The sequence below is a fragment of the Amycolatopsis arida genome (genome assembly GCF_900115565.1).
GTDB classification, from domain to species: Bacteria; Actinomycetota; Actinomycetes; order Mycobacteriales; family Pseudonocardiaceae; genus Yuhushiella; species Yuhushiella arida.
The window spans coordinates 763,652-821,322 of record NZ_FOWW01000001.1 but is presented as its reverse complement, the minus strand read 5'-3'; the positions used below and the strand labels follow the sequence as shown (position 1 = coordinate 821,322).

The 57,671-nt window shown below is 74.0% G+C and carries 48 protein-coding genes (2 of these 48 running past the window's edge); 25 read left to right on the top strand and 23 right to left on the bottom strand.

The annotated features are described in order from the left end of the window. Positions 1-248 carry the final stretch of a response regulator gene (locus tag BM051_RS03815; RefSeq protein WP_092528512.1) on the top strand. Its footprint begins 400 nt before the window's first position, so only the last 248 of its 648 coding nucleotides appear in the window; the start codon falls outside the window, past its left edge; the stop codon is at positions 246-248. 86 nt (positions 249-334) lie between these two features. Next, positions 335-2,032 (top strand): glycoside hydrolase family 3 protein, encoded by a 1,698-nt coding sequence (locus tag BM051_RS03810; RefSeq protein WP_166677712.1) that lies wholly within the window; start codon positions 335-337, stop codon positions 2,030-2,032. Here BM051_RS03810 and BM051_RS03805 read toward each other — a convergent pair. Both BM051_RS03805 and BM051_RS03800 read right to left on the bottom strand, forming a co-directional pair. Continuing rightward, positions 1,999-2,652: a response regulator gene (locus BM051_RS03805; RefSeq protein ID WP_092527885.1), complete on the bottom strand. Its 654-nt coding sequence runs from the start codon at positions 2,650-2,652 to the stop codon at positions 1,999-2,001. The genes BM051_RS03810 and BM051_RS03805 overlap by 34 nt on opposite strands. Beyond that, positions 2,649-3,821 (bottom strand): sensor histidine kinase, encoded by a 1,173-nt coding sequence (locus BM051_RS03800; RefSeq protein WP_243859534.1) that lies wholly within the window; start codon positions 3,819-3,821, stop codon positions 2,649-2,651. Before BM051_RS03800 ends, BM051_RS03805 begins: the two co-directional genes overlap by 4 nt. 133 nt (positions 3,822-3,954) lie before the next feature. Here BM051_RS03800 and BM051_RS03795 point away from each other — a divergent pair, with 133 nt between their 5' ends. Beyond that, the gene (locus BM051_RS03795) at positions 3,955-4,866 is read left to right on the top strand and encodes an ATP-binding cassette domain-containing protein (protein WP_092528508.1); all 912 of its coding nucleotides are present in this window, start codon (positions 3,955-3,957) and stop codon (positions 4,864-4,866) included. After that, positions 4,863-5,630: an ABC transporter permease gene (locus BM051_RS03790; protein ID WP_092527881.1), complete on the top strand. Its 768-nt coding sequence runs from the start codon at positions 4,863-4,865 to the stop codon at positions 5,628-5,630. The genes BM051_RS03795 and BM051_RS03790 overlap by 4 nt, the downstream gene beginning before the upstream one ends. Here BM051_RS03790 and BM051_RS03785 read toward each other — a convergent pair. Both BM051_RS03785 and BM051_RS03780 read right to left on the bottom strand, forming a co-directional pair. Beyond that, entirely contained in the window at positions 5,627-7,111 is a 1,485-nt protein-coding gene (locus BM051_RS03785) for an FAD-dependent monooxygenase (RefSeq protein WP_243859533.1), read from the bottom strand. The genes BM051_RS03790 and BM051_RS03785 overlap by 4 nt on opposite strands. Then, the gene (locus tag BM051_RS03780) at positions 7,108-7,737 is read right to left on the bottom strand and encodes a PadR family transcriptional regulator (RefSeq protein WP_092527878.1); all 630 of its coding nucleotides are present in this window, start codon (positions 7,735-7,737) and stop codon (positions 7,108-7,110) included. Before BM051_RS03780 ends, BM051_RS03785 begins: the two co-directional genes overlap by 4 nt. A 276-nt stretch (positions 7,738-8,013) precedes the next feature. On the opposite strand from BM051_RS03780, the gene BM051_RS03775 reads away from it, so the two are divergent. Both BM051_RS03775 and BM051_RS03770 read left to right on the top strand, forming a co-directional pair. Then, a complete protein-coding gene (locus BM051_RS03775) occupies positions 8,014-9,180 on the top strand; it encodes a GDSL-type esterase/lipase family protein (protein WP_092527875.1) in 1,167 nt (388 codons plus the stop codon). A gap of 40 nt (positions 9,181-9,220) precedes the next feature. Next, the gene (locus BM051_RS03770; protein ID WP_208325957.1) at positions 9,221-10,261 is read left to right on the top strand and encodes an MFS transporter; all 1,041 of its coding nucleotides are present in this window, start codon (positions 9,221-9,223) and stop codon (positions 10,259-10,261) included. Between the two features lie 4 nt (positions 10,262-10,265). On the opposite strand, the gene BM051_RS03765 is transcribed toward BM051_RS03770, so the two are convergent. Then, positions 10,266-13,442 carry an AfsR/SARP family transcriptional regulator gene (locus tag BM051_RS03765; protein ID WP_092527869.1) on the bottom strand — a complete coding sequence of 1,059 codons (3,177 nt, stop codon included), beginning with the start codon at positions 13,440-13,442 and terminating at the stop codon, positions 10,266-10,268. Positions 13,443-13,559: 117 nt separating this feature from the next. On the opposite strand from BM051_RS03765, the gene BM051_RS03760 reads away from it, so the two are divergent. From BM051_RS03760 to BM051_RS03740, 6 genes are all read left to right on the top strand, one after another. Then, on the top strand, positions 13,560-14,693 hold the full coding sequence (locus tag BM051_RS03760; RefSeq protein ID WP_243859532.1) for an MFS transporter: 1,134 nt from the start codon (positions 13,560-13,562) through the stop codon (positions 14,691-14,693). Positions 14,694-14,789: 96 nt separating this feature from the next. Continuing rightward, entirely contained in the window at positions 14,790-16,304 is a 1,515-nt protein-coding gene (locus BM051_RS03755; protein WP_177216880.1) for a GntP family permease, read from the top strand. Beyond that, positions 16,301-17,335 carry a four-carbon acid sugar kinase family protein gene (locus tag BM051_RS03750; protein ID WP_244894461.1) on the top strand — a complete coding sequence of 345 codons (1,035 nt, stop codon included), beginning with the start codon at positions 16,301-16,303 and terminating at the stop codon, positions 17,333-17,335. The genes BM051_RS03755 and BM051_RS03750 overlap by 4 nt, the downstream gene beginning before the upstream one ends. 1 nt (position 17,336) lies before the next feature. Beyond that, positions 17,337-17,651, top strand: a complete 315-nt coding sequence (locus BM051_RS29620) for a nucleotide-binding domain containing protein (RefSeq protein WP_244894460.1) — start codon at positions 17,337-17,339, stop codon at positions 17,649-17,651. Beyond that, positions 17,648-18,679, top strand: a complete 1,032-nt coding sequence (gene pdxA / locus BM051_RS03745; protein ID WP_092527864.1) for a 4-hydroxythreonine-4-phosphate dehydrogenase PdxA — start codon at positions 17,648-17,650, stop codon at positions 18,677-18,679. The genes BM051_RS29620 and pdxA overlap by 4 nt, the downstream gene beginning before the upstream one ends. Before the next feature lie 10 nt (positions 18,680-18,689). After that, entirely contained in the window at positions 18,690-19,463 is a 774-nt protein-coding gene (locus BM051_RS03740; RefSeq protein ID WP_092527861.1) for a DeoR/GlpR family DNA-binding transcription regulator, read from the top strand. A gap of 1 nt (position 19,464) precedes the next feature. On the opposite strand, the gene BM051_RS03735 is transcribed toward BM051_RS03740, so the two are convergent. Next, on the bottom strand, positions 19,465-20,121 hold the full coding sequence (locus BM051_RS03735) for a TetR/AcrR family transcriptional regulator (RefSeq protein ID WP_092527858.1): 657 nt from the start codon (positions 20,119-20,121) through the stop codon (positions 19,465-19,467). 151 nt (positions 20,122-20,272) lie between these two features. Between BM051_RS03735 and BM051_RS03730 the strand changes: the two genes are divergently transcribed. The 4 genes from BM051_RS03730 to BM051_RS03715 are packed head-to-tail and all read left to right on the top strand — an operon-like array spanning position 20,273 to position 24,470. Continuing rightward, the gene (locus BM051_RS03730; protein WP_243859531.1) at positions 20,273-21,256 is read left to right on the top strand and encodes an alpha/beta hydrolase; all 984 of its coding nucleotides are present in this window, start codon (positions 20,273-20,275) and stop codon (positions 21,254-21,256) included. Further along, positions 21,253-22,077, top strand: a complete 825-nt coding sequence (locus tag BM051_RS03725; RefSeq protein WP_092527852.1) for an SDR family NAD(P)-dependent oxidoreductase — start codon at positions 21,253-21,255, stop codon at positions 22,075-22,077. Before BM051_RS03730 ends, BM051_RS03725 begins: the two co-directional genes overlap by 4 nt. A 27-nt stretch (positions 22,078-22,104) precedes the next feature. Next, positions 22,105-23,028 (top strand): reductase, encoded by a 924-nt coding sequence (locus BM051_RS03720; protein ID WP_092527849.1) that lies wholly within the window; start codon positions 22,105-22,107, stop codon positions 23,026-23,028. After that, a complete protein-coding gene (locus tag BM051_RS03715) occupies positions 23,025-24,470 on the top strand; it encodes a flavin-containing monooxygenase (protein ID WP_208325938.1) in 1,446 nt (481 codons plus the stop codon). Before BM051_RS03720 ends, BM051_RS03715 begins: the two co-directional genes overlap by 4 nt. A gap of 22 nt (positions 24,471-24,492) precedes the next feature. Here the strand turns inward: BM051_RS03715 and BM051_RS03710 are convergent, their stop codons facing one another. From BM051_RS03710 to BM051_RS03680, 7 genes are all read right to left on the bottom strand, one after another. Next, positions 24,493-25,350 (bottom strand): SAM-dependent methyltransferase, encoded by an 858-nt coding sequence (locus BM051_RS03710; protein ID WP_092527846.1) that lies wholly within the window; start codon positions 25,348-25,350, stop codon positions 24,493-24,495. A gap of 117 nt (positions 25,351-25,467) precedes the next feature. After that, entirely contained in the window at positions 25,468-26,661 is a 1,194-nt protein-coding gene (dinB, locus tag BM051_RS03705; RefSeq protein ID WP_092527843.1) for a DNA polymerase IV, read from the bottom strand. 118 nt (positions 26,662-26,779) lie between these two features. Continuing rightward, positions 26,780-27,619, bottom strand: coding sequence for an SGNH/GDSL hydrolase family protein (locus BM051_RS03700; protein ID WP_092527840.1), 840 nt, complete (start codon positions 27,617-27,619; stop codon positions 26,780-26,782). Between the two features lie 432 nt (positions 27,620-28,051). After that, positions 28,052-28,252 carry a VOC family protein gene (locus tag BM051_RS03695; protein WP_092527837.1) on the bottom strand — a complete coding sequence of 67 codons (201 nt, stop codon included), beginning with the start codon at positions 28,250-28,252 and terminating at the stop codon, positions 28,052-28,054. A gap of 47 nt (positions 28,253-28,299) precedes the next feature. Next, complete coding sequence (locus BM051_RS03690; RefSeq protein WP_092527834.1) at positions 28,300-29,298, bottom strand: sensor histidine kinase; 999 nt, start codon at positions 29,296-29,298, stop codon at positions 28,300-28,302. A 205-nt stretch (positions 29,299-29,503) separates the two neighbouring features. Beyond that, positions 29,504-29,908, bottom strand: coding sequence for a hypothetical protein (locus tag BM051_RS03685; RefSeq protein ID WP_092527831.1), 405 nt, complete (start codon positions 29,906-29,908; stop codon positions 29,504-29,506). A gap of 244 nt (positions 29,909-30,152) precedes the next feature. Continuing rightward, positions 30,153-30,653 (bottom strand): hypothetical protein, encoded by a 501-nt coding sequence (locus BM051_RS03680; RefSeq protein ID WP_092527828.1) that lies wholly within the window; start codon positions 30,651-30,653, stop codon positions 30,153-30,155. Positions 30,654-31,194: 541 nt separating this feature from the next. Here BM051_RS03680 and BM051_RS03675 point away from each other — a divergent pair. The 3 genes from BM051_RS03675 (at position 31,195) to BM051_RS03665 (ending at position 38,558) form a co-directional block, all read left to right on the top strand. After that, positions 31,195-32,241, top strand: a complete 1,047-nt coding sequence (locus tag BM051_RS03675) for a multicopper oxidase domain-containing protein (RefSeq protein WP_092527825.1) — start codon at positions 31,195-31,197, stop codon at positions 32,239-32,241. A gap of 54 nt (positions 32,242-32,295) precedes the next feature. Then, positions 32,296-36,330 carry a ThuA domain-containing protein gene (locus tag BM051_RS03670; RefSeq protein WP_092527822.1) on the top strand — a complete coding sequence of 1,345 codons (4,035 nt, stop codon included), beginning with the start codon at positions 32,296-32,298 and terminating at the stop codon, positions 36,328-36,330. A 71-nt stretch (positions 36,331-36,401) separates the two neighbouring features. Then, positions 36,402-38,558, top strand: a complete 2,157-nt coding sequence (locus BM051_RS03665; RefSeq protein WP_092527819.1) for a chitobiase/beta-hexosaminidase C-terminal domain-containing protein — start codon at positions 36,402-36,404, stop codon at positions 38,556-38,558. Between the two features lie 439 nt (positions 38,559-38,997). On the opposite strand, the gene BM051_RS03660 is transcribed toward BM051_RS03665, so the two are convergent. Beyond that, a complete protein-coding gene (locus BM051_RS03660; protein ID WP_244894458.1) occupies positions 38,998-39,759 on the bottom strand; it encodes a class I SAM-dependent methyltransferase in 762 nt (253 codons plus the stop codon). Between the two features lie 9 nt (positions 39,760-39,768). Here BM051_RS03660 and BM051_RS03655 point away from each other — a divergent pair, with 9 nt between their 5' ends. From BM051_RS03655 to BM051_RS03645, 3 genes are all read left to right on the top strand, one after another. Next, on the top strand, positions 39,769-40,377 hold the full coding sequence (locus BM051_RS03655) for a helix-turn-helix domain-containing protein (RefSeq protein WP_092527813.1): 609 nt from the start codon (positions 39,769-39,771) through the stop codon (positions 40,375-40,377). Next, the gene (locus tag BM051_RS03650; RefSeq protein WP_092527810.1) at positions 40,374-40,919 is read left to right on the top strand and encodes a GrpB family protein; all 546 of its coding nucleotides are present in this window, start codon (positions 40,374-40,376) and stop codon (positions 40,917-40,919) included. The genes BM051_RS03655 and BM051_RS03650 overlap by 4 nt, the downstream gene beginning before the upstream one ends. 146 nt (positions 40,920-41,065) lie before the next feature. After that, positions 41,066-42,148 (top strand): cation diffusion facilitator family transporter, encoded by a 1,083-nt coding sequence (locus tag BM051_RS03645; RefSeq protein ID WP_092527807.1) that lies wholly within the window; start codon positions 41,066-41,068, stop codon positions 42,146-42,148. 10 nt (positions 42,149-42,158) lie between these two features. Here BM051_RS03645 and BM051_RS03640 read toward each other — a convergent pair whose 3' ends face one another. Further along, on the bottom strand, positions 42,159-43,343 hold the full coding sequence (locus BM051_RS03640; protein WP_092527804.1) for an MFS transporter: 1,185 nt from the start codon (positions 43,341-43,343) through the stop codon (positions 42,159-42,161). Between the two features lie 93 nt (positions 43,344-43,436). Between BM051_RS03640 and BM051_RS03635 the strand changes: the two genes are divergently transcribed. The 3 genes from BM051_RS03635 to ahcY all read left to right on the top strand — a co-directional run bounded on the left by BM051_RS03635 (position 43,437) and on the right by ahcY (position 46,430). Beyond that, positions 43,437-43,757, top strand: coding sequence for an ArsR/SmtB family transcription factor (locus BM051_RS03635; RefSeq protein WP_092527801.1), 321 nt, complete (start codon positions 43,437-43,439; stop codon positions 43,755-43,757). 65 nt (positions 43,758-43,822) lie between these two features. Beyond that, the gene (ligD, locus tag BM051_RS03630) at positions 43,823-44,773 is read left to right on the top strand and encodes a non-homologous end-joining DNA ligase (RefSeq protein ID WP_092527798.1); all 951 of its coding nucleotides are present in this window, start codon (positions 43,823-43,825) and stop codon (positions 44,771-44,773) included. A gap of 196 nt (positions 44,774-44,969) precedes the next feature. After that, on the top strand, positions 44,970-46,430 hold the full coding sequence (gene ahcY, locus BM051_RS03625; protein ID WP_092528500.1) for an adenosylhomocysteinase: 1,461 nt from the start codon (positions 44,970-44,972) through the stop codon (positions 46,428-46,430). A 7-nt stretch (positions 46,431-46,437) separates the two neighbouring features. Here the strand turns inward: ahcY and crcB are convergent, their stop codons facing one another. The 8 genes from crcB to BM051_RS03585 form a co-directional block, all read right to left on the bottom strand. Next, positions 46,438-46,800 carry a fluoride efflux transporter CrcB gene (gene crcB / locus BM051_RS03620; protein ID WP_092527795.1) on the bottom strand — a complete coding sequence of 121 codons (363 nt, stop codon included), beginning with the start codon at positions 46,798-46,800 and terminating at the stop codon, positions 46,438-46,440. Beyond that, positions 46,797-47,144 carry a DUF190 domain-containing protein gene (locus BM051_RS03615; protein ID WP_092527792.1) on the bottom strand — a complete coding sequence of 116 codons (348 nt, stop codon included), beginning with the start codon at positions 47,142-47,144 and terminating at the stop codon, positions 46,797-46,799. The genes crcB and BM051_RS03615 overlap by 4 nt, the downstream gene beginning before the upstream one ends. Next, complete coding sequence (locus tag BM051_RS03610; RefSeq protein WP_243859530.1) at positions 47,141-47,617, bottom strand: fluoride efflux transporter FluC; 477 nt, start codon at positions 47,615-47,617, stop codon at positions 47,141-47,143. Before BM051_RS03610 ends, BM051_RS03615 begins: the two co-directional genes overlap by 4 nt. 59 nt (positions 47,618-47,676) lie before the next feature. Next, entirely contained in the window at positions 47,677-51,207 is a 3,531-nt protein-coding gene (car, locus tag BM051_RS03605) for a carboxylic acid reductase (RefSeq protein WP_092528496.1), read from the bottom strand. A 318-nt stretch (positions 51,208-51,525) separates the two neighbouring features. Beyond that, complete coding sequence (locus BM051_RS03600; protein ID WP_208325937.1) at positions 51,526-52,893, bottom strand: family 43 glycosylhydrolase; 1,368 nt, start codon at positions 52,891-52,893, stop codon at positions 51,526-51,528. Positions 52,894-53,175: 282 nt separating this feature from the next. Beyond that, positions 53,176-54,375 (bottom strand): MFS transporter, encoded by a 1,200-nt coding sequence (locus BM051_RS03595; protein WP_092527789.1) that lies wholly within the window; start codon positions 54,373-54,375, stop codon positions 53,176-53,178. 87 nt (positions 54,376-54,462) lie between these two features. Beyond that, positions 54,463-56,793, bottom strand: a complete 2,331-nt coding sequence (locus BM051_RS03590; protein WP_092528492.1) for a M64 family metallopeptidase — start codon at positions 56,791-56,793, stop codon at positions 54,463-54,465. Between the two features lie 367 nt (positions 56,794-57,160). Further along, on the bottom strand, positions 57,161-57,671 hold the 3' end of the coding sequence (locus BM051_RS03585) for an ABC transporter ATP-binding protein (protein WP_208325936.1). It continues 1,262 nt past the right edge of the window; only the last 511 of its 1,773 coding nucleotides appear in the window; its start codon lies off the right edge, out of view — the gene reads right to left on this strand; its stop codon occupies positions 57,161-57,163.

The following is a 57,671-nucleotide window of genomic DNA, read 5'->3' as shown; positions in this document are numbered from 1 at the left end:
GGCTGGTCGCCGAGTTCGCCCGCCGCCCGCGGCGGGCGCGGCCGAACACCGCGTTCGACGCGCTGACCGACCGGGAGCGCGAGGTGGCCGACCTCGTCGTGGCGGGTCTGTCCAACGAGGAGATCGCCGAGCGGCTGGTGGTCAGCCCGGCCACGGTCAAGACGCACGTCAGCCGCACCCTGACCAAGCTCGGCGTGCGCGACCGCGTCCAGCTGATCGTGCTCGCCCACGAGACCCGTACGACCTGAGACGTAGCGGGATCGGCCGCGCGGCCGACGATCCGCGGCCCGGCACCGGCGACGCTCGAACCATGATCCGAAGACTGGTATCCCTCATGTTGACGAGCACCGCCGTGCTCGCCGTCCCCGTCCTCCCGGCCGCCGCCGTCCCGCGGACCGCGCCCGGCCGGGACTGCGCGGCCGTCGCCGAGCGCCACCTGGCGACCATGACCCCGGAACAGAAGGTCGGCCAGCTGGTCATGGTCGGTGGCCCGCGCGCCGACGTCCGCAGGGCGGTCGCCGAGCTGCACGCCGGCGTGGCCTCGCTGTCCGACGCCCCGGATCCCAGGGCCGCCGCCGAGTACGCCAACGGGATGCGCGCCGCCGCCACCGGCGTGCCGATCCTGGTGGGCGGCGACTTCGAGCACGGGGCCGCGCACAACATCCGCACCGGCACCACCGCGCTGCCCCGGCCGATGGGGCTCGGCGCCGCCAGGGACCCGGCGAAGGCGGCCACCGCGGCCGGGATCACCGCCGCCGAGCTGCGCCTGGCGGGGGTGCGGCTCACCCTGGCGCCGGTCGCGGACGTGGAGAGCCGTCCCGACCGGCCGTTCGGGGTGCGCTCGTTCGGGCAGGACCCGGAGCTGGTGTCCCGGCTGACCGCGGCCCAGGTCCGGGCCTACCGGGCCGCCGGGGTGGCCGCGGCCGTCAAGCACTTCCCCGGGCACGGCGGCGCGGACGTCGACGCCCACCTGGAGCTGCCCACGGTGGACGCCGACCGGGAGACGCTGGAACGCACGGCCTTCCCACCGTTTCGGGCGGCCGTCGCGGCCGGGGCGCCGGTGCTGATGACCGCGCACATCCTGCTCACCGCGATCGACCCGGAGCTGCCGGCGACGCTGTCGCCCGCCGTGGTCTCCGGCGTGCTGCGCGGCGACCTGGGCTACACCGGCGTGGTCATCACCGACTCCGTCCAGATGGGTGCGATCCGGCAGCGGTGGGGCGTGGTCGACGGCAGCGTGCTGGCGATCCGCGCCGGGGCGGACGTGGTGCTGTCCACCGGCCCGTTCACCGACCACGCGGCGATCACGCACGCACTGCGGGACCGGCTGAGCCCGGAGCGGATCGAGGAGTCCGCGGCCAGGGTGTTGCGGCTGAAGTGCGTCTACGGTGCGTTCGACCGGCGGCCGGCCGACCCGGAGCTCGCGGCGGCGCTGAGCGGCACCCGCGGGGCACGGAAGGCGGCCCGCGCGATCGCCAGGGACTCGATCACGGTGCTGGACAACAGCTCCGGGGCGCTGCCGTTCCGCCGTGACGCGCGGACGCTGGTGGCCGGCGTGCTGGACACCGAGGCGCTGGCCCGGCACCTGGGCGCCGAGTGGTGGCAGGCGGGCGGTGCGGACCCGACGGACGCGGAGATCGCCGAGGCCGTGGCCAGGGCCCGCGACGTCGACCAGGTGTTGGTCGCCACCTACGCGAGGACGGCCGCCCTGCCGCCGGGGCAGGCCCGGCTGGTGCGGGCGCTGGCGGCGACCGGCACACGGGTGGCGGCGGTGTCGATCGGCGTCCCGCACGACGTGACCGCGTATCCGGACCTCGGGGCCGCGCTGGCGGCCTACGCGCAGACGTTCGTCTGGGACACCCAGCCACCGGCCAACGACACGGTGCTCGGGGCCGTCGCCGACGTCGTGTTCGGGGCGCGGGCCGGCGGGCGGCTGCCGGTGCACCTGAGCGAGGAGCTCCCCTACGGCCACTCCGCGGCGGCCCCCGCCCCGGTCGCTCAGTCCCCGGGGGTGACCAGGCCGCCCTCGTAGGCGGCGATCACCAGTTGGGCCCTGTCCCGGGCGCGCAGCTTCGCCAGCAGCCGCCCGACGTGGGTCTTCACCGTGGCCACGCTGACGAACAACGTCTCCGCGACCTCCGCATTGGACAGTCCATGCGCGACGAGGTCGAGCACCTCCCGCTCCCGGTCGGTCACCCCGGCCAGCGAGCGGGAGGTGGCCGGCCGCGGCTCCGGCCGGCGGGCGAACTCGGCGATCAGCCGGCGGGTCACCGTCGGCGCCAGCAACGCCTCCCCCGCGGCCACCACCCCGATCGCCGACAGCAGCTCGGCGGGCGGGGTGTCCTTCAGCAGGAACCCGCTCGCCCCCGCGCGCAGCGCGGAGTACACATAGGAGTCGAGGTCGAACGTGGTGAGGATGAGCACCCTGGCCGTGCCCTCGGCGCAGATCAGCCGGGTGGCCTCGATGCCGTCCATCTCCGGCATCCGCACGTCCATCAGCACCACGTCCGGCCGCTCCCGCCGGGCCAGCTCGACGGCCTCGACACCGTTGCCGGCCTCGCCCACCACCGTGCGGTCCGGCGCGCTGTCCACCAGCACCCGGAAGCTGCCGCGCAGCAGCGCCTGGTCGTCGGCCACCAGCACCCGGATCACGCCGGCACCCCCGCCGCACCGAACGGGATCGCCGCGCGCACCGCGAACCCGCCGCCCGGCCTCGGCCCCGCGGAGAAGACGCCCCCGTAGAGCGTCGCCCGCTCGCGCATGCCGATCAGCCCGTGCCCGGCGGGTCGGTCGGCCGGCACCGGGTCGCCGTCGTCGGTCACCTCGACGCGCACCTCGTTCCCGTCGGACTCCACCAGCACCCGGCAGCGGGCCGGCGCCGCGTGCTTGACGACGTTGGTCAGCGACTCCTGCACGATCCGGTACACCGACAGCTCGACGCCCTCCGGCAGCGCGCCGGCCCGGACGGTCAGGTCCACCTCGACGCCGGCCAGCCGCGCCCGCTGGGCCAGCTCACCGAGGCCGGTCAGCCGGGGCGACGGGGTGAGCTCGGCGGCCAGGTCACGTTCGGAGCGCAGCACGCCGAGGATGTGCCGCATCTCCACCAGCGCCTGCCGGGTCGTGGTCTCGATGACCCGCAACGCGTCCCGCGCCTCCGCCGGCTGCTCGGCGGCGACGTGGTGGCCTACCGCGGCCTTCACCGCGATCAGGCTGAGCCCGTGCGCCACCACGTCGTGCAGCTCGCGGGCGATCCGCAGCCGCTCGTCCACCAGCGCGCGCTGCGCCTGCTGCTCGGCTTCCCTCGCCGCGGCCGCGCGCCACGTCCGCACGACGAACCCGGTGAGCCAGCCGGTGAGGCCGAACAGCGCGACGAACACGACGTAGAACACCGGTCCGGTGACCGGCTCGACGGTGTTGCCGGCCATGCTGACCCAGATCGCGGTGCCCTCGGCGACCAGCGCGACGCCGAGGGCGGTGGCCGATCGCCGGGTCGGCTCCCGCAGCGCCACCAGGTACAGCGCGAACGCCATGGACGCCGCGGGCTCGCGGGTGAGGTGGGTGAGCGCGGCGGCCATCGACGCCGCCACGACCACCCCGAGCACCGGGATCGGCCACAGCCGGCGCACGGCCACCGGCAGCGCGACCCCGGCGGCGATGAGCCAGCCGAGCCACTCCGGCCCGGTGAAGGCCCGCTCCACGCCGACATTGGTGTGCATGAAGCCGAGATAGACGGTGAACCAGAGCCCGGCGGCCACCGTGTCGGCGAGGACGAGGTGGGTCCCACGGGGGATCCGTCGGAGCAGGGTAGGCAGCCGGTGCACGCTTCGACGGTAGCCCGGGCGGGCCACCGAGCGCGTCGTTCCGGGGGACGTCATCCCCAGGGTGGACCCGGCGACCGGGAACCGAGCCACGGTCCGATGTGCACGAAGGAGGCACCGGCGGATCGTGGGCGGCATGATCGAAGTCAACGAGCTGACCAAGCGGTACGGCCCGACGCTCGCCGTCGACCGGCTGTCCTTCACGGTGAAACCCGGCTACGTGGCCGGCTTCCTCGGCCCCAACGGCGCCGGCAAGTCCACCACCATGCGGACGGTCCTCGGCCTCGACCGGCCCACCTCCGGCGCGGCGCTGGTCAACGGTCGCCGGTACACCGAGCTGCGCCGCCCGCTGCACGAGGTGGGTGCCCTGCTCGACGCCGGCGCGGTGCACGGCGGGCGGACCGCCACCGACCACCTGCGCTGCCTGGCGCGCGGCAACGGCATCGGGGACCGGCGGGTGCGCGAGGTGCTGGAGCGGGTCGGCCTCGGTGGGGTGGCCGGCAAGCGGATCGGCGGGTTCTCGCTGGGGATGCGGCAGCGGCTGGGCATGGCGGCCGCGCTGCTCGGCGACCCGGGGGTGCTGCTGTTCGACGAGCCGGTGAACGGGCTGGACCCCGAGGGCATCCGCTGGATCCGGCAGCTGATGCGGTCGCTGGCCGCGGAGGGCCGCACGGTGCTGGTGTCCAGCCATCTGATGAGTGAGATGGCGCTGACCGCCGACCGGGTGCTGATCATCGGCAGGGGTCGACTGATCCTGGAGTCGTCGATCACCGAGCTGGCCGAGCGGTTCGCCCAGGGCGTGCTGGTGCGGGCCGGCGCGGCGACCGAGCTGGCGCGAGCGCTGCGGGCGGCGGGCGCGGACGTGGCGCCCGAGCCGGACGGCGGGCTGCTGGTGGGTGGGCTGGCCGCGCCGGCGATCAGCGAGCTGGCCCTGCGGCACCGGATCGTGCTGCACGAGCTGACCCCGCGCAGCGCGTCGCTGGAGGAGGCCTACCTGGAGTTGACCAACGAGAGCGTGGACTACCGCGCGGAGGGGCGGGCGCGATGAACGACGTGCTGGGTTCGGAGTGGCTGAAGGTCCGCACGGTGCGGTCCACGTACTACCTGGTCGGGGCGAGCGTGCTGGCGCTGGTCGTCGGCGGGGTGGTGTCGTTCCTGATGACCGCGGACTGGGACTCCACGGCACCGGCCGAGCGGGCCAGCTTCGGCGCGGCCGACGCCAGCGTGCTCAGCATCCCGGTCACCGAGTTCTGCCTCGGGGTGCTGGCGGCGCTGGCGATCGCCGGCGAGTACACGACCGGGATGATCCGCACCAGCCTGACCGCCGTACCGCAGCGGCTGCGGTTCTTCGCCGCCAAGTCGGCCGTGGTGGCGGCGCTCGCGCTGGTGGTGGGGCTGGTGATCGCGGCGCTGTCGGCGATGGTGACCGCGCTCGTCGTCGGGGACCGGCCGGCGCCGATCGCGCCGTGGCCGTCCCTGGGCGAGGCGGTGCCCCCGGTGCTGGCCGGCGGGCTGTCGATCATGGTGGTGGCCCTGGTCGCGGTCGGCGTCGGCGCGGCGGTGCGGTCCAGCGCGGGCGCGCTGGTGACGGTGACACTGGTGCTGTTCGTGCTGCCGGTGGTGGCGCTGCTGCTGCCGGGGCCGTGGAACGCGCGGGCCTACGCGGTCATGCTGCCGAACCTGGCCGAGCAGCTCGCCGGCGACGTCACGGACCCGGTGCTGTCCCCGCTGGGCGCGGCGATCGCGATGGTGGTGTGGGCGGCCACCGCGCTCGGCGCGGGCGCGTACACCCTCGCCCGGCGCGACGCCTAGCTTGGGCCGAACCAGTGTTCCAGCGCCTCCGGTAGGCCCGCGTCGTCGCCGGAGGCGCTGGTCCGTACCCATGCCAGGTGCCCGTCCGGGCGGACCAGGGCGGCGAGGAGGTCGGGGTGCTCGGGGCAGCGAGCCGGGACGATGTCGACCCGGTCCCGCCAGCCGGCGGCGGTCTCGGCGAGGCTCGGCCACGGCGCCAGGTCGAGCAGAACGCCGCGACCGGTGGCGAGTAGGGCGCTGAGCCGGGTGCGGGTGGTCGGGGTGACCAGGGCCAGGTCGGGCAGGAGGCGGCCGAGCCACGGGTGGGACGTCTCGGGCCGCATGGGATAGCGCGTGTCCAACCCGGTCACCGCCTCGGCGAGGGCGCGGAGGACGCCGGGATCGCCGGCGAGGCGGGTGAGGAAGTCGACCAGCGGAGCTGTCCGGTCGTCGGGTTCGGCGAGCAGCACCTGAGCCCTCGTACTGGCCAGGAGCTGGGTGCCGGCGGCGTGGCGTTCGTCGTGGTAGCTGTCCAGCAGGCCGGCGGGCGCGGTGCCGCGCACGGTGGCGGCGAGCTTCCAGCCGAGGTTGACCGCGTCGTCGAGGGCGACGTTCACCCCGATCGCCCCGGCCGGCGGGTGGATGTGTGCGGCGTCCCCGGCCAGCAGGACCCGGCCGGCGCGGTAGCGGCTGGCCTGCCGCGCGGCATCCCCGAACCGGGTGAGCCAGCGCGGCGCGCGGAGCTCGACCGGCCGGCCCAGCGCGGTGGCCACGGCGTGCCGGAGCTGGTCGAGGGTGACCGGGGCGTCCTTCCGCTCGGGCGGGGTGGGGTCCTCGGTGACGATCCGGACGTAGCCGGGGCGGGGGATGGTGAACACCGAGCCACCGGGGCCGGCGGTCATGCCGAACGGAAGCGCGTCGGGGTCGGCCAGCTCGACGTCGCCGAGCAGCGAGAAGCGGGTGGCGTCCGTTCCGGGGAAGTCGACGCCGGCGCGCCCGCGGACGGTGCTGCGGCCGCCGTCGCAGCCGACCAGGTAGCCGGCGCGGATCCGGTACGTGTCACCGGCGGTGCCGATGGTGGCGGTGACGCCGGTGCCGTCCTGGGTGAGGTCGTCCAGCCGGTGCCCCCGGCGCGGGTCGGTGCCGAGGTCGCGGGCGTGGTCCTCGAGAAGCTCCTCGACACGGGTCTGCGGGATGCCCAGCGAGAAGGGGTGGTCGGTGTGCGCGCCGGCCAGGTCGAGGGTCACCGGGAGGCCGGCGGTCGGGGCGTGCGGTGCCTGCCACCCCTCGGCGAGGAACCGGTCGGCGAGACCGCGGCGGGCGAGCAGGTCGAGGGCGCGAGCGTTGAGGTTGAAGCCGCGGCAGAAGTCCGGGCGGCGGTCCTGCCGCTCGACCAGCACGGTGTCCACTCCGGACAGTCGGAGCTCGGTGGCGAGCATCAGCCCGGCCGGTCCGGCGCCGACGACGAGCACCTCGGTCTCGGTGGTGCGGTCACTGCTCACTGGGACTCCTTCGTGGCGTCGTCCGCGCTGTCGGTCCGGTCGTCGGGTGGAGTGTCCGGCCAGGCGAGGCTGCCGTCGCGGATCTCGTCGATGGTGCGGCGGACCCACGCCAGCTCCGACTCCCACGCGTTCAGCAGGTACTCGACCTCGATGACGAACAGCCGGGGCGCGGCGCCGGAGTCGACGACCTCGGCGTGCGCGGCGCGGGTCTCCTCGATCCACCGGGTCAGGTGGTGGGTGCGCTCGGTCAACGCGTCCACCGCGCCGCCGGGGCCGAGCGCGCCGAGGTAGGAGACGGCGGCGAGGAACTTGGGGTACTCGTCGACCGGGACACGGACCAGCTCGTCGAGCCAGCGGAGGAACTCCCGGTGGCCGAGCTCCGTGTGGGTGTAGACGGTGCGCTCGGGACGGCGACCCGAGCGCACGGTGGCCTTCGGCTCGATCCACCCGTGTCGGACCAGGGCCTCCACCGTGTCGTAGAGCGATCCCGAGTTGATCTTGAAGCTGCTGCCCTTGTGCCGTTCCCGCAGGACGGCGGCCATCTCGTAGGGGTGCATCGGCCGTTCCAGGAGCAGGCCCAGCACCGCGAGGGCCAGGGTGTTGGAGATCTTCCGCTTCGGCGCCATACTTCCTCGGTTCCTATTAGTAGGAACCGACTATAAGGTGTCGGCCAACTTCATGGCAAGGCGGTATTGCGATGCCGCGCCGGGTGTGTACCACCGCGCCATCCCGGTCCGTAGCCATCTCACGACCCAGTGAACACGGTCAGGACCCGTGCACGGCTTCATCGCCCGCGGCGACGCGTGGGGGCTCGGCCAGTCCGGGCCGCGCCATGGCCCGCGGTGCGGCCGGACTGTTAACCAGTTGCCCGGTGGCTCGAGGGGCGCCTAGCTTCGGCGGTCGTGCCCGACTGGATCACCACGCCCATCACCGCCGACCTGCTGCGCGGCGTCCTCGACCTGGAACGCACCGCGCACGGCGTGCTGCCGCACCGGCTGCCCGCCCGGGCCCGGGCGCGGTTCCCCGACGACTACCTGGCCATGGTCGAGGCCCAACCCGCCGGTGTCCGGCTGGCCTTCCGCACCCGCGCCACCGCCGTCGAGCTGGACGTCCTCCCCACCAGGACCGCCTACCGGGGCATGCCGGCGCCGCCGGAGGGGGTGTTCGAGCTGCTCGTCGACGGCCGCCCGGCCGGCAGGGCCACCGTGCCCGGCGGCAACGTCCACACCATCGACATGGCCACCCGGTCCGCGACCACCAGCCCCGGCCGACCCGGCACGGCCCGCTTCGCGGGCCTGCCGCCGGGCGCGAAGGACGTCGAGATCTGGCTGCCGCACACCGAGATCACCGAGTTGGTCGCCCTGCACACCGACGCCCCGGTCGAGCCGGCGCGGGACCGCGGGCGGCGGGTGTGGCTGCACCACGGCAGCTCGATCAGCCATGGCTCCAATGCGGACAGTCCCACCGCGAGCTGGCCAGTGCTCGCGGCGAACCGGGGCGGCGTGGAGCTGGTCAACCTGAGCCTGCGCGGCAACGCCCTGCTCGACCCGTTCGTCGCGCGGGCTCTCCGGGACACCCCGGCGGACCTGATCAGCCTCAAGATCGGCATCAACCTGGTGAACACCGACCTGATGCGGTTGCGCGGCTTCACCCCGGCGGTGCACGGCTTCCTCGACACCATCCGGGACGGGCATCCCAGCACGCCACTGGTGGTCGTCTCCCCGATCCTGTGCCCCATCCACGAGGACACCCCGGGGCCCGGCGTCGCGGACCTCGACGGCTCGACCCTGGTCTTCCGGGCGATCGGCGACCCGGCGGACCGCGCCGGAGGGCGGCTGACCCTCACCGTCATCCGGGACGAGCTCGCCCGCCTCGTCGAGCACCGGGCCGCCGACGACCCGAACCTGCACTACCTCGACGGTCGCGCGCTCTACGGCGAACCGGATGTCGCCGAGCTGCCGCTGCCCGACCGGCTCCACCCGGACACCGCCACCCACCGGCGCATCGCCGAACGCTTCGCCGGGTGGGCCTTCGCGGCGGGCGGCCCGTTCGCTCCCGGCCACGGCTGAGCGGGAAACACCCCGGGCCACCGCGAAAGTGGGGTTCGCCGTGATCCGTTCGGCGCTGCCGCGCCACCTGTGGGCCCGCGGGAGCGCGCTGGTCTCCGCGATGTTCGGGGTGGGGACCTTCGTGGGCCCCGCCCTCGGCGGGCTCGTCGCGCAGTTCGGGTCGTGGCGGCCGGCGTTCGTGGTGCTGGCCGTCGCCGCGGCCGTGCCGGCGGTGCTCGTGCCCCGGGCCCTTCCGCGCGGCGGCCGGCACGAGCGGGCGCACCCGGTGCCGGTCCGCTCGCTGGTGCTGGTCGTCGGGGCCGCCGCCGCGGTGAGCGTCGCCGGGATCCTCTCGAACGAGGTCGCGATGGCGGCGTTCCTCGCGTTGGGGATCGCCGCCGTGCTGGCGTTCGCGGTGACCGAGCGGCGGGCGGCCGTGCGGGTGCTGCCGCGCTCGACGTACCAGGCCGGCTCGGCGCTGCGGTGGGTCTACCTGACCATCGCGTTCCTCGCGTCCGGTGTCGCCGTGGAGACGTTCCTGCCGCTGTTCGCGCGGCAGCTGGGTGGGCTGCCGCCCGCGGTGGCGGGACTCTTCGCCGCGGTGTTGTCGCTCGGGTGGTCGGTGAGCCAGGTGGTCAGCTCCTCGGCTCATCGGGAGCGGACGGTTCGGCGACTCCGGGTCGCCGGCCCGGCGCTGCTCGCCGCCGGGTTCGCCGTGCTCGCCCTGCTGCAGCACCGGGACGCGTCGTTGCCCGTGGTCCTCGCCTGGCTGACCGTACTGCTCGCCGGCGGCGCGGGGATCGGCATCGCCATGCCGCACCTGTCCGTGGCCGCCATGGCCAGCACCGACGACCCGGAGGAGGGGAAGCAGGCCGCCGCGGCGATCGCGACGGTGCTGAGGATGTCCACCGCGTTCGGCGCCGCGGTCGCCGGCCTGCTGGTCAACCTGGGGGCGCCGTCGACGGTCCTGTCCGCGCGCTACCTCCTGGCCGGGTTCGCCGTGCTGGCCGCCTTCGGCGTCGGCACCGCGTGGCGCGCCGACCGCCTCGCCCGGCAGCCGAGTGCGGCCGCCGGTGTCGCGACGGGGACCGGTGGACGGTGAGGCGTCAGCGGGCCGCGGGTTCCAGGGCGTCCAGCAGGTCGTCGATGTCCGCGCGGGTTCCCCGGTGGTGTTCGGCGGCGAACACGTCCGCCCCCAGCGCGGCGCGCACCCTGGCGGTGATCCGGTCCACGTCGCCGCGTTCGGCCGGCGGCAGCGGTGCCCCGACACCGTCGCGCAGGGCCGCCGCCGCGCCGAGTAGCCGGGCCGCCGGCACCGCGTCCCCGGCGAGGGACGCGGCGCCGGCCAGGCCCTCCGCCGCCAGCGCGACCGCCCGCGGGTCCGCCGCCCGCCGGGCCGCGGCCAGCCCGTCTCGGTGCAGCGTCGTCGCCGCCTCCGCGGCACCCCGCTGCTCGGCCACGAAACCCAGTTCCGCCAGGATCAGCGCCTTGCCCTGCTCGGCCGACAACCGCCGGTTCCAGGCCAACCACCGCCGCAGGTGCCGCTCCGCGTCGTCGAGCCGGCCCTCCCGCCGCGCCAGCATCCCGAGCCCGATCTCGGCGAACTCCTGGGCGGCCTCGTTGGACTGCTCGGTCGCCAGCCGCAACGCCCGGGTGTGCCACTCCGCCGCCATGGCGTGGTCGCCGGTCAGCAGCGCGACCCTGCCGAGCGCGGTGAGCTGGTCGGCCACGTCCACCCACAGCTCCAGCTCCTCCGCGCGGTGCGCCGCCTCCCGGTGCAGCCGCGCCGCCCGGTCGTAGTCCCCGGCGATCGCGGCCAACGACCCGAGCACGTCCCCGGCCCGCACCTGCCCCCACCGGTCGCCCAGCTCACCGAACATTCGCAGGCTCTCCTCGCCGTCCCGCCGCGCGGCGGCCAGCTCGCCGCCGAACAGCGCCTGTAGCGCCCCGCTGTACAGCGCGGCGGCCAGCAACCACGGGTCGTCGTCCGCGCGGGCAGCCGCCAGTGCCCGCCCGGTCAGCTCGCGGCTCGTGGGCAGGTCGCTGAACAGCAGGTGCGCGTAGCCGAGGAACCACAGCGCGCGCGGGTTCTCCACGGCGTTCACGTCCACAGTGGCCGGTGGAGCCTGGGTGAGCAGCGCGAACCCCGCCTGCCACGCGGCTGCTTCCGCCCGCGCCGCCGCCGGGCCGGTGGCCAGCATGGCACCCAGCGACCGGTGCGCCTCGCGGTACCGGCCGTGCAGGAACCACGCCCACGCCATCGCGTTGGCCAGCCGCGGCGCGCGTTCCCCACCGGTGTCCAGCGCCTGCCGCACGTTCGCCGCCTCGGCCTCCAGCCGGCGCAGCCACCGCCGCTGCTCGGGCCCGTGCAGGTGCGGCCGCGCCCGCTCGGCCAGCGCCGTGTAGAACGCCCCGTGCCGCTCCCGCACCGTGTCCAGCTCGCCGGCCGCCCGCAGCCGCTCGACGCCGTAGGCGCCCACCGACTCCAGCAGCCGGTACCGCGGCCCCTCCGGCTCGTCGGTGGCCACCACCAGTGACCGGTCGACCAGCCGGGCGAGCACGTCGAGCACCTCGGCCTCGTCAGCACCGTCAGCACCGTCAGCACCGTCAGCGCCGCACACCGCGGCCGCCGCGTCGAGTGCGCAGCCGTCCGGGTGCACCGCCAGCCGGCGCAGCACCTCTCGCTCGGCGCCGGTGAGCGGCTCCCAGCTCCAGTCGAGCATCGCGCGCAGGGTGCGTTGCCGCGCCGGCGCGTCCCGCGGCCCGCCGCCGAGCACCCGGAACCGGTCGTCCATCCGCCGCGCCAGTCCGTGCACGCCGAGTGCCCGCACCCGCGCCGCGGCCAGCTCCAGCGCCAGCGGCAGGCCGTCGAGCCGTCGGCAGATCGTCGCGACCGCCGCGGCGTTGCCCGCGTCGAGGGTGAGCCCGGCCGCCCGGCCGAGGAAGAGCCGCACGGCGGGGGACCGACGCAGCGCGGCCGGGTCGGCGGCGTCCGGGTCGGGCACCGGCAGCGGCCGGACCGGGTGCACGACCTCGCCGGAGATCGCCAGCGGCTCCTGGCTGGTCACGAGGACGCGCAGCTCCGGCGCCTCCGCCAGCAACCGCCGGGTCAGCTCGGCCACGGCGTCGACGAGGTGCTCGCAGTTGTCCAGCACGAGCAGCGCCCGGCGGGCCCGCACCGCGGTGGCGAGGTGGTCGAGCGGGTCACCCGCGGCGCGAGCGGCCACCTCGTCCCGGACGCCCAGCACCGACGCGACGAACTCGGCGACGTCCTGGACGCCGGCCACCGGGTACCGGCCGCCGAGCTCTACCAGCCACCCACCGTCCGGAAAGGACTCGGCCAGCCCGTGCGCCACGGCGAGGGCGAGCCGGGTCTTGCCGACCCCGCCGGGCCCGGTGAGGGTGACCAGCCGGCCGCGGTCGAGCCGGTCCCGGACCCGCTCGACGTCCCGCTCGCGGCCGACCAGCTCGGTGACCGGCGCCGGCAGGTTCGACCTCGGGCACCCGGCCGGCGTCCCGTGCGGCACGCCGGTGTCGAGCGCCGGGTCCCTGGTGAGGATCGCCTGGTGCACCGCGGCCAGCTCGGGGCCGGGGTCGAGTCCGAGGTCCTCGACGAGCCGGGCGCGGAACTCGGCGTAGGCATCCAGCGCCTCGCGCTGCCGGCCGGCGCGGTACAGCGCGCGCAGCTGCACCGACCGCAGCCGCTCCCGCCAGGGGTGCTCGGCCACCAGGTCGGTCAGCTCGCCGGCGAGCAGGTGGTGCTCGCCGAGCGCGAGCCGGGCCTCGGCCTGCTCCTCGAGCGCCACCAACCGCTGCTCGGCGAGCCGGGTCGCGGCCGCGCGGGCGAACTCCTCGTCCCGGAAGTCGGCGAACGCCGGGCCGCGCCACAGCGCGAGCGCGTCGGTCAGCAGCGCCGCGCTGGTCCTCGGGTCGGTGCTCGCGCCCGCCCTGCCGACCAACTCGGCGAAGCGCCGCGCGTCCACCGCGCCGGGGTCGACCACCAGCCGGTAGCCACCGGACTCGAACCGCACCAGCTCGCGGGCGCCGGGCTCGGCCCGGTCGAGCGCCCGCCGCAGCTGGGACACCTTGGTCTGCAGGGTGTTGGCAGGGTTGCCCGGTGGGTGCTCCCCCCAGAGGTCGTCGGCCAGCCGGTCCACCGGCACCGGCTGGCCAGGGGTGACCAGCAGGTCGGCGAGCAACGCCCGCACCTTCAGCTCGGGGATCCGCACCGGCTTCCCGCCGTCCGTCCACACCGCCAGCGGGCCGAGCACCCCGAAACGCATGCCCCCACGCTAGCCGCTCGACCCCCAGCGCACCCGCAGCTTTCCATGCGTGGGACCGATTGTGCTGGGACGGTGCGCTCCACGACCGGGCGCCACGACACGCCGCGAAAGGAAACCGTGTCCACCATCACCGACGACACCGGCACCGGTGCCGGCACCCCTCTGCGAGCCGGGCCCCGCGAGTGGCTCGGCCTGGCCGTGCTGGCCCTGCCCACCCTGCTGCTGTCCCTGGACGTCACCGTGCTGCACCTCGGCGTGCCGCACATCGGCGCGGCACTGCGGCCGAGCGCCGCCGAGCTACTGTGGATCGTCGACGTCTACGGCTTCATGATCGCCGGATTCCTGGTCACCATGGGCACCCTCGGCGACCGCGTCGGCCGTCGCCGGTTGCTGCTGATCGGCGCGGCCGCCTTCGGCGTCGCCTCCGCCATCGCCGCCTCCGCGCCCACCGCGGAGCTGCTGATCGCCAGCCGCGCGCTGATGGGAGTCGCCGGCGCCACGTTGATGCCCTCGACGCTGTCCCTGATCGGCAACATGTTCCGCGACCCGCGCCAGCGCGGCCTGGCCATCGGCGTGTGGGCGACCATGCTCTCCGCCGGGATCGCGGTCGGGCCGGTGCTCGGCGGGCTGCTGCTCGAGCGGTTCTGGTGGGGCTCGGTGTTCCTGCTCGGCGTGCCGGTCATGGCGCTGCTGCTGGTGACCGGTCCGCTGCTGCTGCCCGAGTTCCGCGACCCCGCCACCGGCCGCCCCGACCTGCCCAGCGTCGCGTTGTCGCTGGCGGCCATGCTCCCGGTCACCTACGGCGTCAAGGAGTTGGCCGCGCACGGCGTCGCGGTGCCGCTGGTCGCCGGGTTCGTGCTGGTCTACCTCGGCGTCGGGCCGGCCTTCGCGCTGGGCACCGACCTGGTGGTCGGCGCGGCGCCGCCGGAGCGCACCGGCGCGGCGTCGGCGATCAGCGAGACCAGCACCGAGCTGGGTATCGCGCTGGGCATCGCCGCGCTGGGCAGTGCCGGCACCGCGGTGTACCGGTCGGCCCTCGGCTCGGTCCCCGAGGCGCCCGACACCCTGGCCGGCGCCGTGGCCGCGGCGGGAGAGCTGCCCTCGGAGGTCGCCGCCGGCCTGCTCACCACCGCGCACGCGGCGTTCAGCAGCGGGATGGCCGTGGTCGCGTGGATCGCGGCGGCGGTGTCGGCCGGGCTGGTGGCGGTGGCCGCGGTCACCCTGCGGCGGGTCGCGTCCCCCGGGCAGTAGTTGCGCATTCTTATCAACTAGATCCGCGGAACTGCTTGTTTTGCGCAGTTGGCTGGCGCAGAATGGCCTCCTCCCACCTGGCCAAGGAGGATCGACGTGGATCTCCAACTGCTGGCGGCCCTCGTGGTCGGGGTCGCCGCCATCGTGCTGATCGTGCTGCGCACCCGGCTCGACGCGTTCGTCGCCCTGCTCGTGGCGGCCCTGCTCACCGGTTTCGTGGCCGGGTCGCCGCTCACCGACGTGCTCGACTCGATCACCGACGGGTTCGGCTCGACCATGGGCGCCATCGGCATCGTCATCGGCCTCGGGGTCGGCGTCGGCAAGGTCCTCGAGGTCTCCGGCGCCGCCGACGCGTTGGCCAGGGCCTTCGTCCGGCTGCTCGGCAAGGGGCGCGAGCCGTGGGCGATGGCCGGCACGGGTGCCGTGGTGTCCATCCCGGTGTTCTGCGACTCCGGCTACGTCATCATGAACCCGCTGGCCCGCTCGATCGCCCGCCGCAAACGTGCCGGGTACGTGACACTGGCGCTCGCGCTCGGCTGCGGGATGACGCTGACCCACCACCTGGTGCCGCCGACGCCCGGCCCGCTGGGCGTGGCCGGCATCCTCGGCGCCGACGTCGGCGGCCTGATCCTCGCCGGGCTGGCGATCGCGCTGGTGCTGCTGCCGGTGGTGGTGCTCTACGCCCGCTGGATCGGGCCACGGCTCGAGGCGCACGTGCTCCCCGAGATCCGCGAGGAGGTCTACGGAACCACCGCGCGGGCCGCGACCACCGCGGCGACCCCGGCTCACCCGGTGACGTCGAGCGGCACCGGCGGTGCGGCCGCGCCGGACGGTCCCGGCAGTACCACCGAGGACGCCATCGAGGGTGCCACCGAGGACGCCACCGAGGGGCCGGCGGCGAGCGAGCGGGAGCCGCGCCGGATGTCGGCCTGGCTGGCCGCGGTGCCGCTGCTGGTGCCGCTGGTGCTGATCGTCGCCAACACCGTCGCGACCGCCGTCGACCGCAACACGCAGGGCGTGCTCACCGGCGACGACTACACCCCGGCCGGCTACGCGGCCGTGCTCGGGTTCGTCGGCAGCCCGGTGGTGGCGCTGCTCATCGGGATCGTGCTCGCCGTCTACCTCCTGCTGCCCCGCGCCACCCCGCGCAACCAGGTGGGGAGCTGGCTGGCGCAGGCCGCCGCGTCCGCCGGTCTGATCATCCTGATCACCGGAGCGGGCGGCGCGTTCGGCAAGGTGTTGCGGGACACCGGGGTCGGCGACGAGCTGGCCGAGACGATCGCCGCGTGGAGCCTGCCCGGCGTGCTCGTCCCGTTCCTGATCGCCACCCTCGTGCGGCTGGCCCAGGGGTCCGGCACGGTCGCCATGATCACCGCGGCGTCGGTGACCGCACCGCTGGTCGCCGGGCTCGGCATCTCCCCGCTGGTCGCCGCGATCGCCTGCTGCGCCGGCTCGATGGTGTTCAGCTACTTCAACGACTCGTACTTCTGGGTCGTCACCCGGTTCACCGGCCTGGACGGGGTGGCGGCCCTCCGCGGCTGGTCGGGCATCACCACCGCGGCGTGGCTGGCCTCGCTGCCCCTGGTGCTGCTCGCCGGGGCGGTCCTGTGACACCACGAGTCCTGGTGCTCGGCGACGACCTCACCGGCAGCAACGCCACCGGCGCCCGGTTCGCCAGGGCCGGGCTGCGCACGGTGTCGGTGACCGGGCTCGACCGGGTGGGGCGGGCCGACGACGCCGACGTCGTCGTGCTGAACCTGGGCACCCGGCACCGCTCCGCCGACCGCGCCAGGAGCCTGGTGCGGGAGGCGCTGCGTGCCCACCCGCCGGTCGACCTGCTGGTCAAGCGGGTCGACACCACCCTGCGGGGCAACGTGGGCGCGGAGGTCGACGCCGTGCTCGACGAGCTCGGCCCCGGCACCAAGGCGCTCGTGGTGCCGGCGTTCCCCGACGCCGGCCGGACCACGGTCGGTGGGCTGCACCTGGTGGACGGCGTGCCGCTGGCCGAGACGCCGGCCGCGCGCGACCCGCTCACCCCGGTGCCGTTCTCCCGGGTGGCGACCGTCCTGCGGCAGGGCACCGACCGGCCGATCGCCGAGGTGTTCCTCGACGACGTGCGGTCCGGGGTGGACGCCGTCGCCGCGCGACTGGCCGAAACCGACGCGCCACTGGTGGTGTGCGACGCCACGAGCAACGCCCACCTCGGCACCATCGCCGAGGCCGCGGCGCTGGTGCGGGCCGAGCACGGCACCCGCTGGGTGTCGGTCGACAGTGGACCTTTCGCGGTGCGGTTGGGCGCGGCGCTGGGCATCGGGCCGCAGGCGGGCGAGCTGCCGCCGGTGTTGGCGCTGGTCGGCAGCATCACCGGCAGCACCCGCGACCAGGTGCTCGAGCTGGAGCAGGTGCTGCGCGCCCGGTTCGTCGACGTCGCCCTCGACGGGCTCGACGCGCGGGCGATCGCCGACCGGGCGGCGGCGCTGCTCGGCCCCGGCCGGTCGGTGGTCGGCATCCGCACCCACCCGCCCGCGCCCGGCGCTCCGGTCGACCCGGCCACCGCCGCGCGGATTCCGCGGGTGCTGGCCGAGGCCGCCGCGCAGGCCGGCTCACCGGCCACCGTCACACCGGCCTGCGTGGCTGGTTGAGGTGCTGGCCGAGGCCGCCGCGCTGTTGCTCGCCGAGCGGCGCTTCGGCGGCCTCTACGCCACCGGCGGCGACATCGCCGAGGCCGCCACCGCCGCGCTGGACAGCGACGGCTTCGTCATCGACACCGAGGTGCTGCCGCTGGCCGTGGCCGGCAGGCTGGTCGGCGGGCCGCACGACGGCCTTCCGTTCGCCACGAAGGGCGGGCTGATCGGCGGCCGGGACGCCGCGGTGGCCTGCGTGGAGCACCTGCTGGGCGTGATCGTCCGGGATCAGGCCCGGCCGGCGACGCACCGAGAGAGAGGAAGGCATCCGTGACCACCCAACGCCCGATCCTGGCCGTGACCCTCGGCGACCCCGTGGGCATCGGACCGGAGATCACCGCGCGCACGCTGGCCGAGCCGGCGGCGACCGAGCAGGCCCGGCCGCTGGCCGTCGGCGACGCCGCCGTGCTGCGGCGGGCGATCGAGGTCTGCGGGCTGGACGCGTCGGTCAACCCGGTGACGTCGCTGGCGCGGGCCCGGTTCACCCCCGGCGTGATCGACATCCTCGACCTGGGCATCGCGCCCGCCGACCTGCCGTGGGGCGTGGTCGACGCGACCGCGGGCAGGGCCGCGGTCGCGGCCATCGGGGCGGCCACGAAGGCCGCCATGGCCGGCGAGGTCGACGCGATCGTCACCGCGCCGATCAACAAGGAGGCCATCTGGGCGGCCGGCTCCGAGCACCTCGGGCACACCGAGATGCTCGGCGAGCTGACCGGCTCCACCCGGTTCAACACGATGTTCTGGGTGCGTGGGCTGAAGATCTTCTTCGCCACCCGGCACCTGTCGCTGCGCGCGGCGCTGGACCGGATGACCAGGGAGCACCTGGAGCACGGGATCCGCGAGGCCTACACCGCGCTGCAGGTGTTCGGTACCCGCGAGCCGACCCTGGCCGTCGCCGCGCTCAACCCGCACGGCGGGGAGAACGGCAAGTTCGGCGACGAGGAGATCGTGGCGATCGCGCCGGCCGTCGAGGCCGCCCGCGCCGACGGGCTCGACGTCGTGGGCCCGATCCCCGCCGACTCGGTGTTCCACCAGGGGTTGCAGGGTCGCTTCGACGGTGTGCTGTCGCTCTACCACGACCAGGGGCACATCGCGGCGAAGACGGTGGACTTCGCCGGCACCGTGTCGGTCACCGTCGGGCTGCCGATCCTGCGCACGTCGGTGGACCACGGCACGGCGTTCGACATCGCCGGCACCGGCACCGCCGACGCCGCCACCATGCGCGCGGCGTTCCGCGCCGCCGTCGAGCTCGCGCCGTTCGCGCGGCGGCTGCGCGAGGTCTACCCGCCGGACGCGTCGTAGGGTTCGACCCGTGCCGCGCCAGACGACGACCCAACGCCGCTCGCTGCTGCTCGCCGCGGTGCGCGGCGGGGACAGCTCGATCCCGCGGCTGGCCGACCGGTTCGGGGTCTCGCCGTCCACGATCCGCCGCGACCTCGCCGAGCTGGCTCGGGAGGGGCACGTCGTGCGCACCTACGGCGGCGCGCTGGACACCGGTCCCGGCGTCGAGCGCACGCTGCGGGAGAAGGACGAGATCAACGCCGACGAGAAGAACGCCGTCGCGCGGGCGGCGGCCGAGCTGGTCGGTGACGGCGAGGTGGTGCTGCTGGACGCCGGGACCACCACCGGCCGGCTGGCCCACCACCTCGCCGACCGCGCCGGGCTGACCGTGGTCACCAACGGGCTGTCGGTGCTGCTCGCCCTCGCCGACAGCCCGGACGTGGAGGTCGTGGTGCTCGGTGGCCGGCTGCGCCATCCCAACGAGGCGATCCTCGGCGGCACCGTGCAGCGGCAGCTCCGGCACATCCGGCCGGACCGGGTGTTCCTCGGCACGGACGGGCTCACCGCCGCGCGTGGGCTGTGCTGCCCCACGCTGGAGCAGGCTGAGCTGAAGCACGCCATGCTGCACGCCGGCGGCGAGCCGTACGTGCTGGTGGATCACTCCAAACTGGACTCGGCCCCGTTCGCCTACTTCAGCCCGCTGGACCGACCGCACACGGTCATCGTGGACGCCGGTGGGCCGGCGTCCGCCCGCGCCCCGTTCCGCGACCTGCCCGGCTGCACCCTACGCACGGTGCCGGTGTGACTCACCTGCTCGAAGGGCCGTCGAGCAGGTCGGCCCGCAGGTAGCGGGCGCCGAGCACGGTCCCGACGTCGGCCGCGTGGTCGATCAGCCGCTCGGCGTCCACCGCGACGACCCCCGCGTGCCAGGCGGTGACCAGCTCGACGAACCCCCCGATGCCCAGCAGCGTGGTCATCCGGAAGTCGGTGTCGTCGACGCCGGGGGCGAGGTGCGGGCGGGCGACCTCGACGAGCAGGTCGGTCATCCGGCGCAGCGCGTCCCGCCGGCGCTGCTGCAGCACGGCACTGCCGGCGTGGTCGCCGAACGCGATCCGGGCCCGGCGCGGGTCGGCGGTGACGTGGTGGACGAACGCGGCGATCGCGGCCCGCAGCTGGCTGAGCGGGTGCTCGTCGCGGCTGCCCTCGATCGCGCCGAGCAGCAGCAGGACCACCTCGTCGAGCTGCTGGTCCCAGACCGCGGCGAGCAGCGCGTCCCGATCGGTGAAGCTCTCGTAGAAGTAGCGGTCGATCAGCCCGGCCCGCGCGCACACCCCGCGCATGGTGACCGCGGCCCAGCCCTGCTCGCCCCAGATCTCGGTAGCCGCGTCGACCAGCTGCCGGCGCCGGTCGGCCCGGCGCTGCTCGGCACTGCGGCCGCCGTAGGTGCGAGGTCGTGCGCGCATGGGTTCCATCCTGGCAGCTCTTGACAGCGGGGTCCGCCGGGCTCAATCTGATGGCATGCGCCTTCAGAGATGGCGAATGCCATCAGAATACCGGCAGGCCCCGGTGCCGACCGCTCTGTCGAACGGTGTCTCGGCCGCTGGGTCTACCGCTGTGCCGGCCCCGCTGCCGGCCTCGCTCCGCGCTCGGCTGCTGGCCCGCGCCTCGGCGGCGACGCTCCGGCCGCTCACCGCCGTCATTCCCGCCTCGCCGCGCGGGGTGTGGCTGTCCCGCCGGATCGTCGCCGGATCGCTGGCGGTGCTCGGCCCGGTGCCGGCGGGCACCGAGGTGCGCAGGGTGGACGCGGGAGTGGCCGGCGGGTCGCGGGTGCGGGGCGAGTGGGTGCGCGGGCCCGGTGTCGCCAGCGCCGGCGGTGACCCCGACGGCACGGTGGTGCTGTACGCCCACGGCAGCGGGTACGCGGTGTGCTCCGCCCGCACGCACCGCGGTCTGACCGCGCGGCTGTCCGCGCTGACCGGGCTGCCGGTGTTCGCCTGCGACTACCGGCTGGCACCCCGGCACCGCTTCCCGGCCGCCGCCGACGACGTGCGCGCCGCCCACGACTGGCTGGTCGGACAGGGGGCCCGGCGGATCGTGCTCGCCGGCGACTCCGCGGGCGGGCATCTCGCCGTCGACCTGACGCTCGAGCTGGCCCGCGCCGGGCGGCCAGTGCCCGCGGCACTGGTGCTGTTCTCCCCGCTGCTGGACCCCACCCTGCGGCTGGCGGCCGCGCGCGAGCGGGTCCGGCGGGACCCGATGATCTCGGCAGCGCGGGCTCGCCGGCTGGTGGAGCTCTACACGCGGGGCGTCGACGCCGCCCATCCGCGGCTGGCGCTGGACGTGGCCGCGGCCAGGGCCTTCCCGCCGACGCTGGTGCAGGCCGGCGGCGCGGAGATGCTGGTCGCCGACGCCGAGCGGCTGGCCCGGTCGCTGGGCGTGGCCGGCGCCCGCTGCGTGCTCGAGGTGTGGCCCGGCCAGGTGCACGTCTTCCAGGCGTTGCCGGTGCTGGTGCCGGAGGCCGCGGCCGCGGTGCGCCGCGCGGCCGACTTCGTCCGCGCCGAGCTGGCCAGTTCCGCCCGCTCCCGGGAGGTCTCGTGACCAGGCGATCGTTCGGCGCCGCCGCGGTGGTGACCGGCGCGGGCAGCGGCATCGGGCGGGCCTTCGCCGCCGAGCTGGCCCGGCGCGGCGGCCGGGTGGTCTGCGCCGATCTCGACCCGACCACGGCGAAGGAGACCGCCGCGCTGGCCGAGGCCGCGGGTGGCCGTGGCCTCGCGGTCGAGTGCGACGTGTCGGTCGAGGCGCAGATGTGGGACCTGTGCGAGACCGCCGAGCGCTGGTTCGGCGAGCCGGCCACCCTCGTGATCAACAACGCCGGCATCGGCGCCGGCGGCCGGGTGGTCGGCGAGACACCGCTGCCGGACTGGCGACGCACCCTGGACGTGAACCTCTGGGGAGTGATCCACGGCTGCCACGTGTTCGTCCCGTGGCTGCGGGAACACGGCGGCGGGATCGTCAACGTCGCCTCGGCCGCCGGGTTCGTCCACCCTCCCCGGATGGCCGCCTACAACGTCGCCAAGGCCGGCGTGCTCGCGCTGTCCCGGACGCTGGCGGCCGAGCTGGCCGGCACCGGCGTCACGGTGACCGTGCTGTGCCCGACCTTCGTCCGCACCAACATCGTCTCGGGCGAGCGGATCGACGCGCGGGCCGCCCGTGCCGCCTCCGTCCTGATGCGACTGACCGGCGCGGCGCCGGAGCGGATCGTCACGGCCGCCCTCGACGCGCACGACCGGGGCCGGCTGCACGTGGTGCCACGGGCCGACGCCCGGCTGCTGTGGTGGCTCGGCCGGCTGTCGCCCACCGCCGTCCCGCGCGCGGCCGGCCTGCTCGGCCGGTTGCTTCCCCCACCCGACCCCGCGTGACACCACGACACCACCAAGGAGATCACCGTGGCCTACGACTTCACCGCCGTGCTGGCGACCATCAAGGACAAGCAGTGGGCACTGGCCGACATCGACTGGGACGCTCCCGGCGCCGACCTGGTCACCGACGAGCAGCGGCCGCAGCTGAAGCAGTTCATGTCCGACCTGGTGTGGATCGAGAACATCGGTGCCCGCGGGTTCGCCGCGCTGGCGACCAAGGCGCCCACCCCGACGATCAAGGAGATCTACACCTACTTCCACGCCGAGGAGCAGAAGCACGCCAACGCCGAGCTGGTGCTCATGCGCCGTTGGGGCATGCTCGCCGACGACGAGATCCCGGAGCCGAACATCAACGTCCGGCTGGCCATGCGGATGCTGGACCGCTACGCCGACGCCGCGCCGCTGTCCGGGCTGGCCACGCTGATCCCGATGCTGGAGTGCGCGCTGGACGGCGCGCTGGTGAAGTTCCTGCTCGACGAGGTCGCCGATCCGCTGTGCCACGAGGTGTTCCGGCACATCAACTCCGACGAGTCCCGGCACATCGCCGTCGACTTCCAGGTGCTCGACCTCGTCGGCGCCGGTCGGATGCGCCGGCTGCTGATCGAGACCGCGTCGATCCTGAAGCCACAGATGTTGCTCGGCCTGCTGCTGTTCGTGCCGCTGCTGAACAAGATGCGGGACAACATCGTGGCGATGGGGCTGCCCGAGCGCCGGCTCTACAACGCGGTCAAGAGGTTCGCGACCAACGGCGATCGCAGCGCCAACACCCGCAGGGTGCCGGCCTACCAGGTGTTCAAGCGGCAGGCCGCGATGGTGGTCGACCGCACCCACCCCTACCACCGCTACCTCGCCGACCCGCTGGTGCGGCTCACCGCGCGGCTGCCGAGGTGGGTGGCCGGCAGGACCCCGAGCTGGGCGAGGAAGCTCACCGCGGACCCGGTGGCGAAGTGACCGCGAGCGTGCTGATCGTCGGCGCCGGTTTCGCCGGGCTCGGCACCGCCATCCGGCTGCGGCGGGCCGGCGTCGACGACTTCGTGATCCTCGAGCGGGCCGGTGAGGTGGGCGGCACCTGGCGGGACAACACCTACCCCGGCGCGGCGTGCGACATCCCGTCGCCGCTGTACTCGTTCTCCTTCGCCCAGCACGGCGGGTGGACCCGGGCGTACGCCCGCGGTCCGGAGATCCTCGACTACCTGCGGAGCCTGGTCGAGCGGTTCGACCTGCGCCGGCACATCCGGTTCTCCGCCGACGTCGCGCGGCTGGCCTACGCCGACGACGCGGCGACCTGGACCGCGCACACCACCGACGGCCGGACGTTCACGGCGCGGGTGGCGGTGGTGGCGTCCGGGCCGCTGGCCAACGCCAGCCTCCCCGAGATCCGTGGCCTCGACACCTACCGCGGCCACGTCATGCACAGCGCTCGGTGGGACCACGACTACGACCTCACCGGCAAGCGCGTCGCGGTGATCGGCACCGGAGCCAGCGCCGTGCAGATCGTCCCCGAACTGGTCCGCGTCGCACGGAAGGTCACGGTGTTCCAGCGCACGCCGGGCTGGGTACTGCCCCGCCCTGACCACGCTCATCCCGGGTGGCTGCGGGCGCGGTCGCGGCGACCGGCGGCGTGGCACGCCTACCGGCGGGCGCTCTTCTGGGCGCACGAGGTGATGGCGCTGGCCCTGGTGTGGGACGGCGTGTTCACCACCGCACTGCAGGGGGTGGCCAGGGCGTACCTGCGCCGGTCGGTGCGCGACCGATGGCTGCGGCGGCAGCTCACCCCGGACCACCGGATCGGCTGCAAGCGGTTGCTGCTGAGCAGCGACTACCTGCCGGCCCTTCAGCGGGACAACTGCACGCTGATCACGTGGCCGATCGCCCGGCTGGCTCCGCACGGGATCCGCACCGCCGACGGTGTCGAGCACCGGGTGGACTGCGTCGTGTTCGCCACCGGCTTCGAGGTCGGCAGGACCGGAACCCCGTACCCGATCACCGGGCGTGGTGGGCGGATGCTCGCCGACGAGTGGCGGCGCGGCGCGCGGGCGTACAAGAGCGTCAGCGTGGCGGGCTTCCCCAACCTCTTCCTGACCTTCGGCCCCAACTCGGGCCCGGGGCACAACTCGGTGCTGGTGTACAACGAGGCGCAGATCGACTACATCGTCCGCGCGGTCACGCTGCTGCGCTCGCGCGGCCTGCGCCGCCTCGACGTGCGCGCGGACGCGCAGGAGGCGTACAACGCCGACCTCCAGCGCCGGCTGGCGCGGACGACGTGGAACTCCGGGTGCCGCAGCTGGTACCTCACCGAGGACGGCCACAACGTCACGATGTATCCCGGGTTCGCCACCCAGTACGTCCGGCAACTGGCCACCGTGGACCTCGCCGACTACGAGGCTGAGTGAGGAGCCCACGCGGGCTCCGCACTCAGTCCGGCTTCTCGGCGACGCCACACCAGGCGAACGGTCGGGCCTGCGCCTCGGCCGGTGGCAGCCTCGCCGGGTCGACGTCGGGCCGCCAGTCGGTGAGGTGCGTGATGCCCGGTTCGAGCAGGGTGAGCCCGGCGAAGAACCCGGCGATCTCGTCGCGGGGGCGCAGCCACACCGGGTTGGCGGTGTTCCTGTACTGGTCGGCGAAGCGGAGCACGCCGGCGGCCAGCTCGGGGTCGTCCGGCGTCGTCATGTGCGAAAGGCCCAGCCAACTGCCCGGTGCCAGCTTGTCGACGTAGGCCCGCACCAGCTCGTTCGGCCCGTCGTCCGGGCCGACGAAGTGCAGCACGGCGATCATCAGCACGCACACCGGCTCGTCGAGGTCGAGCAGCCGCCGGGTCTCCGGGTGCCGCAGGATTCCGGCGGGGTCGCGCATGTCGTGCTGGACGAGCGCGGCCCAGTCGGTCGCGCCCTCCCGCTCCAGGATCAGCCGGGCGTGCGCCGCGGCGACCTCCTCGTAGTCGACGTACACCACCCGGCCCCGCTCACCCTCGGGCAGCCGCTCGCGGACGACCTCGTGCACGTTGCCGACCGTGGGTACCCCGGAGCCGAGGTCGAGGAACTGCCGGATGCCGGCGTCCACCGCCGCGCGCACCACCCGGTTCATGAACTGCCGGTTGTGCCGGGACCCGTGCTTGGCGTGCGGCCACAGCTGCATGATCCGCCGGCCGAACTCGCGATCCACCGCCCAGTTGTGGGTGCCGCCCAGGTACCAGTCGTAGACCCTGGCCGCCGACGGCTTCTCCAGGTCGACCCCGGGCGGCGCTTCCGGCGCGGTCTCCTTGCCGTTGGTCATTCTCCGGCTCCCTCCCTGCCCGGGTGACTTCCGGACAGGGTAGCGGGCGTCGGTCACGAAGCGGAGTCAGCCGGTGGCGGAGCAGCGGGCATCGGCACGCGGTGTCGGTCGGGCAGGTCAGTCGGGGAGCAGGGGCACCGAGGGCCCGTCGTCCCGGCCGAGTAGCACGGCGCGGGTGACGGCGCGGGAGCCGAACCGGTCGCGCACGCCGTCCAGCGCGGCGTCGAGCGTCGCGGCCCGCTGCTCCTCGAACGGCAGGGTCAGCTGGACCGGTGCGCCCTCGTCGTCCAAGTTGGACAGTGCGACGCCGAGCAGGGTGATGCCCTCCGCGGTGATCCGGGGCAGCGCGGCGGCCAGCAGCTCGCGCGCGGTGGCGAGCACCGTCTCGGTGTCCGCGGTCGGCCGGGGCAGCGTGTGCGCGCGGCTGGCCCTGCTGAAGTCGGCGAACCGCAGGCGCAGGGTCACCGTGCGGCAGACCCGCCGGGCCGCGCGCAGCCGGCGGGCCAGCCGGTCGACCAGCGCGACGAGGACCGCGTCCAGCTCGGCCGGCGACCGCGGCCGGCGGCCCAGCGCCCGCTGCGCTCCCATCGACCGCCGCCGGCGGCCCACCCGCACCGGGCGGGGGTCGTGGTTGTGCGCCAACGCGTGCAGGTGCCGGCCGGTGGCCCTGCCGAGCAGCGCGACCAGCTCCGCCTCCTGGAGCGCCGCCACCTGGCCGACGGTGGTGATGCCGCGATCGCGCAACCGGCGGGCGGTGACCGCGCCGACGCCCCACAGCCGTTCCACCGGCAGCGGGTGGAGGAAGTCGAGCTCGCCGTCGGGTGGCACCACCAGCAGCCCGTCCGGCTTGGCCACCCCGCTGGCGACCTTGGCGAGGAACTTGGTCCTGGCCACCCCGACGGTGATCGGCAGCCCGACCCGCTCGGCGACCTCCGCCCGCAGCCGCGCCGCGATCCGGCTCGGCGGGCCGGCGATCCGGTGGAGGCCGCCCACGTCCAGGAACGCCTCGTCGATCGAGAGGCCCTCGACCAGCGGGGTGGTCTGCCGGAACACCGCGAACACCGCCTTGCTCGCCTCGGCGTAGGCCGCCATCCGGGGCGGCACCACGGCGGCGTGCGGGCACAGCCCCCGGGCGTGCGCACCGGTCATCGCGGTGCGCACGCCGTACGCCTTGGCCTCGTAGCTGGCCGCCAGCACCACCCCGGTGCCGACGATCACCGGCCGCCCGCGCAGCCGCGGATCGTCACGCTGCTCGACCGACGCGTAGAACGCGTCGAGGTCGGCGTGCAGGATCGGACCCTCGGTCGACACGAACGCATGTTCGCATCCGGGACCGACATCGGGCGGTTTCCGGGGTTTCCGGTGACCGGGGCCGGCGCCCGCGGTGGCCCCGTTGTGTCCGTGGGGAGGCCTGAGCCGTCAGGAGCCGTCAGGAGCTCGCCGCGACCGGGTCGGCGGTGGTGAGGGCGCCGAGCCGGTTGGCGACCAGCGGGGTGTAGCCGTTGGCCTGCCCGGCCCGGTTCGGGTGGTAGGACTCCAGGATCGGGTTCGACAGCCCGTTGACCCACTCCACGTCGTCGCAGACGGCGTGCCCGGTGAAGGCCGACCTCGGGTCGACGAAGGCGAACCCGTGTGCCGCGGCCCTGCCGGCGATCGTCGTCGCCAGCAGATCGGCCGTCTCGTTCAGCTCGGCCTGCTCACCCGGGCTGATCCTGGCCGCCAGGTTGCACTCCTCGCCGTTGAACAGCCGCGGGTAGCCGACCACCACGACCCGCGCGGACGGCGCCCGGTTCCGGATCGCCGTGTACAGCGAGTCCAGCCGCCCCGGCAGCGTGTCGCGGATGATGGTGTTGGCGTTGTCGATCTCGTTCCAGCACGTGTACGGCCACGGCCGGGCGCACGCCTCGATCACCTTGGCGAAGCCGGCGTCGTTGCCGCCCACCGACACGGTGACGTGCGTCGTCGTCGAGCCGAGGCTGCCCAGCTGGGTGTTCCGCACGTCCGCCACCCGGGCGCCCGAGCACGCGGCGAACGTCAACGTCGCGCCGCTGCGCTGTGCCACCAGAACCGGGTAGGCGTAGGGCGAGCGGTAGCACGACCCGCTGTCCGAGTAGTAGCTGCGGGTGCCCACACCGGACGAGTAGGAGTCGCCGAGCGCGGTGTAGCGGCTCGCGGCCGCACCGGCCTGCGCGGTACCGGTCAGGGTGAGCGCGGCGGCCATGGCGGAGACCACGCCGACGCGCAGGGTGCGGGACAGGTTCCGGCTCATACGGGGCCTCCAACGGCAGGGGAGAGGCAGCGGGGGACGCAGGGGAGGATTCGCTGGACAGGGACCGAACCGAGCGCTTCTCAGCGTGCGGTGCTCGATCGCGCCGGCGCAATCCGCCATCCGGAGTAGCCAATCGATCACGTCAAGTGCCGGGCCGGTGAGCCGGAGACACGCCGGGTAAGACCGCATCACAAGGGGATAACGCCGTCCACGGCGGACGGACGGACGGGGAGGGGCGGCCGAGCCCGGCCGCCCCTCCCCGTCCGGCGTCACCGGTCCAGGTCGGCCCAGAACGCGTAGTGGCGTCGCCGAACCAGGTGCACCGGCCGGATCCCTTCGGGCTCGTCCCCGTTCGGCCGCGATGCCCGGGTCAGCGTGGTTCCACTGTGGACGCGGGAGCGCCCTCGCGAACCATTCCCGGGGCCTTCACGGCTACTCCCCGGCCATCGGGGCCGGGTCCATGTACGCGACCTCCCACAGGTGACCGTCGAGATCGTGAAAGCTGCGCACGTACATGCCACCCTGGTCGGTCATGTCGTTCGCCTCGCCGCCACCCGCCAGCAGTGCCGCGTCGACGATCTCGTCGACCCGCCGCCGGCTCTCCAGGCCGAGCGCGATGATCGACTCCGCCACCTTCGCTGGACAGCCGGTCCGGGCAAGGCAATCGGGCTCAGGTCCGCTCAGTGCCCCCGGCCGTCGGTGAGCGGGAGTTCGTGGTGGGTGCGGGCGTGCGGGAAGTACATCCGTACCGTGGTCACCGTGCCGGGCACCGTGTGCGTGGTGACGACGTCGGCGAGCTGGCGGGCGATCCACATTCCGCGCCCGCCGGGCTGGGTGTCGTCCGGCGGCTGGTATCCCGCGGTCGGTGGCAGCGGAACCCCGCGGGCATCGTCGACCTGGACGACCAGGGTGTCGGACCGGCGCCAGCACCGCACCCGCGCCGGCGGTGCGCCGTGCAGCAGACCGTTGGTGGCCACCTCACCGGTGGCGATGACCACGTCCTCGGCGGCGGCACGGTCGAAGCCGTGACCCCGCGCCCACTCCCGGGCCCGCGCCCGCAGCCCGGCCAGCTCGGGCACGTCGTACAGGGCGAGGTCCAGGTCCACCGACGTGGGTGGCGGCTCCAGCGCCACCTGGTTGCGCCCCGCGAGGTAGGACTCCGGCGGCACGAAGTCGGGGTTCGGGAACGGCCCGGACGGGCCGAGCTCGTGCGGGTGCAGGGCGCGTGCCCCCTCGATCACCAGCGTGGGGTGGCTCCGGCTGTCCCACAGGCAGGTCACCGGGCAGCCGTAGCGGGCGAAGGCCTCGTTGCAGATCGCCTCGTACGACAGGTACGCGGCGGCCCGGTCCACCGGCGCGTCCGGAGCCAGGTCGGTGCGGACGTCCGGCTCGGCCACCACGTGCAGCACCCGCCCGCGGGCGTGCTCCTCGGCGAGCCGCCGGCGGAAGGTCGCGAACGCGAACCCGAGCCGCTGGTAGATCGCGCTCGGGTCGCCCCACTCCAGCCGCGCGGCGTCGGTGCCCAGCGCGTCCCGTACGATCCGCTCGGTGTGCGGGCCCACCACCATCAGCACCGACTCGCCAGCCGCCAGTGACCGGCGCAGGGCGGGCAGCAGGCGCTCCCGCAGGGCCTGGTCGGAATCGACGACCAGCACGTTGTGCACGAACCCGGTACTCATCACTCGCCCCCAGCGCGACGTGCGGACGGGTCGACGGGCTCGGCGCCGTCGGTGTCCCCGGGACACCCGGACGTTCCGGTGGCACTCATCCGCGTCTTCCTCGTCGCGTGACCGCTGACCCGCACCCCGGCGGAATGCCCGGCCCACCCTGTTCGCTAAACCAGTCGGGCGAGGGCGGGGCGGCGGGCGCGGCCGGGAGCGCGGGTCAGCGGGAGAGCGCGGCCAGCACCCGGCGCCGGCGTTTCGCGCTGAACGGGTGCGCCCACCGGACCGCGTGCTCGGCCCGCCGGATGTCGGCCTCCGCCAGCCGCTCGAACCGGGTGACCCACCGCTCGACCAGCGCGGCGGCCTCGTGCTGCCCGGAGACGAACAGCACCTCGGCGAGGTAGAGCTGCGAGCAGGCGAACTCGCGGGCGCACTCGGCGAGCTCGACGCGGTAGCGGGCGCGCAGCACCGACGCCACCCAGACCAGGACCGCCGTGCTGGCCACCACGGCCCCGGCGGCGATCGCCAGGGCCACCCACACGTAGGTCCCCATCACCCGCTCCTCTCGCCCGCCCGCGATCCGCGGCAGGCGGTGCGTCCGGCGCACCGCAACCCACTCGGACATCCGTTCATAGGATCAATCTCGGGTGACGTTACCGGGGGCCGGTACCCCCAGGCGCAGACGTTGCACGGTGATGATCACGGCGCGATCGCCCCGGGTGACCGGCCGACCCGTGTCCGCCGGGTTTGGTCGGCCGCCGCCCCGGGCATTCGGTGCTGGATCCGGCTCCCTCACGGATCACGAGGCCCCGCCGGCCCTGGCAGGGTGGCCGGCGGGGCCGTCTCACGCGTTCGGCCGATCGGCCGGGTCAGCTGGTCGTCGGGCTCGCCTCGCTGACCGTGGCGCTGTCCAGGAACTTCTCGTTGGCATACGCGTCGTAGATCCCGGCCTCGACCAGGCCGTACTTGTCGCTGTACCGCTCGTAGTCGAACCTCTCCACGGTTCCGGTGACGGTCACCGAGTCGCCCTCGGCGTAGTCCTGTGCCGGCGCCTGCTCGAACAGCACGAGCAGGTCGTTGTCGCCGTGGTCGCCGGCGTCGAGCACCAGCGCGCGGTCGTTGAGCTCCTGGTCGACGGTCGCGGTGATCGTCACCTGCTCACCCAGGTGACCCTCGCCGTCGGCGAAGTAGTCCTGCCCGTCCTGGTCGGGACTCGGCTCGGTGGCCTGGGTCGTGGTGGTGGTCTCGGGGGCGGGCTCGGGCCCCGCCGCGTCGTCGCCGTTGCCGCAGCTCGCGAGTGCCGCGGTGAGCACCAGCGCGGACGCGGCGGCGAGTTGGCGGAGGTGTCGCGATGAGTGGTCCAGACGCATGATCGGTTGTTCCCCACTGTCGGTTGCGTTGTCCGTGTTTCGCGCGTGACCGGTCGCGTGCTGCCATGCCGGTCCCCGGCCGGATACCCGTCGTGCCCGCGGTGACGCCGACCGTTACCGGTTCGACATCAGGACTCGGCGGCGGCGCGGCCTGCGCCGAACAGGTGTGTCCGCTCCTCCGCTCGCCGGACACACTTCTGTCTTGTTTCAGCGTAAGTCAGGACAGATCGACCAAAGATATTTACGCACGATCCAGAAGTAGTTACGGTCCTGACCGAAATCCTCGGCGTGGGAGGCGGGGCATCGTGAGCGGTACGGCACGGCGACGGGACGCGGCGAGAGGATCGACCCCGCCGTCGAGCCGGCCGCCGAGCTGGTCGCCGAGCCGGCTGCCGACCGAACGGCCCGCCGGTGGGGCCTCGGTCCGACCGGCTCGGCCCCGTGCCACCCCATCGGTCCTTTTCGGACGTTCGTCGCGGCGGCCCCGCCGCTCGTCCCCACCACCCCGCGCCGGTGCCGGGAGAACCCCGAACGGAGTGCCATGACGGACAAGCACGCGCAACCCGGGCCGTTCGGCCGCCCGGTGTCCCGACGCTCGATGCTGGCCGGTGCCGCCGTGGGCGTGGTCGCCCCCGCGGTCGGCCCGGCGGCGGCCGCCGCCGCGCCACCCCCCGGCGGTGACAACGGCGCTGGCAACGGCGCTGGCAAGGGCGCTGGCAAGGGCGAGACCAGGCGGATCACCATGTACGCCGAGCACCTGCCGAACAACGAGGTCGGCTACGGCCTGGAACCTGGCAAGGCCACCATCCCGGGCCCGCTGTTGGAGATGTGGGAGGGCGACACCCTCGAGATCGACCTCGTCAACAACACCGACAAGCGCCTGTCGATCCATCCGCACGGGGTGGACTACAGCGTCGACTCCGACGGCAGCCCGCTCAACGCGTCCTTCAACGAGCCGGGGCAACGGCGCACCTACGTCTGGCGCAGCCACGGCCCCGGCAAGGCCAAGGGCGGCACGTGGATGCCCGGCAGCGCAGGCTACTGGCACTACCACGACCACGCCATGGGCGGCGAGCACGGCACCGAGGGACTGCGCCGCGGCCTCTACGGCGCGCTGATCGTCCGGCGCAAGGGCGACATCCTGCCCGATCGCCAGTTCACCGTGGTGTTCAACGACATGACGATCAACAACCGGATGGCCCCGCACGTGCCCGTCCTGGAGGCGAACCTCGGCGAGCGGGTGGAGTTCGTCGCCATCGGCCACGGCAACAACTTCCACACGTTCCACCTGCACGCTCACCGGTGGGCGGACAACCGCACCGGGCTGCTCGAGGGCCCGCACGACCCGAGCCGGGTGATCGACACCCGCGACCTCAACCCCGGCGACTCCTTCGGCTTCCAGGTGATCGCCGGTGAGGGCGTCGGGCCGGGCGTGTGGATGTACCACTGCCACGTGCAGTTCCACTCCGACGGCGGGATGGCCGGTGTCCTCCTGGTCCGCAACGCCGACGGCAGCATGCCGCCCGGCGCGCGGGAGGCGCTGGACCGCTACCACCAGCACGGCCACGTCGGCCACACGCACGGCTAGCGGCGTGGCGGCACCCGGCACCGGTCACGCCGAACCACGAGTGAAGGAGTAGGGATGGGTCGAAGAGGTCTACCGAGTTCCCACCGCGACCGGCGTGCCGGGCCGGCACCGCTCCGGCGGGGCGGGTTCGCGCGGCGCGTCATGGTCCTGCTGACCGGCGCCGCACTGGCGCTCGGGCTGTCCGCCGCCCCCGCGGCCGGCGCGCCGCCCGCCGAGTCCACCGAGGCCAGCGAGTCCGCCCAGACCGCCGCGTCGGGGATCAACGTCCTCGTGTTCTCCGGCGCGCCGGACGCGCAGGACGACCCGGTGACGCGGGCCGCCGAGGCCATCGAGGAGCTGGGCGAGCGCAACGGGCTCACCGTCGACACCACCACCGACCCGGCGGTGTTCAGCCCGGCCAACCTGGCCCGCTACCGCGGCGTCGTGTTCCTCTCCGCGGAGGGCGCCGAGCTCACCATGGCACAGGAGGCCGCGTTCCAGGACTACATCGCCGCCGGCGGCGGGTTCCTCGGGATCCGGGACGCCGCGCGGGCGCAGGCCCGGTCGGAGTGGTTCACCGGGTTGGTCGGCACCCGCCCCGCCGGCAACCGGCCCACCCCGGAGGAGGCCGCCGCGGTCGGCGCCAGCGGCGAGAACCCGCCGAACGAGACCAAGGAGAAGCTGGTCGACGGCGACGTTGGCACCAAGTGGCTGACCTTCGCGCCGACCGGGTGGGTGACGGTCGAGCTGGCCGAGCCGACCGTGGTCAATCGGTACGCGCTCAGCTCGGCCAACGACGCGCCCGGCCGTGACCCGAAGGACTGGACGCTGCGGGGCTCGGCCGACGGGCAGAGCTGGACCGACCTGGACCGCCGGACCGGGGAGACCTTCCCCGACCGGTTCCAGACCAAGGAGTACGCGTTCGACAACACTCAGCCCTACAAGTTCTACCGGCTGGACGTCACCGCCAACGCCGGTGACCCGCTGACCCAGCTCGCCGAGTTGGAGCTCTACGGCGCCGACGCCACCCCGCCGCCGACCACCGAGCCCACCCCGCGGGAGGCCGTGGTCAGCGTGACCGACCGGCGGCACCCGGCGACCAGGGATCTTCCGCTCACCTGGCCCCGCACCGACATCTGGACCAACTGGGACCCGAACCCGGTCGGTGAGGTGCACACGGTCGCCCAGGTGCAGGAGCACACCTACGACCCGGGGCCGGCCGCGAACGGGCCGTTCCATCCGATCTCCTGGTGCCGCGACTACGCCGGCGGCCGGTCGTTCTACACCGGGATGGGCGGCACCCCGGAGAGCTACGACGAGGAGCTCTTCCGCGGCCACCTGCTCGGCGCGCTGCGGTGGACCACCGGTGCGGTCCGCGGCGACTGCCAGGCGACCATCGCCGCGAACTACAAGACCGAGCGGCTCACCGGGAAGAACCAGCAGGGCCAGCTCGACCAGCACGGCGAGATGCACGGTCTGACCGTCGCGCCCGACGGGACGGTCTTCTTCGTCGGCAAGGCCGCCTGCCCCTCGGGGCCGATCCCGAGCTGGACCCACCCGGACATCGGCCTCGGCTGTGGCACCATCCACCAGTGGAAGCCGGACACCAGGCAGGTCAAGCTCCTGACCACGCTGGAGGTGTTCGGCAACCGCGGCGCCGGTGACGAGCTGGTGAAGAGCGAGGAGGGCCTGCTCGGCATCACCGTCGACCCGGAGTTCGCCGAGAACGGCTGGCTGTACGTCTACTGGATGCCGCACGACTCGATCGACCGGGACAAGCGGATCGGCCAGCGGACGGTGTCGCGGTTCACCTACGACCACGCCACCGAGACGATCGACCTCGGTTCCCGCAAGGACCTGCTGAGCTGGGACGCCCAGATCCACAGCTGTTGCCACGCGGGCGGCGGACTGGACTTCGACGCCGAGGGCAACCTCTACATCGCCGTCGGGGACAGCAACTCGTCGCAGGGGTCGAGCGGCTACTCCGGCAACAACTGGACCAAGGACTACAAGGGACTGTCCTTCCAGGACGCCCGCAGGACGTCGGGCAACACCAACGACCTCAACGGCAAGATCCTGCGGATCCGGCCGCGGCCGGACGGCACGTACACCATCCCGGAGGGCAACCTCTTCCCGGAGGCCGACGACCCGGGGGACAGGACCCGCCCGGAGATCTACGTGATGGGTGTGCGCAACCCGACCCGGCTGCACGTCGACCCGGTGAAGGGCTGGCTCACCACCGGCTGGGTCGGTCCGGACGCCGGGGCGCCGAGCCCGGAGCTGGGCCCGGCGAAGTACGAGACGGCCACGGTGATCACGTCCGCGGGCAACCAGGGCTGGCCGTACTGCATGGGCAACCGGCAGCCCTACCGCGACCGCAGCAACACCGACGCGGAGGTGCTGACCGGCTGGTACGACTGTGACGACCTGAAGAACACCTCGCCGCGCAACACCGGGCTGGTGGACATCCCGCCGGCGCGGGACAACATGATCTGGTATGCGCCGCAGGGTGGTGGACCGGTATTCCCGGAGCGCCCGGACGGCAGCGGGGTGCCGACGTACGTCGAGGAGGACGCCACCTACACCCAGCCCTACTTCCGTGGCGGCTGCCAGGCGATCATGCCGGGACCAACGTACTACCGCTCCGAGGCGGCGGCGGACAGCGCCGTGGCCTGGCCGGAGTACTGGGACGGCAAGTGGTTCGTCGGCGACGAGTGCACCCCGAACAACCGGGTCGCGGTCACGGTGAACCCGGATACCGTCGCCGAGCAGGGGCCGCCGGCCTTCGGCGAGGACCTGCGCAAGATCATCCGGCCGGGCGGCGGCAGCGAGCAGCTGCAGAGCTGGATGGGTGCCCAGTTCGGCCCGGACGGGGCGCTGTACATGATCGACTACGGCAGCGGGTTCTTCAGCCTCAGCGACAACCAGAAGCTGATCCGGATCACCTACGAGGGTGGGCCGGCGACGCCGAGCCCGACCGTGGGCGCGACGGCGGTGCACAACAAGCCGCTGACGATGGCGTTCGACGCTCGACGCTCCGGCGGGGTGTCCTACCGGTGGGACTTCGGCGACGGTGCCACGTCGACCGAGGCCACCCCGCGGCACACCTACGCCGCCGTCGGCACCTACACCGTGACGCTGACGGTGACCTACGCCGACGGTGAGGTGTCCACCACGAGCACCGAGGTGACCGTGGAGTGCGCGGTGCCGGACGACCGGTCGACGGTGTGGCTGCGGGACAGCGACACCGGGGTCACCAACCACGGGGCCGGCGGCGGCTGCACGATCAACGACCTGATCGACGACGAGAGCACGTGGCCCAACCACGGCGCGTTCGTCAGTCACGTCAACGGCGTGCTCGAGCGGCTCGAGAAGGACGGCGTGATCACCGGCAAGGAGCACGGGGCGTTGTCCAGGGCGGCCGCGCGGTCGGACATCGGGAAGAAGGGTGACACCGGGTACGAGGCCATCTTCGACGGGACGGCGCAGTCGTTGCTGGGCTGGGAGCAGGCCCCGAGTGGTCGGTTCGAGATCCAGCCGGACGGCTCGCTGCGCAGCTCCGGCGGGCTGGGAATGCTGTGGTACGCGGGCAAGGAGTTCGGTGACTTCTCGCTGAAGCTGCGGTTCCGCGACGTGGCGCCGGGGGAGCACCGGGCGAACAGCGGGGTGTTCGTGCGGTTCCCCGACCCGCGGACCCCGCTGGAGCAGCGGCCACCGGGCAGCTGCGGCACCCAGGGCGCCGCTCGCACGTCGCAGGCGTGGGTCGCGATCTACTGTGGACAGGAGGTGCAGATCTACGACGGGGCTTCCGGTGAGCCGCAGAAGACCGGCTCGATCTACAACTTCGACCCGGTCGGGCTCGACCAGGCCGGCGCGACGCCGAAGGGGCAGTGGAACGACTACGAGATCCGGGTGGTCGGGCAGCACTACACGATCCTGCGCAACGGCGTGGTGATCAACGAGTTCGACAACCTCCCCGGCAAGCAGTCGTCGCGCGCCGGTGACCCGCCCACCGACCTGCGCCAGTTCGCCAGCGGGTTCATCGGGCTGCAGAACCACGGCAACAACGACCTGATCGAGTTCCGCAACATCCGGGTGCGGCAGCTGTAGCCCTCGGTGCGGCCGGCCGGCGCGTTCCGGCCGGCCGTACCGGCGGCGGGCGCCGAGAGCAGGAGAGAACCATGTTTTCACGACTACTGGCGCGCCGGTCGGGCGCGGCGCGCGGTACGGCGGTGGCCGTGCTGGTCGCCGCGCTGGCCGCGCTCTGGCTGCCGACCTCGGCCGCCTCGCAGTCCGGGGCGGCACGGTCGGGTGCGCCGACGGCTGCCGCGGAGCAGGTGCTGCGGTGGACCGCGAACGACAGCCTGACCGAGTACCCGATCGCGCCGACCACGGCCACGGCCGGGCCGGCGACGATCGTCTTCGAGAACAGCCTGGCCACCGGGAACACCACCGGGATGGCGCACACCCTGACGTTCGACACGTCGAGCCCGGGGTACAACCACGACGTCGACCTGAACATCGTCGCCAGCCCGTTCGACGCGAAGAACGGGCTGCACGAGGCGCAGGTGACGCTGACGCCGGGGACGTACCGGTACTACTGCGCGATGCCGGGGCACGGCGAGATGGCCGGTGTGTTGGAGGTGACCGACGACGGCGGGGGCGACGACACGACCCCGCCCTCGGTGGCGGCGGCGGTGTCCGGAGACCAGGACGCGGACGGCAACTACGTCGGATCCGCCACGGTGACCGTGTCGGCCGAGGACGCCGGCTCCGGCGTGGCGTCGGTGGAGTACGCCATGGACGGTGCCGCGTTCCAGCCCTACACCGGGCCGGTGACCGTCGACCAGGTCGGTGAGCACACCGTGCGGTTCCGGGCGACGGACAGGGCCGGGAACGTGTCGGAGGTCGGGTCGGTGTCGTTCGGTGTCGTCGAGCCGGCGCCGGCGGACACCACGCCGCCGGTGGTCACCGCGTCGGTGTCGGGTGACCAGGACGCCGAGGGCAACTACGTCGGGTCGGCCACGGTGACCGTGTCGGCCGAGGACGCCGGCTCGGGAGTGGCGTCGGTGGAGTACGAGGTGGACGACACCGGGTTCCAGCCGTACTCCGGGCCGGTGACGGTGGACCGGCCGGGCGATCACTCGGTGCAGTACCGGGCGACCGACAACGCCGGGAACCTCTCGGAGACCGGGTCGGTGCTGTTCAGCGTGGTGGAGCCGACGCCGGACGACACCACGCCGCCCGTGGTCACCGCGTCGGTGTCGGGTGACCAGGACGCCGAGGGCAACTATGTCGGCTCGGCCACGGTGGCGATCTCGGCGCGGGACGCCGGGTCCGGGGTGGCCTCGGTGGAGTACGCGGTGCACGCCGGGCACTTCGTGCCCTACACCGGGCCGGTGACCGTCGACCAGGTCGGTGAGCACACGGTGTGGTTCCGGGCGGCGGACAACGCGGGAAACGTGTCGGAGGTCGGGTCGGTGCTGTTCACCGTGGTGGAGCCCGCTCCCGGTGACACCACGCCACCCGAGGTCTCCGCGACGGTGGCCGGTGACCAGGACGCCGACGGCAACTACGTCGGCGCGGCCACGGTGACCATCTCCGCGCGGGACACCGTGTCCGGTGTGGACACCCTGACCCACGCGCTGGACGGCGGGTCCTTCCAGCCGTACACCGCGCCGGTCGTGGTGTCGGCGCCCGGCGAGCACACCGTTCGGTACCGGGCCACCGACCACGCCGGCAACGCCTCCGAGGTCGGGTCGGTGTCGTTCACCGTGGTGGAGCCGGCGCCGGACGACACCACGCCGCCCACGGTCTCGGCATCCGTGGCGGGCGACCAGGACGCCGAGGGGCACTACGTGGGTTCGGCGACGGTGACGGTGTCCGCGGTGGACGCCGGCTCCGGGGTGGCGTCGGTGGAGTACGAGCTCGACGGCGCCGGGTTCGGCGACTACGGCGGGCCGGTGGTGGTGACCTCGCCGGGCGAGCACACCGTGCGGTTCCGGGCGACCGACCGGGGAGGCAACGCCTCGGAGATCGGGTCGGTGACCTTCACGGTGGTCGCCGCCGACTCCGACGCCTGTCCCGGCTCGGACGTGCGGCCCACGGTGGTCATCGGCAACCACGACAGTACGGTGGCCAATGTGGACACCGGCAACGGGTGCACGATCAACGACCTGATCGACGAGCACGGCGAGTACGCCAACCACGGGCAGTTCGTCAAGCACGTTCGGCAGGTCACCGCCGACCTCGTCGCGCGCGGCGTCATCTCCGAGCAGGAGAGGGCGCGCATCGTGCGCGCCGCCGCCCGCTCCGACGTCGGCAAGAACGGCGAGTAAGGCAGGGCGGCCCGAGAGCCGCATGGCGCCACCAAGGCCCCCTTGATCGGGCTCAACGCCACCAAGGGGGCCTTGGTGCCTGTCCCCGGGATCCGGCCCAGCCCTCCACTCGGATCCCGGGGACTTCCCTGCCCGCTCCGAGTAGGGTCGGCCGGGGGTGGGGTGGGCTTGTGGCGGAGCTGATCGAACTCGCGGAGCGCGGTCTCGGCCGTGTGCCCACGGGTCCTCGACGTGACCGACGGGGCGCCCCGTTTCGTCGCGAGCTCCCCGTTGCCCCACCGGTAACGGTGTCGTCGGTCGCCGCGGTCTCACCGCCGAACGGCGACCGATGCGGGAGTCTCCTGGCGCGGCTCCCACGCCACGACGCCGACGGTGGTGTCGACGGGCAGCGGGCACTGGCGCCCGAGCAGGAGCTCGGCGCCAGTGGCGGATGGGGTGGCTAGTGGCGCCGGGTGGCGCGCACGACGACGTCGTGAAGGTAAACCTCCACGCCCCCATGGCCGGCGAGGGTTCGGTGGCACTCCTCGGCAATGACGACCTCCCAGGCCGTCTCGTCCAGCCGCGCCGTGATGGCCGCGTCGGTGGCCGACGCCTCGGCGGGCGGACGATGCCCGGACCCGTGGCCATGTCCCTGGCTCTGACCGTGGCCCTGGCCGCCGCCGGTAGCGGTGGGGGTGTGGAGGTGACCGACGATCAGCAAGGTGCCGCCGGGCGCCACCCATCCGGCGATGCGGTCGTAGAACTCCAGCTGCGGCATCGCCGGGTGGGCGTAGTGGGTCATGACCAGGTCGAATCGCGTGCCCGGGTTCCAGACGCTCGCGTCCGCCTCAACCCACCGCAGGCGCTCACTCGCGCCGCTCGCCGCCGCGCGCTCGGCGGCGCGGGCGAGTGCCGCGGAGGAGATGTCGGTCGCGGTCACCCGCCACCCGCGCGAGGCGAGCCAGATCGCCTCGGCGCCGGCACCGCACCCCGCGTCCAGCGCCGTGCCCGGCACCAGCTCGCTGGTCTCCCGGGCAAGGTACGGGTTCGGCGAATTCCCGCCCATGGGTCCACGGCCGCCGACGCCTCCCTGCCGCCAGTGCCGCTCCCAGTACTCCTTGTCGAACCCGTGCGCCATCTCCTCGTCCTCCCCGTTCGTTCCACGCCCAGCGATGGTGACAACCGGCAAGGCGGGCCGGCAAAGCCTGTTGCCGAATGGCAAGCTGGAGGCATGGACGAGGCAACGGACCGTACGCTCGATGCGGTCGGGCCGAGGCTGAAGCAGCTACGGCAGCGCCGCGACATCACCCTGGCCCGGCTCGCCGCGGAGACGGGCATCTCCACCAGCACGCTCTCCCGGCTCGAGGCCGGCCTGCGGCGGCCCACGCTCGAGCAGCTCCTGCCGCTCGCCCGCGCCCACGGGGTGACCCTCGACCAGCTCGTCGACGCACCACCGACCGGCGATCCTCGGATCACCCTGCGTCCGATCGCCTGCGGTGACGGATCGACCATCCTGCCGCTGACCCGCAGGCCCGGCGGCATCCAGGCCTACAAGTTCGTCCTTCCGAGAGGGGACGACGACGCCGAGCCCGACCCGCGCACCCACGAGGGTTACGACTGGGTCTACGTCCTCAACGGCACGCTGCGCCTGGTCCTAGGCGAGCACGACCTCGTCCTCGAACCGGGGGAAGCCGCGGAGTTCGACACCCGCACCCCGCACTGGTTCGGTGCCACCAGCGCCGGCCCCGTCGAGTACCTCAGCCTCATCGGGCGACAGGGCGAGCGCGCACATGTCCGCGCGGCACCTCGAAGGAGGCCGGAGGAGGACGCCACACGATGAGCGCGCTGCGGCCCGTCGAGTACGACCCGGCCTGGGCGGCCCGGTTCGCCGAGTTGGGGCGGGCTCTGCGTGGCGCGCTCGGGTCGGTGGCGCTGCGGATCGACCACATCGGCTCCACGGCCGTTCCGGGGCTGGCCGCGAAACCGGTCGTCGACGTCCAGGTGTCGGTGGCCGACTTCGAGCCGCTGGACGCCTACCGCGCCCCGCTCGAACGCCTCGGTTTCCATCACCGCGCCGACAATCCCGAGCGCACCAAGCGGTACTTCCGGGAGGCACCCGGCTCGGGACGCCCCCGCACCCACATCCACGTACGCCGGGCGGGCAGCTTCTCCGAGCAGTTCCCCCTGCTGTTTCGCGACTACCTGCGCGCGCACCCGGCCGCGGCCGAACGCTACGCCGAGGTCAAGCGACACCTCGCCGCCACGATCGACGACCGGCGCGCCTACACCGAGGCCAAGGTCCCACACATGTGGGAGATCATCCGACACGCCGACGACTGGGCGCAGCGGACCGGCTGGACACCGCCGCCCAGCGACGCCTGATTCCTCGGCACGAGCATCCGACCGGGAGCACCGTCCGATCTGGACGTCGCGGCACGGTGTCACCGCCGGGTGTGGTGATGTGCCGAGAAGCCCAGTGACGCGCGAAGGACCTGGCGTCGTCGCCGCCGGCGGGGGAAGATCGGACCATGGCACGCCGGCACGATCACCCCAGCGGACCCCACGGCAACGACCACGGCAACGGCATCGGCCACGGCCACGGGCACGGCCACGGCCACCGCCACACTCGCGACCACGGCGGTTGGTGGTCGCGGCTGCGCCACCTCCTGACCCCGCACGGCCACGACAGCGCCGACCGGTTCGACACCGCGCTCGAGGCCAGCAAGCAGGGCATGCGCACCCTGGTGCTGTCGTTCGCGGTGCTGCTCGTGACCGCGCTCGCCCAGCTCGCCGTGGTGCTGGTGTCCGGCTCGGTGGCCCTGCTCAGCGACACCGTCCACAACTTCGCCGACGCCCTCACCGCCCTTCCGGTGGGCCTCGCCTTCCTGCTCGGCCGGCGCCGCGCCACCCGCCGCTACACCTACGGCCTCGGCCGCGCCGAGGACCTCGCCGGCGTGGTCGTCGTGCTGATCATCACCGCGTCGGCGGCGCTGGCCGGGTACGAGGCCGTCCGCCGACTGCTCGACCCGCAGCCGGTGACCCACCTGTGGATCGTCGCGGCGGCCGGCGTCATCGGCTTCGCCGGCAACGAGCTGGTCGCCCGCTGGCGGATCAGGGTCGGCCGGCGGATCGGCTCGGCCGCGCTGGTCGCCGACGGCCTGCACGCCCGCACCGACGGCTTCACCTCGCTCGCCGTCGTGCTCGGCGCGGCCGGCGTCGCGCTCGGCTTCCCGCTGGCCGACCCGATCGTCGGCCTGCTGATCACCGTGGCCATCCTGGCCGTGCTGCGCGACGCCGCCCGCGAGGTGCTCGGCCGCCTGCTCGACGGAGTCGACCCGGCCACCGTCGACCTGGCCGAGCGCGGCGCCGCCGAGGTGCCCGGCGTGCACGGCGTCGGCGAGGTCCGGATGCGCTGGATCGGCCACACCCTGCGCGTCGAGCTGTCCATCGCGGTGGACGCCGGCCTCACCGTCGACCAGGGCCACCTCATCGCGCACCGGGTGGAGCACCACCTCGTCCGCACCGTGCCCCGGCTGACCGCCGCCGTCGTGCACACCGAGCCGGTCACCGGCGCGCAGGCCGCCCACGCACTGGTGCCCGGTCGGACCTGACGCACGGTGCTCAGGGCACCGCCGGCGTCGCCACCCTGGCCCGCCAGCCGAACAGCAGCACCACCACCCCGCTGGCCGCGGTGAGCAGCGCGGCGACCTCGGGCAGCAGCAGCGGGCCGCCGTGGCCGAGCACGAGCCCACCGACCACACCGGACAGCCCGACGCCGAGGTAGATGGCCGACGCGTTGAGCGAGAGCAGCAGCCCGCCGGCGCCGGGGGACAGCTCGATCAGCCGGTGCTGCATCGGCGGGTTGAACGACCACGTGCCCACACCCCAGACGAACAGCAGCACGCCCGCGCCCACCGGCGTCGTGGCGACCGCGGGCAACGCGGCCAGCACCACGGTCAGCGCGGCGATCACCACCAGCAGCGGCCGCCGGGCGCCCCACCGGTCGGTGGCCACGCCGCCGAGCACGTTGCCCAGCGCGCCGCCCACCCCGTAGCAGAACAGCAGCACGCTCAGCGCCGTCCCGCCGATCCCCGCGGTGGCGCCGAGCACCGGTGCGATGAAGGTGTACACGCTGAACGCCGCCAGCACGCCGAGCACCGTCGTGGCGAGCAGCGCCAGCGCCCGCGGGTCGCGGGCCACGGCGAACCGCTCGGCGAGCCGCACCGGTGGCGGCGCGGCCACCCGCGGCACGGCGACGTGCACCGCAGTGGCCGCGACCACCGAGAACACCGCGACCAGCGCGAACACCCAGCGGTACCCGAGGTACTGCGACAGCAGGCTGCCCAGCGGCACGCCGAGCACGGTGGCGACGGTCAGCCCGCCGAAGACGATCGCGACGGCGCGCCCGCGCCGCTCCGGCGGGTTGAGAACGCCGGCGACCGCGCTGGCCACGGGCGTGTACAGCGCCGCGCCCGCCGCGGTCACCATCCGCGCGCCGAACAGTGCCGCGTACCCGGGCAGGACCGCGGCGAGCGCGTTGCCGAGCGCCATCACCAGCAGTGCGGCGACCAGCAATTTCCGCCGCTCCCAGCGCCCGGTCGCCGCGGCGAGCAGTGGTGAGCCGACCGCGTAGGCGATGGCGAAGGCGGTGACCAGCTGCGCGGCCGCGGCCGGGGACACGGCCAGCTCCGTGCTCAGCGCCGGAAGCAGGCCCGCGACGACGTACCCGCTCGTGCCGGCCGCGAACGTGCCCAGCGCGAGCACCGCGGTGCGGCGGGCGGGTGTCTGGACGGCGGAATCGGACATGCCACTCCCCAGTGGTTCGATGATCTTCGTAGTTCGATTCGCATCGTACAAGTAGTTCCCGACAAAGTTCGAGAGGCTTCGTACAATGGGCCGATGAACGCCTCCGCCGCGGCACTGCCGTTCCCCGAGCGCGACGAGATCCGCATCGAGGCCGTGCTGCACGCACTGGCCGACCCGGTGCGCCTGGAGATGGTTCGCCAGCTCGCCGAGTGCGACGGCGAGATCACCTGCGCCGGGTTCGACGTCCCGGTGAGCAAGTCCACGCTCACCCACCACCTGCGCACCCTGCGCGAGGCGGGCGTGATCGTCGGGCGCTCGGTGGGCACCACCCGGCTGAGCCGGCTGCGCCGCGAGGACCTCGACGCGCTCTTCCCCGGCCTGCTCGACGGCGTGCTCGCCGCCCCACGCCGGTGACGCCCTGTTGACCGCCCGGCGCGGGTCGGCGAAGGTGAGCCGATGAGCCGGCTTGGGAGGGTGGGTTGACGAACAAGGAGGAGCGGGCCGGGGTGCCGCTGACCAACCTCGACCAGCCGCTGTTCGACGGTGCCGGCGCGACCAAGCGGGACCTGGTGGACTACCTGGACGCCGTGCGTGACCGGATCCTGCCGGAGCTGGCCGGCCGGCCGCTGTCGGTGATCAGGGTGCTCCGCGGGCAGGCGCCGTTCATGCAGAAGAACGTCCCGAAGTACACACCGCCCTGGGTGCGCACGGTGTCGCTGTGGGCGGAGTCGTCGCGGCGGACGGTGACCTACGCGCTGTGCGACGACCGGCGCACGCTGCTCTGGTTCGCCAACCAGCGGGCCGTGGAGTACCACCCGGCACTGGTTCGCGTCGAGGAGGGCAACCATCCCACCCACCTGGTGCTCGACCTCGACCCGCCGGAGGGTGCGGGGTTCGCCGTGGTGGTCCGCGCCGCCAAGTTGGTCCGGCAGGCGCTCGCCGCCGCGGAACTGTCCGGAATGGTCAAGACCAGCGGCGCGAAGGGGGTGCACGTGTTCGTGCCGCTGGAGCCCGGGCTCGCGCACGAGGACGTGGCCGCCGCGACCCGCGCGCTCGCCGTCAGGGCCGAGCGGATCGACCCGGCGCTGGCGACGACGGCGTTCATCCGGGAGGACCGCGGCGGCAAGGTGTTCCTCGACCCGACCCGCAGCGGCGGGGCGACCGTGGTGGCCACCTACAGCCCGCGCCTCCGGCCCGGCACGCCGGTCTCCTTCCCGGTCCCGTGGGACGAGCTCGACCGGGTCACCCCGGCCGACTTCACCGTGCGCACCGTGCCCGCGCTGGTGGCCGGCACTGACCCGTGGGTCGCGCACATGCCGCCGCCGCAACGACTTCTCGCCGACCTCGTCGAGGAGGGGCACACCATCCCGGTTCCCCGCGTGCAGGCCATGCACGAGGGCAAGCGGCGGGCACGGGCCCGGCGCGGCTGAGCGCACCGGGCCCGCTCGAGCCCGGGTCGAGGGTGTTTGACAGCGCGCGGCGGGCGCTGGCAACCTGAGCTCGTCGCGCCACCGACCGGCGCGGCTCCGGAGCCCGAGAGGCGCTGCGACGGATCAGCCGATCCGCCACGCTCGGTCTCCGACCGACGAGTTCCAAGGGCGCCTCCGTGAGTTTCCGGAGGTGTTCGTGTCCGACAAGCTCCGCACCGTCGACGGCCTCGACTTCGCCGTGGCCGATCTCTCCCTCGCCGAGTCCGGTCGGCACCAGCTGCGCCTCGCCGAGCACGAGATGCCCGGCCTGATGGCGCTGCGCCGCGAGTACGCCGCCACCCAGCCGCTGCGCGGCGCCCGCATCGCCGGCTCGCTGCACCTGACCGTGCAGACCGCGGTGCTGATCGAGACGCTGGTGGCGCTCGGCGCCGAGGTGCGCTGGGTGTCCTGCAACATCTTCTCCACCCAGGACGAGGCCGCGGCGGCCGTGGTGGTCGGCCCGGACGGCACCCCGGAGAAGCCGGGTGGTGTCTCGGTGTTCGCCTGGAAGGGCGAGACGCTGGCCGACTACTGGTGGTGCACCGAGCGGCTGCTCACCTTCCCCGGCGGGCGACCGCCGAACCTGCTACTGGACGACGGTGGTGACGCCACGATGCTGGTCCACAAGGGAGTGGAGTTCGAAACCGCCGGCGCCGTGCCCGCGCCGTTCGCCGACGACCCGGAGGACCACCGGATCATGCTGCGGGTCCTCGCCGGCAGCCTCGCCGCCGACCCCGGCAGGTTCACCAGGATCGCCGAGGAGATCCGCGGCGTGTCCGAGGAGACCACGAACGGCGTCAACCGGCTGTACCGGCTGGCCGAGCAGGGTCGGCTGCTGTTCCCCGCCGTCAACGTCAACGACGCGGTGACCAAGTCCAAGTTCGACAACCGCTACGGGATCCGGCACTCCCTCGCCGACGGGCTGAACCGGGCTACCGACGTGATGCTCGGCGGCAAGCTCGCCGTGGTGTGCGGTTACGGCGACGTGGGCAAGGGCGCGGCCGAGTCGCTGCGCGGCCAGGGCGCCAGGGTGGTGGTGACCGAGATCGACCCGATCTGCGCGCTGCAGGCCGCGATGGACGGGCTCGAGGTGGTCGAACTCGACGACGTGGTGCACCGGGCGGACGTGTTCGTCACCGCCACCGGCAACACCGACGTCATCATGGCCGAGCACATGGCGCGGATGAAGCACAACGTGATCGTCGGCAACGTCGGCCACTTCGACACCGAGATCGACATGGCCGGCCTGGCGAGGGTCCCCGGCATCCGGTGCGTCGAGATCAAGCCGCAGGTGCACGAGTGGACCTTCGAGGATGGTCACGCCGTGCTCGTGCTGTCCGAGGGCCGGTTGATGAACCTCGGCAACGCCACCGGCCACCCGAGCTTCGTGATGTCGAACTCGTTCAGCAACCAGACCATCGCGCAGATCGAGCTGTTCACCCACGCCGGCGAGTACACAGTGGACGTTCACCGGCTGCCGAAGCACCTGGACGAGAAGGTGGCCCGGCTGCACCTCGACGCGCTCGGGGTGCGGCTCACCCGGCTGACCCCGCGGCAGGCCGACTACCTCGGCGTCGACGTGGCGGGGCCGTACAAGCCCGACCACTACCGCTACTGAGCCGGGCTCATCGGGCGAGCGCCGTCCCGGCGAGCAGCCCGCAGTAGGCGGCGCCCAGCCCGGCCACGAGGCTGCCCACGGCGTTGAGCCCGGCCAGCAGCCACGCGCGGTCGCGGGCCAGCCGCAGTGTCTCGTAGCCGAAGGTCGAGTAGGTGGTGAGCGCGCCGCAGAAGCCGGTGCCGGCCAGCGCCGACACCGCCGGTGTCGTGGGCAGCCCGGTGAGCAGGCCGAGCACGAGGCAGCCGAGCACGTTGACGGCGAGCGTGCCCCAGGGGAAGGCCGAGCCGTGCCGAAACTGTATGGCTCGGTCGAGCAGGTACCGCAGCGGCGCGCCCACCGCCGCGCCGGCGGCCACCAGCAGGACGGTCACCCTTCGGCCGCCCCTCGCCCGACGTAGCGGATCACCTCGACCGGGTCGAGGACGACCATGCCCTCGGCGACCAGCTCGTCCAGCTGGGGCAGGAACGCGCGGATCCGGTCCTCGGCGTCGACGATCACGATCACCACCGGCAGGTCGTCGGACAGCGACAGGATCCGGGTGGTGTGGATGTGGTTGGCGGCCCCGTACCCCTCCAGCCCGCGCAGCACGGTCGCGCCGGCGAGTCCGGCGGCGTGCGCGCGGTGCACGATCTCGCTGTAGAGCGGCTTGTGGTGCCATCGGTCGGTCTCGCCGACGAAGATGCTCAGCCGCAGCGCGGTGCCCGACGACTTCATGTGTGGGGTCCTCTCGTTCGCCGCCACCCCAGCAGCGCGGTGGTGCCGGCGGCGCCGGCGGCCACGGCGGTCAGCGCCACCAGCAGGGTGCCGCCCAGGTAGAGCACCGCGGTGTGCGCCGCGCCGGCGCGGGCGAGTTGCTGCGCGTCGACCATCGCGGTGGAGAACGTGGTGTAGCCGCCGAGCAGGCCGATCCCGAGGAACGGGCGCGGCAGCCGCCGGCCCGGCCACACCTCCTCGACGAGCACCATCAGCACGCCGATCAGCAGGCACCCGCTGACGTTGACCAGCAGCGTCGCCCACGCCCACGTGCCGGGCCGGTGCGGCAGCAGGGCGTCGACGCCGAACCGGGCCAGCGCGCCCAGCACGCCGCCGGCCGCGATCGCCAGCAGCACCACCGGATCGACGCGCCGGGCCGGCACGGCGGCTGCCCGGTGCTCGACCGGCCGGCCAGGGGTCGATCGGAAGTCCACCCGCGCGCCTTTCCGCTGCGATGTCGCCTACCGCGGCGAGCTTAGGTCGTCCCGCCGGGTCACGCCGGGAGGAGACCGAGCCGGCGCAGGTCGGCGACGTACTTGCCGACCAGCTCGGCCGAGAGGTGCGGGACGTCCCCACCGGGGCCGATCTTGGCGGCCCGCACGGCGTCGGAGAACCGGCGGGCGGGAACGGCCGAGCCGCGCACCGGCTCCTCGGGGTGGCGGACGGCGTGCAGCAGCGGCAGCATCGAGTGCCGCCGCCGGTCCTCCGGCAGGGCACGGACGGCGGTCTCGAACCGGGCGAACCACTCGGCGTAGTCGTCGATCCGCTCGATCGGGCACCCCGCGCCGGCGAGCCAGTCGACGATCACGTCGAGCGAGACGCCGTCGTCGTGCGGGTTGACCACGTTGAAGGTGGCGAACCCTTCCGTGGCCTGCTCGCCGAGGGTGGTGATGGCCTCGGCGGTGAAGTCGACCGGAAGTCCGTCGTAGTGCGCGCGCGGCCGCCCCTCGCCGGCACCGCGGTAGAAGGAGGCCGGTGCGATCCCGGTGGTGGCGAGGCTCAGCAGCAGCCGGGTGAACATGTCGGTTCCGTTCAGCTGCCCGGCGTACCGGCCGTGCGCGAGGATCATGTCGGACCGGAAGACGGCGACCGGCAGCCCGAACCGGTCGTGCGCCTCCCTGAGCAGCACCTCGCCGGCCCACTTGCTGGTCGCGTACCCGTTGGCGTAGCTCTCGTCGAGGCGCCGCCGCGGGCTGGTGACGCGGATGTCGGCGTCCTCGTCGAGCGCCGCCGGACCCACCTGTGCCGCGACCCCCACCGTGGACAGGTAGGTGACCGGCTTGAGCCGCGTGGTGAGGGCCAGCCGGATCAGCTCGGCGGTGCCGGCCACGTTGGGGCCGAACAGCTGGTCGTACGGCAGGACGTGGTTGACCAGCGCGGCCTGGTGCACCACCAGGTCGACCGAGTCGGCCAACCGTCGCCACGTCCGCTCGTCCAGGCCGAGGCTCGGCTCACCGATGTCGCCGGGGAGCACCTCGAGGTGCCCGGCCAGCTCCCGGAAGCGCCGCAGCAGCTCGGGGTCACCGGTGTCGAAGGCCGCCTCCATGCGCTCGCGCGCCGCGGCCGCGTCGCCGCCCCGGACGATGCCGATCACCGTGCCGCCCCTCGGCGCCACCCGTTCCAGCCATTCCAGGCAGAGGAACCGGCCGAGGTACCCGTTCGCGCCGGTCAGCAGCACGGTGCGCACCGGGCCGCTCGGCCGGGGCAGCGCCGTCGCCGCCGCCAGCGTGTCGGCGTCGAGGAACTTCTCCAGGGTGAGGTCGCTCGCCAGGACCTCCGCCGATCCCGGCCCGTGCACGGTGGCGACCGTGGGTCGCCTCGTGCCGGACCCGCGCTCCCGCTCGACGTAGCCCGCGAGTGCCCGCAGGTCGGTGGCCGGGCTGACGATGACGCCGACCGGGACCTCGACGTCGAGGATCTCCCGCAGCAGGTTCGCCATCGACAGCGCCGAGAGCGAGTCGCCGCCGAGGTCGGTGAAGCGCGCCTCGGGGCTCGGCTCGGCGCCGGAGCCGCCCAGCAGGACCCGCGCGGCCCGGAGGACCGCGTCGAGCACCGGCAGCTCACGCGCCGTCCGGCGCAGCTCACCCAGCTCGCTCCGGTTGCCCTCGGCCAGTTCCGCGTAGCGCTGTTCGAGGCGCTCGCCGTAGCGCTCCCGCAGCCGTGGCCGCTGCAGCTTGCGGGAGTCGGTGAGCAGGCCGTTCTCCTCGCTGAACGGCTCGGTCTCGATGAGGAAGTCCCGCGGGATCTCGTAGGGGTGCAGCTCGGCGTCCTGCGCGACGCGCCGCAGCTCGGCCTGGAGCAGGGCGGCGAGGTCCGTGCCACTCGCCTCCGCCCGGCTGATCGCCTCCCGGCTCGGCACGATCACCGCGAGCAGGAACGACCGAGTGCTGTTGCCGTGGACGAAGATCTGGTGGATGAGCGGGCTGGCGGCGAAGATCGCCTCGAGCCGGGCGACCGCCACGAACTCGCCCTGCGCCAGCTTCAGCACGTTCTTGCGCCGGTCGACGTAGGCGAGGCGGTCGGGGCCGAGCTCGGCCATGATGTCGCCGGTGCGGTAGTAGCCGTCCTCGGTGAAGATCTCCGCGTCGAGGTCCGGCCGCCGGTAGTAGCCGGGGATGACCCGCTCGGTCCTGACCAGCAGCTCGCCGCGCGGGTGGGGCGAGTCGGACGTGCGGTACCCCAGTTCCGGCACGTCGACGAGCTTGTAGTCGAGCACCGGCGGGCGCAGCACCCGCGTGTCGACCAGGACGGGACCGGCCTCGGTGGAGCCGTAGCCGTCGTGCAGGGGCAACCCCAGCACCGACTCGACGAAGGCGGCGACCTCCGGCGACAGGGGCGCCGAGCCGCACGTGGCCCGGATCACCCGCCCGCCGAGCGCCTCCCGCCGGTACGCCGCGGCGAGTCGCGCCTCGGTCGCGGCGCGGTCGGTGGCCCCCGCCCAGCCGGGGTCGCTCAGGAACCGCTCGTACAGCAGGTCGCAGACCCGTGGGATGAGCATCAGGTCCGTGGGGCGGACCATGGCGATGTCCTCGAACAGGGTCGACTGGTCGCTGCGCGCGGTGAAGTAGGTGGTCCCGCCGCGGGCGAGCGCCGCGGTGACGGTCATCCGCCCGGCGATGTGGCTCAGCGGCAGGTAGCTGACGCCGATCGTGGGCGGCTCGGCCCACCCGTCGGGGGAGAACCCGCTCACCCACAGCTGGTGCACCAGCCGTTCCGGGTACATGGCGCCCTTGGGTGTGCCCGTGCTGCCGGACGTGTAGATCAGCAGGGCCAGCCGGTCGCCGTCCCCCTCGGTGGACAGGGGCGCCTCCGGCAGCCGCCGGCCGCGGTCGAGCACGTCGGCCAGCGACTCGACGACGACCGGGCCGCCGGCCAGCCGGCGGCGGGCGGCGTCGAACGCCTCGCGCTGGTCGTCGACCTCGGGCGCGTAGTCGAACACCACCACCCGACGCAGCGCTGGGCTCGCGGAGGCGATCTCGACGGCGGTGTCCAGCTGCTCGACGCTGGTCGCGAGGATGCGTGGTGCGGTCTCCGCGACGATCGGCGCGAGCTGCCCCGCCGGGGCGCTGGACTGCAGCGGCACCGCGACCGCGCCCAGATGGACGCACGCCAGGTCGAGGGTCACGTGGTCGGCGCTGGTGAAGCCCAGGGTGGCCACGGTGTCGCCGGCGGCGAGCGGAGCGTCCGGGTCGTGGTGCCAGGCACCGGCCACCGCGCGGACGTTCGCCCACAGCTCGGCGTAGCTGAGGGTCTCGAACCTCGGCAACAGCCTCGTCGTCGTCCGCCCGGTGCGCGGATCCCGGACCAGCTCCCTGGCCCGCCGACCCAGCGCCGGCCGGTCGGCGTAGCCCGTCATGACGGTCGCGACCGCCGAGGCGAGCCGGGTCCCGGGTTCCTGGATGGCGGCGGTGATCGACGGTAGGGGTGTGGCCGCGCGGACCTGCGGATCGTGGTCGCACAGCTCGGCGATGCGGCGAGCTTCCTCCTCGCCGGCGGCGTTGTCGGTGAATGGCGACTCGACCATCGTGACCAGCCTCCCGTTGCCGCCCCTCCGCGTGCCGGGCACCTGTTCCGGGCACTCGTTCCGGGCACTGGAGGACGCTCCGGATATTTTGATGCTTGTACTAACTAAGTATATGTCGCCGTGCCGGTCACGGACCGCGATGGCGACGCAACTCACCCGGGAGAGCGGGGCCGGAGCGCGGGTTCGGGGCGGGAAGGACGAACCGGACCGCGGGACCGACAGCCACCGACAGCCATCGAGAGCCATCGAGAGCCATCGAAAGCCACCGCCCGGTTCGCGACGGGTGAACGCTCGGCTCACGTCGCCTCGGCGCTCGACTCAGGCCACCTCGACGAAGTCCAGCTCGGCCCACCGGGTCCGGTGGGTGAACCGCACCGTGTTCCAGCCCGCGCGCAGCTCCACCGGTACGGCGACCTGCCGCCAGTTGTCCCAACCGTGGTCGGGGTAGTCGACGACGACACCGGGCCCGTCGTTGACCGTCAGCGTGTGCTGCGCGGCGCCGTACCCCGCGGCGTAGCCGACGTGCACGGTGTGCCCACCGGCGCGCGCGGCGAACACGGACAGCTCGACCCAGCTGTCCGCGTGGTCGATCCTGGCGACCACGGCGCCCTGCGACGCCCCGCGCGCGCCGGTGCGGACCTCGGCGTTGTTCAGCCGACCCCGCTCGGCCTCGTAGCGGACCCGGCTGCCGCGGACCACCGGGTAGTCGTTGGCCCAGCCCAGCTCGGCGACGTACATCCCGCGGGCGCCCCCGCCGCTCAACCAGCCGTGGAACGTCAGGTGGTCCCCGTGCGGACCGCTCACCACGTCCGCCCCGCCGGGGCCCACGACCCTGCCGTCGACCGAGTCGGTGGTGACCAGCGACCGGTACGCCTTGGTGAACGGGCCGGTCAGCGACCCGGACACGGCGTAGCTGGTCTGGTACCCGCGGCCGCTGTACACCCCGAGCGAGTAGAACAGCACGTAGTGGCTCGGGCGGCGGCCCAGCACCGGTGCCTCGATCACGCCGGCCTCCTCCGGCCGGTCGTTGCGCAGCAGCTCCCGCCGCACCCCGGTCACCGTGATGCCGTCGGCCGCCACCGGCTGCAGCCAGAGGATGGTCGGCCGGCCGATCGCGTTGCCGTCGTTCTTGTACAGCAGGTACCGCCGCCCGTCGGTGTCGACGAAGCTCGCCGGGTCGATGTCGCCGCCCTCGGCGGCGTCGCACACCAGCGGACCGGTGCCGACCGCGCGGAACGGGCCGGCCGGGGTGTCGGCCACCGCGGCGCCGAGACACATCCGCCCGGCCGCCTGGCTGGGGGCGGTGAAGTACATCAGGTAGGTGCCGTCGGCGCGGCGGGACACGTCCGGCGCCCAGAAGCCGCCGTTGCCGGCCCAACCCGGCTTGGTGGGCAGCGCGTCGCCGTGCACCGTCCATGGGCCGGTCGGGCTCGGCGCGGACGCGTGCGGGACCCGGCCCGCTGGGCCGCTGGTGGCGTAGCCGTGGTAGCGGTCACCGACCCGGAGGATGTCCGGGTCGGGGAAGTCCCGGTCGATGGCCAGCGTCGGGAACGTGGTGCCCGGCGCCGCGGCGGCCGGGCCGGCCGCGACGCCCAGCGACCCGGCGGCCACCAGCATGGCGACCAGGATCGACAGCAGGCCACGCACCCCGGTGCGCTGTCCCGGCGGGAGCGGTCTTCTCGTCATGTCACTACCTCACTGCGGGGGGACCGGGTTCGGTTCGGCGCGCGAGGCACCGCCGGCGGTTCCGATGCGCCGGGCGAGGAGCGAGTGGCCGGCCCGCACCCGCTGCGAAGGGGCGGGGCTGGACCACCGCCGGGATCCGCGCGGCCGGCCGCGCGATCTGGATGCTCACAGTGGACCGAGGAGATGAGACGGCGGCGTTCCCGCTTTGTCTACTGTGGAATGACCAGCCGCCGGCTCGGGGAGTTCGGTCACGCGGGCCCTCCCACCGTCGGAGAAATTGGTTCACGAGATTGTCGTGGAAGAGGGCGCTTCTTCACAGTCCCGTCGATGGTCGGGCCGCCGGGTGACCCACTCCGCGGCCAGCACGCCGGTGGTGGCCGCGGCGAGCAGTCCGCCCATGACGAGCCACACGACGCCGTACCCGCCGTGGTCGGCGACGACGCCCAGGAGCAGCGGCCCACCGGCCGCGCCGACGAACAGGCCGGTGTGGAAGGCGCCGGTCGCCGCACCGGCCCGGCCCGGCCAGCGGGCCGCGACGCCGTGCGCGAGCAGGCCCTGCCAGCTCCAGCCCAGACCGAAGGCCGCCAGGGTGGCGACCAGCAGCACCCCGGTCGGTGGGCGCGCGACGATCGCCAGCACACCGAGCAGGCCGGTGACCAGCAGCGCCGCCGCGGCGAGGAACGGCGGGATCCGCCAGCGGTCCAGCAGCGCTCCCGAGCCGACCCTGGTCATGATCCCGACGACGCTGGCCACCGTCATGAACAGTGCCGCCCTTCCCGCGGGCTGCCCGCCGGCCACCGTCGCGGACACGTAGAACGTGCCGAGGCCGGTGTTGGCCGCCGCCCCGAGCGCCGCCGCGGCCGCGATGAGGAACAGGGCGCGGCGCCGAGCCAACCGAGTGGGGTGCCCGCGGTCCCGGCTTGAGTGCCGGCGGGCCTGCCGGGGCACCAGCAGCACGGCGAGCGCCGGCGCGGCCGCCGCGAGGAAGCAGTACCGCCACCCCTGCTGGAGCGTCCCGAAGGCGCTGACCAGGATTCCGGCGCCCGCGGTCGCCAGCGGCACCGCGGACACCTTGAGTCCGAAGGCCAGCCCGTGCGCCCCGCTCGGCACATGGTCGCCCAGCACGACGTTGCCCGCCGGCTGGGCGATCCCGTTCGCGACGCCGGCGAGGACGAGCCAGCCCAGCAGCACCCAGTAGCTCCCGGTGAGCAGCGAGACGCCCAGCAGCGCCAACACCGTGCCGGCCGCGCTGCCGAGCACCAGCGGCCGGGCGCCGCGCCGGTCGGCGAGGCCGCCGCCCCACTGCGAGACGATCGCCGAGCTGACGAAGAACGCGCACGCGACCAACCCGAGCCGTGCGCCGTCCAGCCGCCACTCGGCCGGCAGCACGGTCGCCGCCGCCCCCAGGAGGTAGACCGGCACGGTGGCGAGCAACGTCGAGGCCGACGCGGCGACGACTGCTCGCGGTGATCGCCAGCGCACGGATCACGACGCTACTACTCGCTGGCACCGCACTCGCGCACCGGTTCCGCCGGCCCCGGGCCGCGCTCCCCGGCCGGTGCGCCACCGTCAGGGGCGGTCGAAGGTGGCGCACTGGCCGGTGGCCGGCCCGGTGACGGTGCTCGGCGCGTGCAGGCTCGTCGGCGCGGGCACGTTGCCGGAGCACGACAGCGGGCCGGTCACCGCGGTGCCGGCCACGGTCGCCGCCCGGTCGCCGGTCGCGTTGCCGGTCAGCTCCAGCGGCCCCCGCACCCGGCCGCCGACGATCGTGACGTCCTCGGTCGTCCCGGCGATCCGCACCGGGCCGCGCACGGTGCTGCGCAGCAACTGCACCACGCGCGCGCCGGAGCCGAGCACGGGGCCGGTGACGGTCGCGTCGGTGGCCACCAGCGCGGCGCCGGGGCCGACCGTGACCGGGCCGTTCACCGTCGCCCCGGTCAGGCAGGTGGTGCCCGCGGCGACGGTCAACGGCCCCTCGTGCCGGCCGGTGACCGTGGTCGTGCAGGTCGGCGGCTCGGGCAGCAGGGTCACCACGAACCGGCCGATGCCGCCGACGTTGCCCGCCGGGTCGATCGCGCGGTAGTCGATGGTGTGCCGGCCGTACCCGGGGGGCACGTCGTCCCACGGCGAGAGCCGGGGCCGGCCGAGCTTGCCGTAGACGAGCCCGTCGATCTCGGTGCCGTCGGCGGTGAACCGGAAGGGCGCGCCGGGATCGGTCGGCCAGCCGAAGTAGTGGTACCAGCCGTCGCCGTCGGTGCGGAACTCGCGGACGACGTAGCCGGGGGAGTCGTCGCGCGCGGTGAGACTCATCGTGAACGGGCCGTTCATGATGTACTCCGGCGGCGCGCCGGGCCGACGCACGGTCAGCAGCGGCGGAGACAGCTCGTGCCGGGTCGCCGGGCCCGTGGCGTCGACCGTCCACGCCACCGTCTCCGCCGAAGCCGCGGCCGCGGGGTCGCGCACGGTGGCGGTCAGCGTGTGCCGGCCCGGGGTGAGCGGCACGTCCTTCAGGTCGAGGTCCCGGTCGTTGCCGGGATTGGCCACCGGGCGACCGTCGAGCGCCCAGGTGACCCGCGGAACGCGATCGTTCGGGTGGGTGGTGTCGGCGTACACGACATCGGTGGCGCCGACCGGGGCGTTCCGCGGCGTGGTGTGCGTGAAGGCGACCGGGGTGGGCGCCGGCGGGGTGGTCAGCGCCGTGTCCACGGTCCACCGCCGGACCTGGGTCAACGCCGCGGAGGAGCGGATGGCCGGGTCGCGGACGAACTCGGTGGGGTCGACGACGGTGGCCGTGACCGTGTGCCGGCCGGGGGAGAGGTCGAGCGCACGCAGGTCGAGGCCGCGTGAGTGGGCCGTGGGGACCGGCGTGCCGTCCACCGCCCACGTCACGTCGAGCTCGTGGCTCAGTGGGTGCAGCGTTCGCACCCACAGCACCCGGTCGGCGCCCACCGGCCGATCGTTCGGTGTGCCGTCCTGCAGGATGCGGGTCTTCGCCGCGATGCGCTGGGTCAGCCGCTCCCGGCTCACCTGGTCGAAGTAGTAGCCGAGGGTCTTCATCAGCGAGTGCTCGCTCGGCCGCCACACCCCCGTGCCCGAGTAGCGGCCGCCCTCGTAGCGGCCGATGACCCCGCCGGACTCGCTCGGCTCGCCCAGCCAGCGCCACCACTTCCGCTGCTGCTCGGCCATCTCCCGCTCGGTGAGCAGGGTGTGGTGGATCGACTCCGGCTCACCGCCGCGGTAGGGCCCGCCACGCACGCCGCGCTGGTAGTAGTCGTACTCGTCGTCCAGGCCGCCCAGCGAGTGGCCCAGCTCGTGCGGGGTGATCAGCGCGGACAGGGCGTTGCCGCCGGACACCGTGGCGAGGCTGCCGCCGGCGCCGCCGTAGGTGGGGCTGTTGGCCACGGCCAGGATCTGCCGGTTGTCCGTGGTGGTGCCGGGCACCAGGTCGGCGTAGCGGGTGGCGGCCGCGCCGTCGACGGTGAGCAGGCGCTGGACGCTCGCCGGGTCGCAGCCGCCCCAAAACCCCATGCCCAGCGGGGTGTCGCGGCGGGGCGCGTCGAGGCCGGGGTCGCAGTCGACGCCGGACTCGGGTGAGGGCACCTCGACGGCGTAGACGTTGAGGTAGTTGCGGTAGGAGCGGAACGGCTCGAGCGTCCACAGCACGTTGAGGTGGTGGTCCACGTGCCGGCGGAACGTGGCCAGCTCACCGGCGCGGTAGCCGTCGCCGAGGATCACGAGGTTGAACCGGGTCGCGGGGTCGCCGGTGACCTGGATCGGCACCACGGTGGCCGCGCCGGTGGCGGGTGTGGTGGGTGTGGCGTGTGCGGTGGGGGCGGTGAGCAGGGCGGCGGTGACGACGGCGACGGCTGTGGTCAGCGCGGCGGCCCGGGGTCTGCGCATGACCACCGACGGTAGGCGCGACCGCCCCATCCCGGAACGGCCGAAGGTCGGTCCGGGCCCGGGCCGCGTCGTCGACGCGCCGGACTCGCCACGCCCCATACCCTCGAGTGGCGGCCACCCCTGAGCAACGCACGAAGGACCGTTCGGCACACCGAACGCGAATGAACGGGCCGTTCAGGACACCGAATGCGCATGAGCGGGCCACTCAGGACACCACGTTGTCCACACTTTCGTTCCGCGCCCTTCCCACACCGCCATTCCCGATACGATGGACTCGGGGATGGCCCCCAGGGTGCGGTGGGTTACGAAGGTGGGCCGGCGGCGGTGCATCGCCGGTAGGGGTTCCGGTGCCGAGCCCAGCCGGTCGTCACCGGTACTCCAGCTGGTCGGCGTCGGCGATGCGCAGGGCCTCGACCAACTCCCGGTACAGCGGGTCGGTGGCGAGGAGCTCGAGGTGGCTGCCGCGGGCGCGGATCCGGCCGGCCTCCATGACGACGATCGTGTCGGCGTCGATCACCGTCGACAGCCGGTGCGCGATGGTGACCGCGGCGTGCTCGGCGGCGTGCTCGCGGATGCAGTCGTGGATGGCCGCCTCGGTGAGCCCGTCGAGCTGGGCGGTCGCCTCGTCGAGCAGCAGGACGTCGGGCGTGCGCAGGATCGCCCTGGCGATGGCCACCCGCTGCCGCTGCCCACCGGACAGCGACGAGGACGACAGCGGCGTGTCCAGGCCCGCGTCGAGCTCGGCGACCTTGTCGGCCAGCCGCACCCGGCGCAGCACCTCCCACACCTCCTCCTCGCTGGCGTCCGGGTGGGTGAACAGCAGGTTCTCCCGGATCGTGCCCGGCACCACCGGCGCATCCTGTTCCACATAGGACAGC

Bases quoted from the DNA above. Each gene is read 5' to 3' on its own strand.
- BM051_RS03810 (WP_166677712.1), top strand. From the start codon at position 335: ATGTTGACGAGCACCGCCGTGCTCGCCGTCCCCGTCCTCCCGGCCGCC.
- BM051_RS03795 (WP_092528508.1), top strand. From the start codon at position 3,955: ATGATCGAAGTCAACGAGCTGACCAAGCGGTACGGCCCGACGCTCGCC.
- BM051_RS03790 (WP_092527881.1), top strand. From the start codon at position 4,863: ATGAACGACGTGCTGGGTTCGGAGTGGCTGAAGGTCCGCACGGTGCGG.
- BM051_RS03780 (WP_092527878.1), bottom strand. From the start codon at position 7,737: ATGGCGCCGAAGCGGAAGATCTCCAACACCCTGGCCCTCGCGGTGCTG.
- BM051_RS03765 (WP_092527869.1), bottom strand. From the start codon at position 13,442: ATGCGTTTCGGGGTGCTCGGCCCGCTGGCGGTGTGGACGGACGGCGGG.
- BM051_RS03735 (WP_092527858.1), bottom strand. From the start codon at position 20,121: ATGCGCGCACGACCTCGCACCTACGGCGGCCGCAGTGCCGAGCAGCGC.
- BM051_RS03710 (WP_092527846.1), bottom strand. From the start codon at position 25,350: ATGACCAACGGCAAGGAGACCGCGCCGGAAGCGCCGCCCGGGGTCGAC.
- BM051_RS03700 (WP_092527840.1), bottom strand. From the start codon at position 27,619: ATGAGCCGGAACCTGTCCCGCACCCTGCGCGTCGGCGTGGTCTCCGCC.
- BM051_RS03690 (WP_092527834.1), bottom strand. From the start codon at position 29,298: ATGAGTACCGGGTTCGTGCACAACGTGCTGGTCGTCGATTCCGACCAG.
- BM051_RS03685 (WP_092527831.1), bottom strand. From the start codon at position 29,908: ATGTCCGAGTGGGTTGCGGTGCGCCGGACGCACCGCCTGCCGCGGATC.
- BM051_RS03680 (WP_092527828.1), bottom strand. From the start codon at position 30,653: ATGCGTCTGGACCACTCATCGCGACACCTCCGCCAACTCGCCGCCGCG.
- BM051_RS03675 (WP_092527825.1), top strand. From the start codon at position 31,195: ATGACGGACAAGCACGCGCAACCCGGGCCGTTCGGCCGCCCGGTGTCC.
- BM051_RS03670 (WP_092527822.1), top strand. From the start codon at position 32,296: ATGGGTCGAAGAGGTCTACCGAGTTCCCACCGCGACCGGCGTGCCGGG.
- BM051_RS03665 (WP_092527819.1), top strand. From the start codon at position 36,402: ATGTTTTCACGACTACTGGCGCGCCGGTCGGGCGCGGCGCGCGGTACG.
- BM051_RS03655 (WP_092527813.1), top strand. From the start codon at position 39,769: ATGGACGAGGCAACGGACCGTACGCTCGATGCGGTCGGGCCGAGGCTG.
- BM051_RS03650 (WP_092527810.1), top strand. From the start codon at position 40,374: ATGAGCGCGCTGCGGCCCGTCGAGTACGACCCGGCCTGGGCGGCCCGG.
- BM051_RS03645 (WP_092527807.1), top strand. From the start codon at position 41,066: ATGGCACGCCGGCACGATCACCCCAGCGGACCCCACGGCAACGACCAC.
- BM051_RS03640 (WP_092527804.1), bottom strand. From the start codon at position 43,343: ATGTCCGATTCCGCCGTCCAGACACCCGCCCGCCGCACCGCGGTGCTC.
- BM051_RS03635 (WP_092527801.1), top strand. From the start codon at position 43,437: ATGAACGCCTCCGCCGCGGCACTGCCGTTCCCCGAGCGCGACGAGATC.
- BM051_RS03615 (WP_092527792.1), bottom strand. From the start codon at position 47,144: ATGAAGTCGTCGGGCACCGCGCTGCGGCTGAGCATCTTCGTCGGCGAG.
- car (WP_092528496.1), bottom strand. From the start codon at position 51,207: ATGGTCGAGTCGCCATTCACCGACAACGCCGCCGGCGAGGAGGAAGCT.
- BM051_RS03600 (WP_208325937.1), bottom strand. From the start codon at position 52,893: ATGACGAGAAGACCGCTCCCGCCGGGACAGCGCACCGGGGTGCGTGGC.
- BM051_RS03590 (WP_092528492.1), bottom strand. From the start codon at position 56,793: ATGCGCAGACCCCGGGCCGCCGCGCTGACCACAGCCGTCGCCGTCGTC.